General features: G+C 48.0%; 44 protein-coding genes, 2 pseudogenes and 1 riboswitch (1 of these 47 running past the window's edge). Of the genes and pseudogenes, 40 read left to right on the top strand and 6 right to left on the bottom strand.

Going from position 1 to position 40,677, the window contains the following annotated elements; genetic code table 11:
- From DWZ60_RS17600 to DWZ60_RS17920, 4 genes are all read left to right on the top strand, one after another.
- A partial coding sequence (locus tag DWZ60_RS17600) for a hypothetical protein (RefSeq protein ID WP_442857791.1) occupies positions 1-198 on the top strand: 198 nt, incomplete at its 5' end.
- A 71-nt stretch (positions 199-269) separates the two neighbouring features.
- The gene (locus tag DWZ60_RS05805) at positions 270-941 is read left to right on the top strand and encodes a DUF1638 domain-containing protein (RefSeq protein WP_055227877.1); all 672 of its coding nucleotides are present in this window, start codon (positions 270-272) and stop codon (positions 939-941) included.
- Positions 942-1,415: 474 nt separating this feature from the next.
- Entirely contained in the window at positions 1,416-2,996 is a 1,581-nt protein-coding gene (locus DWZ60_RS05800) for an ATP-binding cassette domain-containing protein (protein WP_118750144.1), read from the top strand.
- Between the two features lie 105 nt (positions 2,997-3,101).
- A complete protein-coding gene (locus DWZ60_RS17920) occupies positions 3,102-3,725 on the top strand; it encodes a prolyl oligopeptidase family serine peptidase (protein WP_117812756.1) in 624 nt (207 codons plus the stop codon).
- Between the two features lie 38 nt (positions 3,726-3,763).
- Here DWZ60_RS17920 and DWZ60_RS21120 read toward each other — a convergent pair whose 3' ends face one another.
- A complete protein-coding gene (locus DWZ60_RS21120; protein ID WP_373141018.1) occupies positions 3,764-3,838 on the bottom strand; it encodes a DUF6783 domain-containing protein in 75 nt (24 codons plus the stop codon).
- A 51-nt stretch (positions 3,839-3,889) separates the two neighbouring features.
- Here DWZ60_RS21120 and DWZ60_RS05790 point away from each other — a divergent pair, with 51 nt between their 5' ends.
- The 3 genes from DWZ60_RS05790 to DWZ60_RS05780 all read left to right on the top strand — a co-directional run bounded on the left by DWZ60_RS05790 (position 3,890) and on the right by DWZ60_RS05780 (position 7,438).
- Complete coding sequence (locus DWZ60_RS05790; protein ID WP_055227879.1) at positions 3,890-5,497, top strand: spermidine synthase; 1,608 nt, start codon at positions 3,890-3,892, stop codon at positions 5,495-5,497.
- Positions 5,498-5,641: 144 nt separating this feature from the next.
- The gene (locus DWZ60_RS05785; RefSeq protein ID WP_055227880.1) at positions 5,642-6,865 is read left to right on the top strand and encodes a M28 family metallopeptidase; all 1,224 of its coding nucleotides are present in this window, start codon (positions 5,642-5,644) and stop codon (positions 6,863-6,865) included.
- Between the two features lie 78 nt (positions 6,866-6,943).
- On the top strand, positions 6,944-7,438 hold the full coding sequence (locus DWZ60_RS05780; protein WP_055267834.1) for a GNAT family N-acetyltransferase: 495 nt from the start codon (positions 6,944-6,946) through the stop codon (positions 7,436-7,438).
- Here the strand turns inward: DWZ60_RS05780 and DWZ60_RS05775 are convergent.
- Positions 7,407-8,294 (bottom strand): LysR family transcriptional regulator, encoded by an 888-nt coding sequence (locus tag DWZ60_RS05775; protein WP_117508979.1) that lies wholly within the window; start codon positions 8,292-8,294, stop codon positions 7,407-7,409. The genes DWZ60_RS05780 and DWZ60_RS05775 overlap by 32 nt on opposite strands.
- A 123-nt stretch (positions 8,295-8,417) precedes the next feature.
- Between DWZ60_RS05775 and DWZ60_RS05770 the strand changes: the two genes are divergently transcribed.
- The 3 genes from DWZ60_RS05770 (at position 8,418) to DWZ60_RS05760 (ending at position 12,485) form a co-directional block, all read left to right on the top strand.
- Positions 8,418-9,785 (top strand): MATE family efflux transporter, encoded by a 1,368-nt coding sequence (locus DWZ60_RS05770; protein WP_117508978.1) that lies wholly within the window; start codon positions 8,418-8,420, stop codon positions 9,783-9,785.
- Between the two features lie 114 nt (positions 9,786-9,899).
- Positions 9,900-11,117: a S8 family peptidase gene (locus DWZ60_RS05765; protein WP_330422131.1), complete on the top strand. Its 1,218-nt coding sequence runs from the start codon at positions 9,900-9,902 to the stop codon at positions 11,115-11,117.
- A 165-nt stretch (positions 11,118-11,282) separates the two neighbouring features.
- Positions 11,283-12,485 carry an NADP-dependent isocitrate dehydrogenase gene (locus DWZ60_RS05760; RefSeq protein WP_055217983.1) on the top strand — a complete coding sequence of 401 codons (1,203 nt, stop codon included), beginning with the start codon at positions 11,283-11,285 and terminating at the stop codon, positions 12,483-12,485.
- Between the two features lie 99 nt (positions 12,486-12,584).
- Here the strand turns inward: DWZ60_RS05760 and DWZ60_RS05755 are convergent, their stop codons facing one another.
- Positions 12,585-14,510 carry an ABC-F family ATP-binding cassette domain-containing protein gene (locus tag DWZ60_RS05755; RefSeq protein WP_117508975.1) on the bottom strand — a complete coding sequence of 642 codons (1,926 nt, stop codon included), beginning with the start codon at positions 14,508-14,510 and terminating at the stop codon, positions 12,585-12,587.
- 154 nt (positions 14,511-14,664) lie between these two features.
- Between DWZ60_RS05755 and DWZ60_RS05750 the strand changes: the two genes are divergently transcribed.
- The 14 genes and pseudogenes from DWZ60_RS05750 (at position 14,665) to DWZ60_RS05690 (ending at position 27,132) form a co-directional block, all read left to right on the top strand.
- The gene (locus DWZ60_RS05750; RefSeq protein ID WP_022462574.1) at positions 14,665-15,321 is read left to right on the top strand and encodes a redox-sensing transcriptional repressor Rex; all 657 of its coding nucleotides are present in this window, start codon (positions 14,665-14,667) and stop codon (positions 15,319-15,321) included.
- An 89-nt stretch (positions 15,322-15,410) separates the two neighbouring features.
- Entirely contained in the window at positions 15,411-16,919 is a 1,509-nt protein-coding gene (locus DWZ60_RS05745; RefSeq protein WP_119221374.1) for an NAD(P)H-hydrate dehydratase, read from the top strand.
- 51 nt (positions 16,920-16,970) lie between these two features.
- Positions 16,971-17,105 (top strand): hypothetical protein, encoded by a 135-nt coding sequence (locus DWZ60_RS18620; protein WP_256372507.1) that lies wholly within the window; start codon positions 16,971-16,973, stop codon positions 17,103-17,105.
- Between the two features lie 6 nt (positions 17,106-17,111).
- A complete protein-coding gene (locus tag DWZ60_RS05740; protein ID WP_022462572.1) occupies positions 17,112-17,459 on the top strand; it encodes a type II toxin-antitoxin system PemK/MazF family toxin in 348 nt (115 codons plus the stop codon).
- Between the two features lie 137 nt (positions 17,460-17,596).
- Positions 17,597-18,325, top strand: a complete 729-nt coding sequence (locus DWZ60_RS05735) for a YebC/PmpR family DNA-binding transcriptional regulator (RefSeq protein WP_022462571.1) — start codon at positions 17,597-17,599, stop codon at positions 18,323-18,325.
- An 83-nt stretch (positions 18,326-18,408) separates the two neighbouring features.
- A complete protein-coding gene (locus DWZ60_RS05730) occupies positions 18,409-19,068 on the top strand; it encodes a ClpP family protease (protein WP_022462570.1) in 660 nt (219 codons plus the stop codon).
- Positions 19,069-19,189: 121 nt separating this feature from the next.
- Positions 19,190-19,414 (top strand): undecaprenyl-diphosphate phosphatase, encoded by a 225-nt coding sequence (locus DWZ60_RS05725; protein WP_119221373.1) that lies wholly within the window; start codon positions 19,190-19,192, stop codon positions 19,412-19,414.
- Entirely contained in the window at positions 19,399-20,055 is a 657-nt protein-coding gene (locus DWZ60_RS05720; protein ID WP_119221372.1) for an undecaprenyl-diphosphate phosphatase, read from the top strand. Before DWZ60_RS05725 ends, DWZ60_RS05720 begins: the two co-directional genes overlap by 16 nt.
- Before the next feature lie 24 nt (positions 20,056-20,079).
- Positions 20,080-22,619, top strand: a pseudogene (locus DWZ60_RS20655) (DNA translocase FtsK 4TM domain-containing protein).
- Positions 22,620-22,742: 123 nt separating this feature from the next.
- On the top strand, positions 22,743-23,630 hold the full coding sequence (locus DWZ60_RS05710; protein WP_055217977.1) for a sulfide/dihydroorotate dehydrogenase-like FAD/NAD-binding protein: 888 nt from the start codon (positions 22,743-22,745) through the stop codon (positions 23,628-23,630).
- On the top strand, positions 23,630-25,024 hold the full coding sequence (gene gltA, locus DWZ60_RS05705; RefSeq protein ID WP_022462566.1) for an NADPH-dependent glutamate synthase: 1,395 nt from the start codon (positions 23,630-23,632) through the stop codon (positions 25,022-25,024). Before DWZ60_RS05710 ends, gltA begins: the two co-directional genes overlap by 1 nt.
- 105 nt (positions 25,025-25,129) lie before the next feature.
- Positions 25,130-25,609, top strand: coding sequence for a 23S rRNA (pseudouridine(1915)-N(3))-methyltransferase RlmH (gene rlmH, locus DWZ60_RS05700; protein WP_117508974.1), 480 nt, complete (start codon positions 25,130-25,132; stop codon positions 25,607-25,609).
- Positions 25,610-25,635: 26 nt separating this feature from the next.
- Positions 25,636-26,133, top strand: coding sequence for a pyridoxamine 5'-phosphate oxidase family protein (locus DWZ60_RS05695; protein ID WP_117812764.1), 498 nt, complete (start codon positions 25,636-25,638; stop codon positions 26,131-26,133).
- Between the two features lie 57 nt (positions 26,134-26,190).
- Complete coding sequence (locus DWZ60_RS05690) at positions 26,191-27,132, top strand: GTP-binding protein (RefSeq protein ID WP_118697237.1); 942 nt, start codon at positions 26,191-26,193, stop codon at positions 27,130-27,132.
- A 64-nt stretch (positions 27,133-27,196) separates the two neighbouring features.
- Here DWZ60_RS05690 and DWZ60_RS05685 read toward each other — a convergent pair whose 3' ends face one another.
- Positions 27,197-27,658 carry a hypothetical protein gene (locus DWZ60_RS05685; protein ID WP_055217971.1) on the bottom strand — a complete coding sequence of 154 codons (462 nt, stop codon included), beginning with the start codon at positions 27,656-27,658 and terminating at the stop codon, positions 27,197-27,199.
- 160 nt (positions 27,659-27,818) lie between these two features.
- On the opposite strand from DWZ60_RS05685, the gene DWZ60_RS05680 reads away from it, so the two are divergent.
- On the top strand, positions 27,819-28,514 hold the full coding sequence (locus tag DWZ60_RS05680) for a DNA alkylation repair protein (RefSeq protein ID WP_119221371.1): 696 nt from the start codon (positions 27,819-27,821) through the stop codon (positions 28,512-28,514).
- Positions 28,515-28,579: 65 nt separating this feature from the next.
- Here DWZ60_RS05680 and DWZ60_RS05675 read toward each other — a convergent pair whose 3' ends face one another.
- Positions 28,580-28,858: a type II toxin-antitoxin system HicB family antitoxin gene (locus DWZ60_RS05675; RefSeq protein WP_055228190.1), complete on the bottom strand. Its 279-nt coding sequence runs from the start codon at positions 28,856-28,858 to the stop codon at positions 28,580-28,582.
- Between the two features lie 168 nt (positions 28,859-29,026).
- Here DWZ60_RS05675 and DWZ60_RS05670 point away from each other — a divergent pair, with 168 nt between their 5' ends.
- The 15 genes and pseudogenes from DWZ60_RS05670 (at position 29,027) to DWZ60_RS05610 (ending at position 40,039) form a co-directional block, all read left to right on the top strand.
- A complete protein-coding gene (locus DWZ60_RS05670; RefSeq protein ID WP_055217965.1) occupies positions 29,027-29,722 on the top strand; it encodes a YjjG family noncanonical pyrimidine nucleotidase in 696 nt (231 codons plus the stop codon).
- Positions 29,709-30,709 (top strand): annotated as a pseudogene (locus tag DWZ60_RS21115) (alpha/beta fold hydrolase). Before DWZ60_RS05670 ends, DWZ60_RS21115 begins: the two are co-directional and overlap by 14 nt.
- 21 nt (positions 30,710-30,730) lie before the next feature.
- Positions 30,731-31,270 (top strand): DUF2284 domain-containing protein, encoded by a 540-nt coding sequence (locus DWZ60_RS05660; protein ID WP_055217961.1) that lies wholly within the window; start codon positions 30,731-30,733, stop codon positions 31,268-31,270.
- Positions 31,271-31,363: 93 nt separating this feature from the next.
- The gene (locus tag DWZ60_RS17450; protein WP_199669401.1) at positions 31,364-32,002 is read left to right on the top strand and encodes a hypothetical protein; all 639 of its coding nucleotides are present in this window, start codon (positions 31,364-31,366) and stop codon (positions 32,000-32,002) included.
- 207 nt (positions 32,003-32,209) lie between these two features.
- On the top strand, positions 32,210-32,503 hold the full coding sequence (locus DWZ60_RS05650) for a YabP/YqfC family sporulation protein (protein WP_022462556.1): 294 nt from the start codon (positions 32,210-32,212) through the stop codon (positions 32,501-32,503).
- 45 nt (positions 32,504-32,548) lie between these two features.
- Positions 32,549-32,689 (top strand): sporulation protein YqfD, encoded by a 141-nt coding sequence (locus DWZ60_RS21110; RefSeq protein ID WP_158576331.1) that lies wholly within the window; start codon positions 32,549-32,551, stop codon positions 32,687-32,689.
- The gene (locus tag DWZ60_RS05640; protein ID WP_119221369.1) at positions 32,686-33,846 is read left to right on the top strand and encodes a sporulation protein YqfD; all 1,161 of its coding nucleotides are present in this window, start codon (positions 32,686-32,688) and stop codon (positions 33,844-33,846) included. The genes DWZ60_RS21110 and DWZ60_RS05640 overlap by 4 nt, the downstream gene beginning before the upstream one ends.
- Complete coding sequence (locus DWZ60_RS05635; RefSeq protein ID WP_117805405.1) at positions 33,833-34,864, top strand: PhoH family protein; 1,032 nt, start codon at positions 33,833-33,835, stop codon at positions 34,862-34,864. The genes DWZ60_RS05640 and DWZ60_RS05635 overlap by 14 nt, the downstream gene beginning before the upstream one ends.
- Complete coding sequence (gene ybeY, locus DWZ60_RS05630) at positions 34,861-35,364, top strand: rRNA maturation RNase YbeY (protein ID WP_055228185.1); 504 nt, start codon at positions 34,861-34,863, stop codon at positions 35,362-35,364. The genes DWZ60_RS05635 and ybeY overlap by 4 nt, the downstream gene beginning before the upstream one ends.
- A 50-nt stretch (positions 35,365-35,414) precedes the next feature.
- A complete protein-coding gene (locus tag DWZ60_RS05625) occupies positions 35,415-36,575 on the top strand; it encodes a DUF3048 domain-containing protein (protein ID WP_119221368.1) in 1,161 nt (386 codons plus the stop codon).
- A 278-nt stretch (positions 36,576-36,853) separates the two neighbouring features.
- Positions 36,854-37,072: a DUF896 domain-containing protein gene (locus DWZ60_RS17445; RefSeq protein WP_055267865.1), complete on the top strand. Its 219-nt coding sequence runs from the start codon at positions 36,854-36,856 to the stop codon at positions 37,070-37,072.
- Positions 37,050-37,598 (top strand): 5-formyltetrahydrofolate cyclo-ligase, encoded by a 549-nt coding sequence (locus tag DWZ60_RS05620; RefSeq protein WP_055228183.1) that lies wholly within the window; start codon positions 37,050-37,052, stop codon positions 37,596-37,598. The genes DWZ60_RS17445 and DWZ60_RS05620 overlap by 23 nt, the downstream gene beginning before the upstream one ends.
- A gap of 40 nt (positions 37,599-37,638) precedes the next feature.
- Positions 37,639-38,883 (top strand): glutamate-5-semialdehyde dehydrogenase, encoded by a 1,245-nt coding sequence (locus tag DWZ60_RS05615; protein WP_117760579.1) that lies wholly within the window; start codon positions 37,639-37,641, stop codon positions 38,881-38,883.
- A 134-nt stretch (positions 38,884-39,017) separates the two neighbouring features.
- Positions 39,018-39,170, top strand: coding sequence for a DUF6198 family protein (locus tag DWZ60_RS17240; protein ID WP_158576329.1), 153 nt, complete (start codon positions 39,018-39,020; stop codon positions 39,168-39,170).
- A 100-nt stretch (positions 39,171-39,270) separates the two neighbouring features.
- Positions 39,271-39,370, top strand: a riboswitch (THF riboswitch).
- Positions 39,371-39,436: 66 nt separating this feature from the next.
- On the top strand, positions 39,437-40,039 hold the full coding sequence (locus tag DWZ60_RS05610) for a folate family ECF transporter S component (RefSeq protein WP_022461732.1): 603 nt from the start codon (positions 39,437-39,439) through the stop codon (positions 40,037-40,039).
- A 192-nt stretch (positions 40,040-40,231) separates the two neighbouring features.
- On the opposite strand, the gene DWZ60_RS05600 is transcribed toward DWZ60_RS05610, so the two are convergent.
- Positions 40,232-40,677, bottom strand: the 3' portion of a protein-coding gene (locus tag DWZ60_RS05600; RefSeq protein ID WP_243038218.1) for a glycoside hydrolase family 43 protein. 280 nt of this gene lie beyond the right edge of the window; 446 of the gene's 726 nt are visible here — the last part of the coding sequence; its start codon lies off the right edge, out of view; its stop codon occupies positions 40,232-40,234.

Here is a 40,677-nt window from a genome sequence, read left to right as displayed (position 1 = left end):
CTGCGTAATGGAGTGGAAACTGTTCCATCGAATATACGCAAGAATTACCACTTGGAAAAGATACCTCGTGGGAAACAGCGGGGCAAGTTCTTTTTCGGTTCCAAGATAGCAGCATTGAATTTCAGAAAACTCTTTATAGAAATAGAGGACAAAGTTATTTATGGTTTTGCCCCCAACATCAAAACTATTGTAGTATAACATAGAAAGAAAAACTTACGGTAAACGACGCAGATAAATCAATTTTTATATATTGTACGAGGAGCACGAATATGGAAAAAGAAACCGTCATTTTGACTTGCAGTTCGCTGGAACGTTATGTGAAACGGGCACAGGAGAAGATGCATACCAATTATCCGATTATAGTCATTGACCGGATCTATCACGTAGAGCCGGCGACTATGAAAACGGTGATCTGGCAGGAACTGGAAAAAAGAAAAAGGAAGCCGGATACGATTCTGGCTGCCATGGGATTTTGCGGAGGAGTTTGGGACCAGGTGCGGGCACAGGTAAGGACTGTGATTCCAAGAGTAGATGATTGTGTGTCCCTGCTTTTAGCCACAGATGACCGGTACATCCCCAACCGCAAGGAGAGCGGGCATCTGTATCTTTATGAGGATGAGCCCGAAAAATTTTCTGTGTTATCACTATTGAAAGATTATCGGAAAGCATCCAAGGAATTTCAGGGACTAGATGAAGAAACGTTGTTCCACATGTGGTTTGACCAGTATTATTTTCTGGATATCATTGATACCGGGTATAATGATTGTTATGAACTTGCGTATGCGGAGCAGGCGCAGAAAAATGCAGATATGATTCATGCAGCGTTGGACTATGTGCAGGGAAGTAACCGAATCCTGGAAAAACTGGTGTCGGGAGAATGGGATGAGCAGTTTCTGGTAGCTGAACCCGGGCATTTGATCCGGCATGGGGATTTTTTCTGAGTGGAAAAGGATGTTCCAGCCCAGAGATCTGGCATTTTTGGAAGGTCTTGTACTATTTTTATGTAAAATGGAAAGATGCTGAGAAATTAGTTTGGCATTGACAGATCAGCAAATCTGTGATATTGTCCAACTATGCATAGAGCATATTTGAAAAATGCTTTTCGAAGACGCTTTAAAGCATGAATAGAAAAAAGAAAGAACATGAACGTGTAAAGGTGAGGGAATGTATCTGAAATAATTTAAGCTGGAAAACACAATTGTATTTTGGTAAGACCTGTTTGAAACGGGTTATTTTGTGTACGCTTAAATTAGATACTTAGACGATTCGTTATGTTCCGACACCAGTGCCATGCACGCTGTGTCTGTTTAGGATGCGGGTCTGTTTTGCGTACGCAAAGCGGGCTCGCTTTTTAAATACTCTAGCAGAATTTTTTATGCCGTGAGAAAAAGAAAAACAGGCAGAAGGGAGTTTTTATGGCACAGATCAATGTCAGTAATCTAACCTTTGGGTATGAAGGAAGTTATGATACAATCTTTGAAAATGTATCGTTTTCAATCGACACCAGCTGGAAGCTTAGTTTTGTGGGAAGAAACGGAAAGGGAAAGACAACGTTTCTTCAGTTACTCCTGGGAAAATACGAATACCAGGGAGCGATCACCCGATCGGTTGTCTTCGATTATTTTCCGTATCCGGTGAAACAAAAAGATCTGGAACGGACAGCAGCGGAGCTGATGGAAGACTGGAAAGCGGGAGTAGAGAGCTGGAGAGTTCTTTGTGAATTGGAAAAAGTGGATATGGACGCAGAACTTTTGTACAGACCATTTGGTACGTTAAGCTTTGGGGAGCGGACCAGGGTCATGCTTGCAGTCCTTTTTTCCGGTGAAAATGATTTTCTGCTGATCGATGAACCCACCAACCATTTGGATCAGGACGCCAGAGAGATTATCAAAAAATATCTGGCGTCAAAAAAAGGATTTATTCTGGTATCCCACGACAGGGATCTGCTGGACGCCTGTATCGATCATGTGCTGGTTTTAAACCGGGCCTCGATCGAAGTGCAGAGCGGCAATTTTTCCAGCTGGTGGGAAAATAAGGAAAAAGCAGACAACTTCGCCAGAATGGAACATGAAAAACATGTAAAAGAAATTGGAAAACTAAAGGCAGCCGCCGACCGTTCTTCGCGCTGGGCAGAAAAAAATGAAAATACCAAGATTGGGTATGATCCAGCCAAAGAACATGACAGATCGATATCGACACGATCGTATATCGGAGCAAAGACGAAGAAAATGCAGTCGCGCGTCAAAGCGTACGAGGAGAGAATGGACCGGGAGATCGAGAAAAAGGAAGGGCTGTTAAAAGATATCGAAACGGTAAAAGATTTAAAGATTATGCCGCTTTCCCATTACAAAGAACGGCTGATCGAATGCAGGGATTTTTCCTTAAAATATCGGGATGGAAAAGAACATGTGATCACCGGATTGAATTTTGAACTGAAACAAGGAGACCGTGTTTTTCTGAAAGGAAAAAATGGCTGTGGAAAATCCAGCCTGATCAAGTATATTCTGACGCAGAACCTGCAAAATTCTTCCAATGGCGGAATCGAAAAGCGGAAAATTACGATGTCCGGATGCGAAAATCTTTCCGGCGAAAATATAATGGCAACGGGTACCTGTTCGATTGCCTCAAATCTCGTTATTTCCTATATCAACCAGGATACCTCGCATCTGTCCGGAACGCTGAAAGAATTTGCCAAAAAGCAGGAAATTGATGAGCCAATGCTCCTTTCCATGTTGCGCAGCCTGGATCTGGACAGAGAACAGTTTGTAAAAAACATGGAGGAATTTTCCGAGGGACAGAAGAAAAAAGTATTGATTGCTGCCAGCCTTTTAACACCTGCGTATCTCTATCTGTGGGATGAACCGCTGAATTATATTGATGTATTTTCACGGATGCAGATTGAGAAACTGATTGCGCAGTTCCAGCCAACGATGCTGATCGTGGAGCATGATGCAAGGTTTGCCAAAAAGCTGGCAACGAAAGTGGTAGAGCTTTGACCAGAAGAATAAACGGAAAGGTTATGACTGAAAAAAAACGAGACTTCTTATGGAGGTCTCGTTTTGCTATGATTAAAAATAGTAAAAAAAGGAGGAATTCACATTATGACAAAAAGAAAAATAATGCTGATTACGGTTTGCTTTGCTATTTTTGCTATATCGCTTCTGCTATCCAGACAGTTTTTTAAAAGCGCTGGAAAAAGGAATATGGATGTTCCGGCAGCGGGATCTGAACAGATAGAGGATTCAAAGGATACAGAAGAAAAAAGAAACACAGAAGAAATGACAGAGCTGGAAGAAACAGAAAGAACAGCAGCATCAGAAGGGGCAGCAGAACCGGAAAAAGTATATAGTAACGGCTATTCCGGCGGAGGAGAAACGCTGGCGCTGATCCTGGGAAAAAAGCCGGAACTGTTTACTGCAGCGCTCATGTGCAGCTCCAAATGGGATGGAGCATATGAACCGGTGACAGAGGCAAAAACACCGGTCTATTTTGTGATTGGCGAAAGTGATGAATATTATGGATCAGAACCGTTTAAAGAAGCGTATCAGATTTTATATGAGCTGTATGCAGAGCAGGGTTTAGCAAAATCCGAAATAGACAATTTGCTGGTACTGGATATAAAAGAGAAAAATTACTTTGCAGGAACGAAAGTGACTTATCAGCACGGAGGCGGTTATCTGTTCTGTCGGGATGAAAAAATTATGGGATGGCTGTTTGGACATTAAGAGTCATGGAAAAATATATTGCAAAATTCCAAAGAAGTCTATAGTATGATAGTAGAGCGCGTTTGAAAAATCATTTCCGCATTCTGTGCGTTCCATTTTGCGGTATGTTTCACTCTTTTGCCGGCATGATGGCAGCAAAAAGATAAAATAAAAAAGGAGTCGACATGGAAAGAAAAAATCGTGGCATCTTAAAAAACAAGTTATTTTTGTATCTGACAGAATTTTTTTCCGGAATGTCTGTGATGGCGGTAGAACTTGGTGCGAGCAGGCTGCTTGCCCCGTATTTTAGTTCTTCACAGATTGTATGGACGATCATCATCGGAACCATCATGATTGCTATGGCACTGGGAAATATCTATGGAGGCAGAACGGCGGACAAGTCGCCCAATCCGGACAAGCTCTATGGACGTATCATCGTAGCTGCTTTATGGATTGCGTTAATTCCCGTGGTCGGAAAATATATCATTGTTGGCATTTCTGCGGTTCTGATTTTTTCCGTAAATAACAATTTTCTGATCCTGGCTGCGTTTGTGGCCTGTATGGTAATTTTTGTGTTCCCGTTATTTTTACTGGGTACGGTAACTCCGTCGCTGGTCAAATATTCGGTGAGCAATCTGGATGATAACGGAAAAACGGTGGGAACACTGGGAGCATTCAATACGATCGGCAGCATTATTGGTACCTTTGTGCCGACGTTTGTTACGATCCCTGCGGTTGGAACATCGATCACTTTTCTGATCTTTGCGGGAATTTTACTTGCGTTATCCATCGTGTATTTTGTGATGGAAAAAGCAGGGAAAAAGAAAGTGATTGCATCGGTACTTATTTTCGCGTTCTGCTGTGGAACAGGTTATTCCGATTCCTTCGCATTCTGGGAAAACAACCTGACATATGAGGGAGAGTCTGTATACAACTATCTTCAGGTGTACGAAAATGATGAGAGAGTAGCATTGTCTACCAATGTTCTGTTTGGCGTACAGTCTGTCTATATGAAGCAGGATGAACTGACCGGAATGTACTATGATTATGCGATGGCGGCGCCGCTTATGCTCAAAGACAAGCCGACAGATCAGATGGATGTGCTGATCCTTGGCATGGGTACGGGAACCTACGCCACACAGTGCAGGAAATATTTTGGGGACATGAATATCGAAGGCGTAGAAATTGATGAGAAGATCACGGATCTCTCTCGGAAATATTTCTCACTCTCAGAGGATGTTCCGGTGACTACTTACGATGGAAGAGCGTTTTTAAACGCCTCGCAGAAAGCATATGATGTGATTATGGTTGATGCATATCAGGACATCACAATTCCATTCCAGATGTCCTCGAAAGAGTTCTTTGCGCTGGTGAAATCGCATCTGAAGGACGATGGCGTCATGGTGGTAAATATGAATATGCGAGGAACGAAAGAGGGAAACATCAATCAGTACCTTTCAGATACGATTGGAAGTGTCTTTACTACCGAGGTTATCGTCGATGTGGCGGGATCATCCAACCGGGAACTCTTTGCGTCGGACGATCCGGACATCGGAAAGAATCTGACGAAGCATACAGGCGAACTTACAAATGCAAATCTGAAAAATATGATGCAGGAAGTTGCTTCAAATCTTACAGAATATCAAAAAGGAAATTATATCCTCACAGATGACCAGGCGCCGGTGGAACTGCTTGGCATGCAGGTGATCGATGAATTGATTAAAGATGAGGTCCAATACTATAAAGATATCTATAAAGAACGGGGAATCAAAGGGTTGATGGAGTCTCTCTGATATTTGGGCGCAACATGGAAAAGCGTAAATCATGAAAATCTGGCTTGCGCTTACAAATGGGATTTCGATTTTGGTTATGAGCAAGTAGCGAAAGCGGATTGCGAATATCCGCTTGACTAAAGGAAGAAAGGGAAGGTAAATATAATGAAATTACAATCTATTTTTGACCAGACAGATTTTGTGCATGCAAGCGGCACAAAAGAAGAATTGCAGGTTGCAAATTATTTAAAGGAGCAGTGCGAGACATTAGGAGTCCCGGCAGAACTGGAAAGTTTCCGCGTTGCAATGGGCGAAATCGAAGAGGCACATTTGTATGCAGACGGGATGGGAATTCCATGCAAAGCGCTCACATGCTGCGGAAGCGGAAGCGTGGAAGGCGAACTCTACTATATGCCGGGAACCGATCCGGTTTCCGTTGCCGGTGCAAAAGATAAAATTGTGCTGATGGATACGCAGGGAATCGGATTTTTTGCGTACCAGGATTTGATGAAAGCAGGCGCGAAAGCGATTCTGTTCCAATATGGAAACAGCTATTACCCACATACAGACATTGATCAGAGAGATCTTCGGGAAGCCGTTGTCGGAGAGGAAAAGAAAGTGCTCTGCGCTATGATTCACTCCGCACAGGCAGTAGAACTTGTGAAAAATAAAGTAAAACAGATCCGTCTGGAAATCCGGCAGAAGGAATACGATGGAGAATCCCATAATGTGATTGCAGAATTGCCGGGAAAAAGAGAAGAATGGATCGTTTTAAGCGCGCATTATGATACGACATCGCTTTCGCATGGTGCATATGACAACATGAGCGGATGCGCAGGGCTTCTTGGAATCATGGAGCAGATGAAAGGGAAAGAGCTGAATTATGGTCTTCGGTTTGTATTCTGCGGAAGCGAAGAAAGAGGACTTTTAGGATCAAAAGCGTATGTCAGAGATCATGAAAAAGAACTGAGACAAACAGTACTGAACATCAATCTGGACATGATCGGAACGTATATGGGAAAATTTATCGCCTGTGTATCGGCAGAAGAAAAGCTTACCCATTACATCAGCTATATGGCTGCAGAAGTTGGATTTCCAATTGCGGCAGAAAACGGCGTCTATTCCAGTGATTCCACACCATTTGCCGATCATGGGGTTCCGGCTGTTTCGTTTGCGCGTATTGCCAACGGAAATGTCGCCCCGATTCACTGCCGCTACGATGTCAAAGATGTGATGTCGATGGAGCAGCTGCAAAAAGATATTGATTTCCTGACAGTATTTACCGGAAGATTCGCAAACGCAGCGGTCTGCCCGGTGGCAAGAGAAATACCGGAAACGATTCGGAAACAATTGGATGAATATTTGTTTCGCAAGAGAAAAGAAGCCTGATATACTTCGATCACGGATATGAGCAGCGAGACGAATTGCAAATAGGAAAAAGAACGACAGTGGCAGGAGAGAGAAACCATGAAAAAAATAGAACTGGTAGAAATCAGGCAGGTAAACGATGCCCTTGCAGAAATGGTTGCGCTGTTTCGAGTAGAACTGCGTTCCTATAAAGGAATTGCATCAAAACCGAACGTGGAAGACGGACGGGAAGAAATGAAGGAATACCTTTTAGCAGGATTTCCAGTGTTTGCCGCCACGGTGCATGGCGAATACGCAGGTTATGTTGTCTGTCGTATTGAGAGCGAGGTGGTGTGGGTGGAATCCATCTTTGTCAGAGAAGAGTACCGCCGGCAGGGAGTTGCTGCCGCACTGCATGGCAAGGCAGAAGAAATTGCAGCTTCTTATGGAAACGATACGGTTTACAACTATGTCCATCCCAATAACCACAGGATGATTGAATTTTTGGGAAAGCGTGGTTACACCGTTCTGAATCTAATTGAGATTCGTAAACCGTATCTGAATGAAAAACTGACGCAGACGATTACGGTTGGGGAACATGAATTTGATTATTGAGGGAGTCATTTTCATCCCACAATTCCAGAAAAGCCCGAAGTTCAGACGGAAGGCGCCCCTTGCGCCAGGCAAGCAGGATTTCGGTTGTAAGGTCTGCATCTGTGATGGTGCAGGCCTTTAATTTATGGGTAAGATTCAGCATGGAGGCCGGCAGAAGAGCGATGCCAAGGCCTTTTTCTGCCATTGTCATTGCCGTGCGGGCGTCCTCGCAGGTGAGATAGATATCGCAGAACAGACCCGCCTGCTCGAAAGCGGAGAGCATGTATTTCCGGTAGCGGTTCGACAGAATCAGCGGCTGCTCGGCAAGTTCCGTAAGCGAAAGGGTTTCACGCCCGGCAAAAAGCGGGTGAGAAGGGAGTGCCATGGCGGTGATGCTCTCTTTTAAAAGGGTCTTCGTCTCGCAACCATTTAAAACGATTGGCGTGCGGAGCGTGGTGAGATCCACCATGTGATTTTCGAGCTGGTCTTTTAAAGCAAAGGTAGAACCCTCGTGGACATCAAAATGGATGTGCGGGTATTTCCGGGAAAATCGCAGGAGATAGTCGGCGAGCAGCGAAACGGTGGATGGCGTCATGCCGATGTGGAGTGTCGCAGACTGACTGGATTTTACGACTTCGCGCCTGGTGAGATCCGCAAGCATCAGAAGCGTTCCTGCCTGTTCATACAGTGTTTTTCCTGCCTCGGTCAGGGTGATTTTCTTTGTACCGCGGATGAGAAGAGGCACCTGAAGCTCTTCCTCCAGCATTTTGATCTGATAACTTAACGGCGGCTGTGTCATATGCAGCACCCGTGCCGCCCCGCTGATGGTTCCCGCGTCCACGATGGCGCGGAAGTATTCGAGTTGTCGAAGTTCCATAAAAATCCTCCTGAAAAAACTATATAAAAATTATTCAATTTCAATATAAAAACAATAATTTACATATAGAATACGCCATGCTATACTGAAAAGCAAGTGAAAAAGAAGGGAATGAGGGAACAAATGAAACGAATTGATTTCGAACATGGAACCGTAACCGGAAACATCTTCGGGGCAGCGCTCCCGATGCTGGTTGCTCAGATTTTGAGTCTGCTGTACAATATTGTAGACCGCGTCTACATCGCGCGGATCCCGGAGGTAGGAACGGCGGCACTCGGTGCAGTCGGTCTGTGCTTTCCGCTGATCGTTATCATCACAGCATTCAGCAACTTGTTTGGAAGCGGCGGCGCTCCGCTGTTTTCGATTGAGAGTGGAAAGAATGATCAAAAAAAGGCGGAACGTATTATGAATACGTCGTATTCCATGGTATGTGTCTGTGCTGTCATACTGATGGTGATCGGCTTTTTGTTTGCTCGTCCACTGCTGTCGCTGTTCGGTGCATCGGCAGATGCGATGGTATACGCGTATCCTTATATGATGATTTATCTGATCGGAACTTTGCCGTCGATGGTGGCAACCGGCATGAACCCGTTCATCAACGCGCAGGGCTATTCGACCGTTGGCATGCTTTCCGTCACGATCGGAGCGGTCGCAAACCTGCTGCTTGACCCGCTGTTTATCTTTGTATTTGGTTTTGGTGTGCAGGGGGCTGCGATTGCAACTGTGATTTCCCAGACACTTTCCGCCGTGTTCGTTCTGTATTTCCTGACCCGGAAATCGGAACTGAAAGTGCGCTTTGTGCGGAAAGATGAAATTTCTGAGTGTGCAGGCTATGCGAAAAATATTGTCAGTCTCGGTACCGCCGGATTTATCATGCAGCTGACCAACAGCCTTGTCACGATCTGCTGCAACAATGTACTTTCTGTGACCGGCGGTGATATTTACATCTCTGTTATGACGATCGTATCGAGCGTGCGTCAGCTCGTCGAGACACCGATCTATGCAATGAATGAGGGAACTTCTCCAATTTTGAGCTATAATTACGGTGCACGCCGTCCGGCCCGCGTGCGCAAGGCGATGTGTGTCATGAGTGCGATGATCCTCGGCTATACCGCAGTGATGTGGAGCGTGATTGTTCTGGCGCCGCATGCGCTGATCGGTATTTTCAGTTCGGATGCGGTACTGACCGCAGATGCGGTTCCGGCTCTGAAGCAGTACTTTGCAGCATTCATTTTCATGGATCTGCAGTACATTGGACAGACCGTATTCAAATCTCTGAATAAAAAGAAACAGGCGATCTTTTTCTCCCTGCTCCGAAAAGTCTTCATTGTTGTACCGCTCACCTATCTGATGCCGTACGTACTCCACATGGGAACGGACGGTGTCTTCCTTGCCGAACCGGTATCAAACGTAATCGGCGGAAGTCTCTGCTTTATCACCATGCTGATTCTGGTTCTGCCGGAATTGAAGCGAATGGAGCAGCAGAAGTAATGTTTTTGAAAAGTTTCTGAAAAAAGGACAGGAAGATCTTTACCGAAACGGTTTTGGCAGATATCTTCCTGTTTTTTATTGCCATACATACAATATGATGCCTCGGACAATCTGATGCGCATTGGAGTCCCGGCGCTCCGCATTCTGGCAGTGGCCTATCTGCTTTCGATTCCAGGCCTGATCTATCAGGCGGCGTTGCAGGGACTTTCCCTTGGAAAAGAAAGTATGTACATATCCATGACACGCCAGGCGATTCTGCCGCTGGTGTTTGCATTTCTTCTCAAAGGATTTGGAAACCTGAATCTGATATGGGCGCCTTTGTCCTGGCTGAGCTCTGCGGCATCCCGCTTGCAGCAGCTCTCTGGAAACGGAAAGGGGAAAAGCAGATTCAGTTTTAAGTATAGAAAAGAAAAACAAAAAGGCTGTTCTTTGCGAAAGGCAGCCTTTTTTGCATACCATAAGATAAGAATACACAGGGGCTTATGGATGAAAGAGCAGGAAAATCTGACAGGAAAAGGAATTACAGCCGCCGTGCTGGATACAGGGATTTTTCCCCATATGGATTTTGACGGCCGGATTGTAGCCTTCCGGGATCTTGTGTACGGGCGGGAGACGCCTTACGATGACAATGGACACGGAACGCATGTCTGTGGTATCCTTGGCGGAAGTGGAAGAGCGTCCGGCGGAAAATACCAGGGTGCGGCACCGGGATGCCGGTTTGTCGTAGTGAAGATTCTGGACCGAAGGGGAAATGGAAGAAAGCAGGATATCCTCGCGGCGATTGACTGGGTGTGCAAAGAGCGAATAAGACTTAATATCCGCATTTTAAATATTTCAGTGGGAACAACAGAGCAGGAAAAAACGGTGGATGATCTGCTAGTACAGGCGGTGGAGCGCGCCTGGGATGACGGGATCACTGTTGTGACAGCGGCCGGAAATCTGGGGCCCGCTCCGGGCAGTATTACGGCGCCGGGGAACAGCAGAAAAGTGATCACCGTGGGAGCGGGCGATCTGCTGGAGCCAAGAAGAGGAATCTCCGGATGCGGCCCGACACGGGACTGCGTCTGCAAACCGGATCTTGTCGCGCCTGGAAAACGTCTCATTTCCTGCGCGCCTGGAAGAAGCAGGAAGGAATATGTGGTGAAGAGCGGCACCTCGATGGCGGCACCGCGGGTGTCCGGAGCCGTGGCTTTGGCACTTGAACGGGTTCCGGATCTTACAAATGTCCAGGCGAAAATGCTGCTTTGCGAATCGGCGAGAGACCTTGGCCTTCCGCGCAACCGTCAGGGGCATGGGATGCTTCAAACAGACCGTTTTCTGTCTCTTCTGTGAGACACTGTGCGGCAGCATAAAAAAAGAAAAATGAAGGAAAACACCTCTCATCCTGCAAAAATTGTGTGAATTTATGGGAAAATGCCAAAAAATCAGGCGAATTTTGACTTGACAAGCTATAGGATACTTTATACAATAAACGGGAATAGAAAAAGGAGGCCTACTATGGAAAAAATTCAGATGACCACTCCTCTGGTAGAGATGGATGGAGATGAGATGACCAGAATTCTCTGGAAAATGATCAAAGATGAGCTGCTTCTCCCGTTTATTGACCTGAAAACGGAATATTACGATCTGGGACTGGAACACAGAAACGAGACGAACGATCAGGTAACCGTAGATTCCGCAAACGCTACCAAGAAATACGGTGTAGCAGTCAAATGTGCCACCATTACGCCGAATGCAGCGCGTATGACCGAGTACAATCTGAAAGAAATGTGGAAGAGCCCGAACGGAACGATCCGTGCCATGCTCGACGGAACCGTTTTCCGTACCCCGATTGTCGTAAAAGGCATCGAGCCGTGCGTGCGCAACTGGAAAAAACCGATCACGATTGCCCGTCATGCATACGGAGATGTCTATAAAAATGCAGAAATGCGCATTCCGGGACCGGGAAAAGCAGAGCTGGTTTATACGGCTGAGGACGGCACCGAGACAAGAGAGCTGATCCACAACTTCACCGGCGCCGGTGTCATTCAGGGCATGCACAATCTGGATAACTCCATAGAAAGCTTTGCGAGAAGCTGTTTCGAGTACGCACTGTCCACGAAACAGGATCTGTGGTTTGCAAGCAAGGATACGATTTCCAAGAAGTATGATCACCGCTTCAAGGATATCTTCCAGGAGATCTTCGATGCAGAGTACAAAGAGAAATTTGCAGAAGCAGGCATTACCTACTTCTACACTCTGATCGACGACGCCGTTGCCCGCATCATGAAAGCAGAGGGCGGCTTTATCTGGGCCTGCAAGAACTACGACGGCGATGTCATGAGCGACATGGTATCCTCCGCCTTCGGTTCCCTTGCGATGATGACTTCTGTTCTCGTATCCCCGCACGGATATTACGAGTACGAGGCTGCGCACGGAACCGTACAGCGCCACTATTACCGTCACTTAAAAGGTGAGGAGACATCCACCAACTCCGTGGCCACCATTTTTGCATGGACCGGCGCACTCAGAAAACGCGGGGAAATGGATGGAAACGCAGAACTTTCCGCATTTGCAGACCGTCTGGAAAAAGCAACGATCGCAACGATCGAGAGTGGAAAAATGACAAAAGACCTTGCGCTGATCACCACCATGGAAAATCCGACCGTATTAAACAGCCGTGATTTCATCCTGGCCATCCGCGAGGAGCTGGAGAAATAATTAAACGAAGCAAAAAAGAAAGCCGATCCGGCATTCCCGCAAAAAGGGATGCGCCGGACCGGCTTTTTCTGTTTTGAATTTTTCCGGGGAAAACCAGGTCTATTCGGCAAGCTCTTCCCATTTTTCATACAGCTCTTCGAGTTCCGCGGCAATCTCTGCTTTCTCTTTGCTTAATTTCACACACTCTGCCACATTCGTTGCGACTTCCGGTTTCGACATTTCCTCATCAATTTCCGAATCGCGTGTCTCAAGCTCTTCAATTCGTTTCTCCGTCTTTTTCAGCTCGTTTTCTTTCTTGCGGAGACGTGCCTGTTCTTCTTTCTGCGCTTTCCAGTCCAGCTTTGTGGAGGAGGCTTCGGAAGGAGCCGCTGTTTCTTCCGGAGCGGCGGCATCGGCAGCAGGAGCATAGATGCGGGTCAGCTCTTCTTTTTTCTCCAGATAGTAATCGTAATTTCCGATATAGTTGACGAGTGTCTGTCCCGTCAGCTCCAGAATCCGGGTTGCGGTCTGGTTAATAAAATAACGATCGTGGGAGACATATAGCACCGTTCCGGTGTAGTCCTTCAGTGCATTTTCCAGAATCTCTTTAGAGACGATATCGAGGTGGTTGGTCGGCTCGTCGAGGATCAGGAAGTTGGCGTTCGAGAGCATCAGCTTGGCAAGGGAAATTCGTCCGCGCTCACCGCCGCTCAAGGTATGAATCGGTTGGAAGACATCGTCGTTTGTAAACAGGAAGGCGGCCAGCACATTTCGGATTTCGGTGTTTGTCAGATATGGATACGCGTCGGAAATCTCCTGGAAAATGGTCTTTTCCATGTGGAGCACCTGATGCTCCTGATCGTAGTAACCGATCTGTACACGGCTTCCAAGTGTAAAAGAGCCGGCATCCGGGCGGATGACTTCGTTTAAGATCTTTAAGATCGTCGTTTTTCCCGTTCCGTTGTTTCCGATGATTGCCACGCGCTCGCCGCGCTTGATTTCGAAATTCAGATCCTGGAAAAGCGTCTGTCCCGGGAAGGCTTTGGAGAGGTGCTCGACGGTCAGCACATCGTTTCCGCTTGTGATGCGCGGTTCCAGACGGATCCGCATATCGGAGCGTACTTCGGTCGGCTTTTCCAGCACATCCATTTTGTCCAGCATTTTTTCACGGCTCTCGGCGCGTTTGATGGATTTCTCGCGGTTGAAAGATTTCAGCTTTGCAATGACTTCTTCCTGATGGTGGATTTCCTGCTGCTGGTTGACCCAGGCATGGTAAGCGGCTTCACGGAGCATTGCTTTTTTCTGACTGTAGGCGGTATAGTTTCCCTCAAAAGTTGTTACTTTTTTATTGTCCACTTCAACGACTTTTGTGACAACGCGGTCGAGAAAGTAACGGTCATGGGAGACGATCAGGACGGCTCCGCTGTAATTTAAAAGATACGTTTCGAGCCAGGAGATCGAGTCCATATCGAGGTGGTTGGTCGGCTCGTCGAGCAGAATGATGTCCGGTTTGGTAAGCAGCAGTTTACCAAGTGCCACGCGGGTCTTCTGACCGCCGGAGAGGGAGTCCACCTGTTTTTCAAAATCGCTCTCGGAAAAGCCAAGACCTTTTAAAACACCGACGACTTCACTGCGGTACGCGTATCCGTTTTCCAGTTCAAAGGTATGGGAGAGGCGGGTGTAGGTGGAAAGAAGTTCATCCAGCTCTGCACCGGATTTTGTATTCATATCACTTTCCATCTGACGGAGGCGTTCCTCCATATCGATCAGATTCTGTTTCGCGGTCAGCACTTCCTGGTAAATGGAAAGGTGTCCGGTCAGATCCTGATGCTGGGCGAGATAGCCCATCGTCTTTCCTTTGGAGAGGATGACCTCTCCCTCATCGGCCCTCATTTCGCCGATGATGATTTTTAACAGCGTCGATTTTCCGGCACCGTTGATGCCGACCAGTGCGGCTTTTTCGCGTTCTTCTATATGAAAAGATGCATTTTTGATAATTTCCGTTGTCCCGAATGCTTTCGAGATATTCTGACATGCAAGAATCATGTGGTTCCTCCAGATAACATATTTCTGTATTTTGACATAATACACCATCCTTATTATAGAGAGTAATACACAAAATTTCAAGAAATCTTTGACAATTTTCTATCAACCATATATAATATGAATATATGCAGGTGTAAATAAGGAGGAATTTATCTTGGAAGAAAAAGGAATTTCGCGGGCAGTTATCAAAAGACTTCCTAGATATTATCGTTACCTGGGCGAATTGCTGGAGGACGGAGTAGAACGGATCTCTTCCGGTGAGCTGAGCGAGCGGATGAAAGTGACAGCTTCCCAGATTCGCCAGGATTTAAATAATTTCGGCGGCTTCGGCCAGCAGGGGTATGGTTATAACGTGCGGTATCTGTACAGCGAGATTGGAAAAATTTTAGGTCTGGACAGAGTCCACAATATGATTTTTGTCGGAGCCGGAAATCTGGGACAGGCGCTTGCTAATTATGCGGCCTTTGAAAGAAGCGGATTCAAAACGGTCGGTATTTTTGACGTCAACCCGGTATTAAAAGGAATCTCCGTGCGCGGAATTGAAATCCGCATGGCGGACGAGCTTCCGGAATTTATCAAGGAACACCATGTAGAGATTGCGGCTTTGACACTGCCAAAAGCAAAAGCGGTAGAGATGGCAGAGATTCTCGTGGACAACGGTGTAAAAGCAATCTGGAATTTTGCACATACCGATCTAAACTTAAAACTTCCGAAAGATGTGATCGTCGAGAACGTCCATCTTTCCGAAAGTCTGATGCGTCTCTCCTACAATCTGACCAGATATGAGGCGGAGCATCCAAAGAACAATTAAGAAACCAAAACAAAAGCAGGAGAGTCTTCGGGAAACCGGAGACTTTTTCTGTTCACTTTCCGGATAAGGCAGGAAAAGGAGGAAAAGCGATGAAACGGGTTCTTACAGCAGCACAGATGAAGCAGGCAGACCGCAATACGATCGAAACCATGGGGGTACCGTCCCTGGTACTGATGGAGCGCGCAGCGCTGTCCTGCGTGGAGGAGCTTCAAAATGGAACATGGGATACAGGAAAAGTCCTTGCTGTGTGCGGTCCCGGAAATAATGGAGGGGACGGTGCGGCAATTGCACGGATTTTAAAGACGAAAGGGGTGGATGCGGAACTGTTCTGTCTTGGAAATCCGGAAAAATACAGCGAAGGCATGAGAGCACAGAAGAAAATTGCGGAAAATTATGGGGTCCGTGAGGTTAAGAATCCGGATTTCCGGGAATATACTGTTATCATAGATGCCATCTTTGGAATTGGCGTATCCCGTCCGCTGGCAGGGGAGTACCGGAGGGCAGTGGAAGCAATCTGCGCAAGCGGTGTTCCTGTTCTTGCCGTGGACATCCCTTCGGGGATCCACACGGATACCGGAGAGGTCCTTGATGCGGCGGTGAAAGCCAGAGCCACGGTGACATTTGCCTGTGCAAAGCCAGGGCTTCTCTTTGATCCCGGAAAACGATATGCCGGAGAGGTCCTGGTCCGTGATATCGGAATCGGCTTTGATGCAGGAGAAGAGGAGACGCCCTGGTACGGTTCAGTGGAAAAAGAAGATCTGGACCGGTTTCTTACCCGCACGCCGATGGGAAATAAGGGAACCTTCGGAAAGGTGCTGGTACTTGCCGGTTCCGGTGCCATGTGCGGAGCCGCTGTTTTGTGTGCCAGGGCAGTCCTTGCATCCGGTGCCGGCATGGTAAAGGTTGTGACAGAGGAAAGAAACCGTACGCCGCTTTTCTGTGCCCTGCCGGAAGCAATGGCGGATTTCTGGAAGGAGGATGAGCCGCTTCCGGAAGAAGCCCTGCTGCAGGATCTCGCCTGGGCGGACGCTGTTGTTGCGGGACCGGGACTTTCCAAAAGCCGGACGGCAAAAGAACTGCTCGTTTTTACGGTGCAGCACACAGAAGTTCCTCTTGTTCTGGATGCAGATGCGCTGAACCTGATTGCAGAAGATGCAGAGATTCTTTCGGGCTGCCGGGCAGAAAAAATTTTAACGCCTCATGTAGGAGAGCTTGCACGGCTGCTGCACATGACCATTGCAGAATGCCAGTGTGACCCGGCAGGAAGCGCCGGAAGGGCAGCCGAAAAATACCAGGCCTGCTGTGTACGAAAGGATTCCGTAACCGTGACAGCAGAGGAAGGGCGTGAGCAGTATTACATAAACACAAGCGGAAGCAGTGCGCTTGCGACGGCGGGAAGCGGCGATGTGCTCGCGGGAATCACAGGCGCCTTTGCAGCAAAACGTCAGTGTGAAAAAAACGAGAAAAAAATCAGCCTTGCCAAAACAGCGGCACTGGCGGCATATGCGCATGGAAAGGCGGGAGAGGCTGCGGAAGAAAACAGCAGTGCTTCCTATGTAACAGCATCCGAGATTATCAGAGGATTGCAGTCAATCTGAGCAAAGCAGATCAGAATCACGGGTTCCCAAAAGGACTCCGGGCGGACTTTTTTGAAGCGCCGGATGAAATTTGTGAATACCTCCGGAAAAACAGGCAATATTAAATACATGGAAACGATTTTAAAAGGCGTAAAACGCCGGATCGTTATCGTATGGGAAAGCAAAACGGAAAGAATCGGAGAGTGAGCACAAGTGGTAATCAAGCGTGGCGATGTATATTATGCCGACCTGCGGCCCGTTGTGGGAAGTGAGCAGGGCGGTGTCCGTCCGGTGCTGATCATTCAGAATGACATCGGCAACCGGCACAGTCCGACGGTGATCTGTGCGGCGATTACATCGAGGATGAATAAGGCGAAGCTGCCGACGCACATTGAGATCGAAGCGTCCGCCTATGGGATTGTACGGGATTCTGTTATTTTACTGGAACAGCTTCGGACGATCGATAAGAGAAGGCTGAAAGATAAAATCTGTCATCTGACGCCGGAACAGCTGGCCCTTGTGAACGAAGCACTGAAAATCAGCCTGGATCTGCCTACATAAGGGGTATTTTTGGCGCGGTTCACGGTTGACGAATGAGAAAGATCGTGCTATATTCTATATTATATGGGCTTCTGCCGTTTTTCGGGGAAACCTTTTTACAGAAAAGTAATACTTTAAATAAAGGAGACAAAAGAGGTATGTCAGGACATTCAAAATTTGCCAATATTAAGCATAAGAAAGAAAAAAACGACGCAAAAAAAGGTAAAATCTTTACCATCATCGGCCGTGAGATCGTAATCGCTGTCAAAGAGGGCGGACCGGATCCGGCAAACAACAGCAAGCTGCGTGACGTTATCGCAAAAGCAAAAGCAAACAACATGCCGAACGATACCATCGACCGCGGTATTAAAAAAGCTGCCGGAGATGCAAACGCAGACAACTACGAGCGTATCACCTACGAAGGTTATGGCCCGAATGGTATCGCGATCATCGTAGAGACTCTGACCGACAACAAGAACCGTACCGCAGCAAACGTAAGAAGCGCTTTCACCAAAGGAAACGGAAGCGTTGGAACACCGGGATGCGTATCCTACATGTTCGACAAAAAAGGCCAGATCATCATCGACAAAGAAGAGTGCGAAATGGATGCTGACGATCTGATGATGCTTGCTCTGGATGCAGGCGCAGAAGACTTCGCAGACGAAGAGGACAGCTACGAAATCATTACCGATCCGGATGACTTCTCCGCAGTACGTGAGGCTCTGGAGAAAGACGGTATCGCCATGGCAGAGGCAGACGTTACCATGATCCCACAGACCTACGTAGAGCTGACCGATCCGCAGGCATTAAAAGATCTGAACCGTACCCTGGATCTGCTGGATGACGACGACGACGTACAGTACGTATACACCAATCTGGACGAGTAATTTCGCTGGAAATTACATAGAATCATAAGAATCTGCGCATACTGATGAAGCTATTTTGGAATAGCAGAAAAGAGGAAATCCGTATGGCAGAATCACAGAAAAACCAGACAGAAAAAGAAAATATTGTAGAACTGAAGACCAACATTTATCTGCTGTCCATCATCGGCGAGGTGGAGGGGCATGAATCACTCGGCGAGCGCACGAAAGCGACGCGCTATGAGCACATTCTCCCTGCTCTTGCCCGTGCCGAGGAGGACAAAAGTATTGATGGTCTTCTGATTCTCCTGAATACCGTAGGCGGAGATGTGGAGGCCGGTCTTGCAATTGCAGAGATGATTGCGTCCATGCGAAAGCCTGCGGTATCGCTCGTTTTAGGGGGCGGTCATTCGATCGGTGTCCCGCTCGCAGTTGCAGCAGACTATTCGCTGATCGTGCCGAGTGCCACCATGGTCATTCACCCGGTGCGTACAAACGGCATGTTCATCGGTGTTGCACAGACGTACCGTAATATGGAAAAGACGCAGGATCGGATCACAGGTTTTGTATCGGCCCATTCTAAAATCACCAAGGAACGGCTCGAGGAGCTGATGCTCGATACGAAAATGCTGGTCAAGGATGTCGGAACAATGCTGGACGGCCCGCAGGCAGTGGAAGAAGGCCTGATCGACGAGGTCGGCGGCATTGCCCGCGCGCTCGAAAAGCTGAATGAGCTGATGAAAAAGGCAGCAGGGACAGAAAATTGACTTCACGGCGCGGCTTGTGTTTCAGGGGATTTTGTGTTAGAATGAGTTCGCTGTGAAAATTCGAACGGAAGTTTTGTCCGGACTTTCACAAAAGAGAAAAATAAGGGAACAGGATAAAAAAATGACAGTAATAGAAGCTTTATTTCTGGGTCTGATCCAGGGAATCACGGAATTCCTGCCGATCAGCAGCTCCGCACATCTGATTATCTTCCGTCACTTTATGAAGATCGAAGATACGCAGACGGTGTTTTTCAATGTGCTTTTGCACTTTGGCTCCATGATTGCAATTCTGCTCACATTTTCGAAGGATGGAAACGTCTCTTCCTCGCGTTGTGCGGAATCATAATCGATCTGTTTCATAATTTAAAGGAACACTTTTCCAGTCAGCATCAGGAGGGAAAGCAGTACCGGAAGGTGCTCGGCAGCAACTACCGTATGCTTGCTTTCCTGCTGATTCTGACCACCATCCCGACTGCTGTAATCGGCGGCATGATTCAGAGCCTTGTCACACTGACCTCCTCGAATCTGCTGGCACCTGGCGTTGGTCTGTATCTGACGGCGATTCTGCTTGTGGTGGCAGATATGCTTCCGGAGGGAGAAAAAACGCAGAAAAATTTAAAGCCGAAAGATGCACTGATTGCCGGATTCTTCCAAGGCTTTTCCACGATTCCGGGTCTTTCCCGTCTTGGTTCGACTATTTCTGCGTGTGTGATCGGCGGCATGACCCGTTCGTACGCTGTGAAATACTCTCTGATTGTGAGTGTTCCGGCGATTATCGGGGCAACGATCGTTGAACTTGCGACCATGGGAAAAAATAAAATTGTTTTTCATCCGGTATATCTGGTCGGCGTTTTCATGGCGGCACTTGCCGGTTACTTTACGATCCGCATTCTGATGCGTGTGGTGAAAAAACGGAAACTGAAATATTTTGCTTTGTACTGTCTTCTTGTCGGGACATTCTCCATTGCAGGATATTTTCTGCTGTAATACGAGAAAGGGGAGAAGTTCTGCATGGCAAATACAACAAAGGGAAGCGGGAAGACAAAGAAAAAAACTTCTGCTTCCGGAACAGCAAAAAAGAAACAGACCCAAACAACGGCCAGAAAAACAACGGTGAAAAAGAGCAGTACCGCAAAACGTACCTCCGGCACAAGGAAAAACACAGTCCGTGAGCCGATGGACGAGGGAGTGCGCGCAGAAATTATTCTGCTTTCCGTGCTTGCTGTTTCGATTCTGCTGATGCTCAGTAATTTCGGTATGGGCGGCGTGATCGGACAGGCTGTCTGCGACTTCTTTTTCGGCCTTTTCGGCGTGACAGAGTGGGCAGCACCGGTTCTGATCTTCTTTGGAACAGCATTTTACATAGCAAACAGACAGAACTTTTTAATTGTGCGGAAAACCGGGGGAGCGATCAGCTGTTTCGTCTTTTTCTGCGCTTTTATGCAGCTTCTGGCGTCCGGCTATACGAGAGATACGACATTTCTGGATTACTATTTTGACAGCGCCTACGATCATCTCGGCGGAGGAATCTTAGGAGGGTCTGTCGTGAAAATTCTCGGCATGGGATTCGGCCAGATCGGCGCGTGGGTGATTATTGTGATCGCCATCGTGATTTCCGTGATCGTGATGACGCAGAAGCCGATTCTCGCGCCGATCCATGAAAAGACGAATGACCACCGCCGGATGGCGGAGGAGCGCCGCCAGGAGCGTCTGGCGCGCCAAGCTGCGATGGAGGAAGAGGAAGGAAAAGAGCTGATTCTTGAGCCAGTGGAGGAACCGAAAAAAGCCGGGAAGAAAAAGAAATCCCGCCTTCTTTCTCATGTGGAATCGAAGGCTGATTTAAACGAAAACGACGATACCCATCAGATGGAGATGCCGGAGCTTTCGATTCACCGTGGTTCTGTGCCGGCTGAAGAGCCGGAAAAGACAGGACCGGAGATGACACGGCAAGCTGCAGAAGAGGCGAAAAAAGAGAAAACGTCTGCGGATCATACGAGAAATCCGCGGTCTTCCTGTGAAGAGATCGAGGCGGATATAGACGGCATTCGTCAGGAAATCGGGAAAAAAGCAGAGGAAAAGCGGCCGGAGTACAAAACACCGCCGATGAATCTTCTGAAAAAAGGGATGCGCGGTGCCATGGGCGATTCCGATGCGCATTTGCGGGAAGTAGCGCGGAAACTGGAGGAGACGCTGGACAGCTTCGGTGTCAAAGTTACAGTCAATAACGTAAGCTGCGGACCGACCGTCACACGGTATGAGCTGATGCCGGAACAGGGCGTGAAAGTAAGCCGGATTGTCGGATTGACCGACGATATCAAGCTGAGTCTTGCAGCAGCAGATGTCCGCATTGAGGCACCGATCCCGGGAAAATCCGCAGTCGGAATCGAGGTTCCAAATAAGACGAACACGGCCGTGATGCTGCGTGATCTTCTTGAAACACCGGAGTTTAAGAACTTTTCTTCGAATCTGGCCTTTGCTGTCGGAAAAGACATCGCCGGTCAGCCGGTCATCGCAGATATCGCGAAAATGCCTCATCTTCTGATCGCCGGTGCGACCGGTTCCGGTAAATCGGTCTGCATCAACACACTGATTATGAGTATTATTTATAAGGCAAAACCGGAAGACGTCAAACTGATCATGATCGACCCGAGGTCGTTGAGCTTTCTGTTTATAACGGCATTCCGCACCTTTTTATTCCTGTTGTCACAGACCCGAAAAAGGCTTCCGGAGCTCTGAACTGGGCGGTTGCGGAGATGACAGACCGTTATAACAAATTTGCGGAATTCAACGTGCGCGATATGAAAGGCTACAATGCAAAAGTTGCCGAGCTGCCGCCGGATGAAAACGGCAAAAAACCGGAAAAACTGCCGCAGATCGTCATTATCGTGGATGAGCTTGCCGACCTGATGATGGTTGCGCCGGGAGAAGTGGAGGATGCGATCTGCCGTCTGGCACAGCTTGCCCGTGCGGCCGGCATCCATCTGATTATTGCAACACAGAGACCTTCCGTCAATGTCATCACTGGTCTTATCAAGGCAAATATGCCGTCCCGTATTGCATTCTCGGTTTCTTCCAGCGTAGATTCCCGTACGATCCTCGACATGGGAGGTGCGGAAAAACTGCTTGGAAAAGGCGATATGCTCTACAAGCCGCAGGATTACCAGAAACCGGCCCGTCTGCAGGGATCCTTTGTTTCGGATAAAGAGGTCAGCGATGTCGTTGCCTACTTAAAAGATCACTACGGCGAGAACGCTTATGATCCGGATATCGAAAAACGGATTCACACCGTAAGCCTGGATGGCGGTTCTGCCGCAGGCGGCGGAGATAACCGCGATAATTACTTCGTGGAAGCCGGAAAATTTATCATCGAAAAAGATAAGGCATCGATCGGCATGCTCCAGAGAGTGCTGAAAATCGGTTTCAACCGCGCGGCCAGAATCATGGACCAGCTCGCGGATGCCGGTGTTGTAGGACCGGAGGAAGGAACCAAGCCGAGAAAAGTTCTGATGTCCATGGAACAGTTCGAAAATTATCTGGAGGAACACGGATGATGGGAAAAGATGTTGTCCGTTGTTTACAAATAACCGGAAACGTGATAAAGTATTAACATAAAATGCGCGAAAATCCAAGTCGTGCTTTTGTTAAAATATTTCTAACAAGATTAGGAGGATATTATGTACAAGATTCAAGAAGCGGAAATGCTCGCGAATAATATCTACCGTATGGTAGTAGAAGCACCGCGAGTAGCACAGCACTGCCTCCCTGGACAGTTTGTTATTGTCAAGGCAGATGAAGAAGGAGAAAGAATTCCTCTGACCATTTGTGATTACGATAGAGAAGCAGGAACTATCACCATCGTATTCATGCCGATCGGAGAATCTACCAAAAAAATGAAAGATCTCAAAGCGGGAGATGCTTTCATGGATTTCGTAGGACCTCTGGGGCAGCCGTCCGAGTTCTGCAGCGAAGATATCGAAGAACTGAAGAAAAAACGGATCGTATTCGTAGCCGGCGGTGTTGGAACTGCACCGGTTTACCCGCAGTTAAAATGGTTGCATGAGCATGGAATCACTGCTGACGCCATTGTCGGAGCAAAGACAAAAGATCTCGTTATTCTCGAGAAAGAAATGTCTGCTGTCAGCAATCTGTACATAACCACAGACGATGGTTCTTACGTAAGAAAAGGTATGGGTACCGATGTACTCCGCGACCTTGTACAGAACCAGGGCAAACAGTATGATGTCTGTGTTGCCATCGGACCGATGATCATGATGAAATTCGTATGTCTTCTGACAAAAGAACTGAACATCCCGACCGTTGTCAGCATGAACCCGATCATGGTAGACGGAACCGGTATGTGCGGTGCCTGCCGTCTAATGGTAGGCAATGAAGTAAAATTTGCCTGCGTAGACGGACCGGAGTTTGACGGTCATCTGGTAGACTTCGACCTGGCTATGAAACGTCAGCAGATGTATAAGACAGAAGAGGGAAGAGCTCTCTTAAGATACCAGGAAGGCGCAACCCATCACGGTGGATGCGGCCAGTGCGGAGGTGACAAATAATGGCAAAGGGATTAAACAGAGTACCGGTACGTGAGCAGGAGCCGAAGGTACGTGCCACAAATTTTGACGAGGTATGTCTTGGATACAACAAAGACGAAGCAGTAGAAGAAGCACAGCGCTGCCTGGGCTGTAAAAATGCAAAATGTATCACAGGATGCCCGGTTAATATCAACATTCCGGCATTCATTGCACAGGTAAAAGAAGGAAACTTCGAGGAAGCATACAAAATTATCGGTGAGTCCAGTGCACTCCCGGCAGTCTGCGGCCGTGTATGTCCGCAGGAGAGCCAGTGCGAGGGCAAATGTGTCCGCGGAATCAAAGGCGACGCTGTTTCCATCGGTAAACTGGAGCGTTTCGTTGCTGACTGGGCAAAAGAAAACGGTATCAAACCGGTTCCGGCAGCAGAGAAAAACGGCCACAAGATCGCGGTTATCGGTTCCGGCCCTGCAGGTCTTACCTGCGCAGGAGACCTTGCAAAACTTGGCTACGATGTAACCATCTTCGAGGCACTTCACAAAGCCGGCGGTGTATTAAGCTACGGTATTCCGGAGTTCCGTCTTCCGAAAGACAAAGTAGTTGCCGCTGAGATCGAGAACGTAAAATCTCTCGGTGTTAAAATTGAGACCAACGTTATCATCGGAAAATCCGTTACCATCGACGAGTTGTTAAAAGACGAAGGATTTGAAGCAGTCTTCATCGGTTCCGGTGCAGGCCTTCCGATGTTCATGGGAATCCCGGGTGAGAACGCAAACGGCGTATTCTCCGCAAACGAGTTCCTGACCAGAAACAACCTGATGAAAGCATTCCGCGATGATTACGATACCCCGATCGCACACGGCAAGAAAGTTGCTGTAGTCGGCGGCGGCAACGTAGCTATGGACGCTGCAAGAACCGCACTTCGTCTCGGCGCAGAGGTACACGTTATTTACCGTCGTTCTGAGGCAGAGCTTCCGGCCCGTGCAGAGGAAGTTCATCATGCAAAAGAGGAAGGTATCATCTTCGACCTTCTGACCAACCCGGTAGAAATTCTGACCGACGACAAAGACTGGGTAACCGGTATCCGCTGCATCCGTATGGAACTTGGCGAGCCGGACGCTTCCGGAAGAAGAAGACCGGTTGAGATTCCAGGATCTGAGTTCGAAATTGAAGTAGACGAAGTTATCATGTCTCTTGGTACTTCCCCGAACCCGCTGATTTCTTCCACCACCTACGGTCTGGATGTCAACAGAAGAAAATGTATCGTAGCTGAGGAAGAAACCGGAAAGACCAGCAAAGAGGGCGTTTACGCCGGCGGTGACGCTGTAACAGGTGCAGCAACCGTTATCCTTGCTATGGGTGCCGGAAAAGCCGGAGCTAAAGGAATTGATGAGTATATCAAAAGCAAAAATGCATAAGGCATTGCTTTTCTAAACTAAAAGCCATATAGACGCGGACAAGAAGTGATCTATATGGCTTTTGGTGTTTTTGACAGATATCCGAAAGGGTTTTAAGATTACAGAATGAAAATTACAGTATTGACAGTAGGAAAAATCAAAGAAAAATATCTGCGGGATGCGATTGCCGAGTATTCGAAGCGCCTCAGCCGCTATGCAAAGCTGGAAATTATCGAGGTGGCGGATGAAAAGACACCGGACAACGCGAGTGAAACCGTAGAGACAAATATCAAAAACAAAGAAGCAGAGCGCCTTCTCAAATATATCCGGGATGACGCTTATCTGATTACATTGGAAATTAAGGGAAAACAGCTCACATCCGAGGAGCTGGCCCAGAAAATAGATACGCTCGGCGTGCAGGGAACGAGCCATATTATTTTTGTGATCGGTGGTTCCTTAGGGCTTGGCGAGGAAGTTCTGAAGCGTTCGAACTATGCGCTCAGTTTTTCGAAAATGACATTTCCGCATCAGTTGATGCGGGTTATTCTGCTGGAACAGATTTACCGGAGCTACCGCATTAACTGCGGGGAGCCATATCATAAATAGCTGCGAATAAGAGAGGTGTGATTGCGATGCGTGAAATGCGTTTAAAAAAGCGGGAGATTACAGATCCTGAAATTTTAAGAGAAATTCTGGAAAGCTGCGAGGTTGTGCGGATCGGGGCGATGGATGAGGAAGGCATGTTTATCGTGCCGATGAATTATGGATATGATGTCCGGGAAGAAGATGGAACTCTTCACGTCTGTCTGTACCTGCATGGGGCAAAAGAAGGGCGGAAGGCGGCTGCATTTGCAGCGGATCCGCGCGTGGCGGTGGAGATGGATTACAACCATGAAGTGATTACAGGTGACTATACGTGTGCGTATTCCTATGCGTACCGCAGTATCATGGGAAACGGAACCATCACGGAGGTGACAGATCCGGAGGTAAAGAAGAAAGGCCTGGAAAAAATCATGGCGCATATCGCACCGGAGGCGAAGATCGCTTTTCTGCCGGAGATGGTGGAGCGCGTTGCCGTATGGCGCATAGACATCGATATATTTACCGGCAAAGAGCGCAGACGAAAATAGAGTGTTCGAAGCTCCGCAGGCTGCAGACGGAAAAAGACAGCAGAAAGGACAGCAGAAATGATTAAAATTGATCTGATTACAGGCTTCCTTGGCTCAGGGAAGACGACTTTTTTGAAACAGTACGCAAAGTATCTGATGGCACAGGGAAAGAACATCGGCATCCTGGAGAATGATTTTGGGGCAGTCAATGTGGATATGCTGCTTCTGCAGGAACTGCGCGGCGATCAGTGCGAGCTGGAGATGATTTCCGGCGGATGCGACAAAGAGACACACCGCAGACGATTCCGCACGAAACTGATCTCGATGGGCATGAGCGGCTACGACCGCATTCTCGTGGAACCGTCGGGGATTTACGATGTGGATGAGTTCTTTGACACGCTGTATGACGAGCCGCTGAACCGCTGGTATGAGGCGGGAAGCGTCATCACGATTCTGGATGCCGGGCTCGATGAGAAGCTGTCGGAGGAAGAAGAGTATCTGCTGGCTTCCGAGGCGGCGAACGCTGGTAAAATCGTGCTGAGCAAAGTACAGAATGTTTCGGAGGAAAAGAAAGAAGAAACGATTGCCCATCTGAACCGCACGCTCGAGCAGGCAGGCTGCAGAAGACAGTTTTCTGATGCAGAAATTTTACAGAAAAACTGGGATGATCTGACAGAGGATGATTTCAAAATGCTCTCCGAATGTAGTTACCGTTCGGAGGATTACCGGAAGCTGGATTTCGGCGAGCAGCAGACATTTGATTCGCTCTGCTTTCTGGAGCCGAAGATTACGGAAGAAGCGCTGAAAAAGGCAGCAGAAGCAATCTTTGCGGATCCATCATGCGGCAATGTATTCCGGATCAAAGGAATTGTAAAGACGGGCGAAACTGTGTGGAGCGAAATCAATGCGACGCGGGAACAGATGACATTCCAGGCAGTGCCGGAGAGCCAGGAAGTGCTGATTGTAATCGGCGCGGGGCTTTCGAAAGAGCGGATTAGTGGAATTCTCGGAATTAAGTAAAAAATGGAGCATGACGGAAAGGGGTATTTTCCATCATGCTCCTGCTGGTTTGGCTAAATAGCAGTTACTGTGAAATGCGCTGCCGTTCTGACAGTGTGGGGAACGGAATGATTTTGGAATCCCGTGCATCATCCGGTGTACAAAGAGCAGTCAACGGCTGCGGCTGATTTTCCATGGTCTGGAAGGAGAGAATGCCATCTTTCCATAAAACGACATCATCCGGTGAATGGACGGCAAAATAGCGGTGCAGCACATCGAAAAGAGAGGATGGAACTGCCGCAAGATCGTGCTCGGGATCGCTGGAATATAGAAAGATCCGGCTTCCCGGAAAACGACGGGAATGGATACCGGCAGAGGGAGCGGTAAAATCCGGGTTTTCGGTAAAATATAAGGATCTTTCTGCGGGTCCGGAAAACGGAATAGACAGCGTTGTGGAAACAACTGGCGCTTCTTCTGCAAGGGCTGGCTGCTTCTGAAATTTGCACAGGAATGGAATATTTTGAAAAAATGTATATTTCTTTCTCATAAGACTCACCTTTCAGCCGGAAAAGATCTGGCATTTGGCAGGGTGGATGTTATCGTTTACTTTAATTTTATCTTATCAGAAGTGCAGAAATAACAGGGTTAAACATTTGTAAAAAGCGTGTAAAACATCTTAAAGAGAAAGAAAAGAAAGGGGAAATCATATGGAACAGGAAGTAATGCAGGCCATTCGGGCAGAACTGGAAAGCAATATAGATGCAAAATACCGGGAATTTCACAGCTCTCTTGTGCCGGGACAGAACTGTCGGATTCTTGGTGTCCGCATTCCGGTTTCGCGACGGATTGCAAAAGCGACAGCAAGAGACCATTATGAAGTTTATACCGAACAGTTTAATCCAGAAGTCTACGAGGAGCTTCTGATCCGCGGAATGATGATCGGCTACGGAAAGCTGACCAGTGAAGAACAGACGGCAGAACTGGACCGCTTCGTGCCGATGATCAACAGCTGGGGAATCTGTGACAGCTCCTGTGCAACGTGCCATTTTATGAAGAAAGACCAGGAGTATTGGTATGGATATCTGCAGAAATGGCTGAAAAGCAGCCGGGAATATGAAATCCGGTTTGGTGTTGTGTGTCTGCTGGACTTTTTTATCAACGAAGCGTATATCGATGCTGTGCTGGAGGAGATGAAAAAGATTCATCACGATGGCTATTACGTAAAAATGGCCGTCGCCTGGGCAGTATCGATCTGTTATATTCATTTTCCGGAAAAAACACAGAAACTGCTGAAAGAAAACAGTCTCGATGACTGGACACATAACAAAACAATTCAGAAAATCAGAGAGTCGCTGCGGATCAGCAAAGAAGAAAAAGAGATGCTGAAAACCTGGAAGAGATAAAAAGAAAACCGTATCGCCGCGTTTTGAATATCGCAGCAATACGGTTTTCTTTCTCTTTTTTGAACTTATTCGTCCCATCCCTCAAAAAGCCGGATGTTGACGGCAATATTTCTTGCAATTTCACCTTCGCTTTTCCCGAGATCTGCCACATCCGATACCGGCGGAAAATCAGGTTCTTCTTCCGTCAGTTCCAGAGAGATCCAGTCATAGGCGGAGTGAATGGCATCTTCCAGCGCCTCGTCGAGGGTATCCCCTTTTGCATAGCAGCAGGCGAGATCTGGAAAATAACCTTCGTAGGTTCCCTGTTCGGTTTTATGAAAAACGGCTGGATAAGTAAATTTCATAGTGTTTCTTCCTTCTTCCTTTTCTTTTTCACGGAAATTCTTTTTTATCGTAGCACTTTTTCTCAAAAGATACAATGCCTAAAATACAATTGATCGTATTTGTAATCTATGCTAGAATGAAAAACAGATAATTGGAAAATACAAATGAAACCAAGGGAGGATTTCTCTTTGATAAAAGTAATTTTGTGGGACATCGACGGAACACTTCTGAATTTTAAGATGTCGGAACGATATGCAATTGAGTACTGTTTCAACAAGTTTCATATGGGAACCTGCACGGACGAAATGTTGCAGCGCTACAGCGTGATCAACCGCGGTTACTGGGAGCGGCTGGAGACGGGAGAGCTTACGAGAGAACAGGTGATGCTTGGACGGTTCCATGAATTTTTTGAATCGGAAGGATTGCCGACGGATCAGGTAAAAGTATTCAATGATGAATATCAGATCCGCCTCGGCGATAAGGCTTTCTTCTGCGATCACGGAGATGAACTGGTAAAACAGCTGAAAGCTACCGTAAAACAGTATGCAGTAACAAATGGAACCACTGTTGCACAGGAGCGTAAACTCCGCTTTTCCGGGCTTGATCAGCTTCTGGACGGCGTTTTTATCTCGGAACAGGTCGGTGTGGACAAGCCGCAGAAGGCTTTTTTTGATGCGGTATGGAACGAAATCGGAAGTTATGCACCGGATGAGGTTGTGATCGTCGGCGACTCCCTCACAAGTGATATCCGCGGCGGAAAAAATGCAGGAATCCTGACCTGCTGGTACAACCCGGATCATCTTCCGAACAAAATTGAAGTTACACCGGACTGTACCATCGACAATCTTCAGGATATCCTTTCGTATCTGGATGAAAGCAGGTGATTTGCTAATGAGAACACGCGTATTACAGGAAAAAAATTATGCGGAGCGGATGCAGAATGGTGTGGAGCCGTACCTCGCCGCTCATGCAGAAGAATTTTACTGGGAAAGGGAGAGCGGTCATCCGATTCATGTTCTTCGTTACCGCGCATTCCGCCCGAGAGGTGTTGTTGTAATTTCACACGGTTTTACGGAAAATGCAGAGAAATATAAAGAGATCGTGTATTATTTTATCAAAGAGCATTTTCATGTTTATCTGCCGGAACACTGCGGCCACGGAAAGAGCTACCGTCTGGTGGATGATCCGTCGCTTGTTTATGTCGATTCCTACCATCGTTATGTAGAAGATCTGCTCTTTGTTGCACGAAAAGCAAAAGCAGAGGCATGCGGTCTTCCGCTCGTTCTCTATTCTCACTCGATGGGCGGCGGAATCGCAGCAGCAGCGGCCGCCAAAGCGCCGCATCTGTCCGGAAAGTGGTCTTGAGTTCGCCGATGATCCGTCCGCTGACCGGAAAAGTGCCGTTCGCCGATGCAAAACGGATCGCAGCTTTTGCCTGTGCCACAGAACGAGGCACACAGTATGTGGTAGGACAGAAACCATACCAGGGAATCGAAAGCTTTAAACAAAGTTCGTCCCTCTCCCGTCCGCGCTTTCTCTATTACCAGCAGAAGCGGGAAAAAGAGCCGCTGTATCACCTAAATGCCGCTTCTTACGGATGGCTCCATGCCGCCGCACATCTGTACCGCGATCTGATGCGGAGCGGATGGAAACGGATCGAGGCTCCTGTCCTTTTATTTCAGGCGGAGAACGATCATCTTGTGTCCAACCGTGCCCAGGAGCGGATGATCCGGAAAATGGCAGAACGCCGTCCCGGCATGGCAAAAATGGTAAAAGTACCGGGCGCAAAGCATGAATTGTTTGGAACCAGAGGGCGCATGCTCCAGACGTACTGGAATATGGTATTTGCTTTTCTGGAAAAAGATCTGTAACAAAAGAGAAGGGATGACAAAATGACACAGACAGAAATCGAAGAATATATTACCCAGTTTCCTATCTATCAGTATGCATTTGTAAAACCGGAGGACATCGAATTCAATGACCGGGTCCGCCAGATCTGCAAAAAGGAGTGCTCCCGCTACGGAGCCTCCTGGTCCTGCCCACCGGCGGTCGGCACTGTTGAAGTCTGTAAGGAGCGTTGCATGAACTACGATCACGTTCTGTTCTTCTCCAGCATCGCAGAAGTGGACAACATCATGGATATGGATGAGACATTAAAAACAAAATCGGAGCACGAAAAAATCACACGCGAAATCGAGCAGCATTTAAAAGACAAAACCCTGCTCACCTTCGCCCTTTCCTCCGATTCCTGCCAGCTCTGCGATAAATGTACCTACCCGAGAGGCGGCTGCCGCCATCTTGAACTGATGCATCCATGCATCGAGAGCCACGGCATCGTTGTTGCAAACCTGATTGAAAAAAACATGATGGATTATTACCTCGGCGAGCATATGGTCATATGGTTCAGCATGATTTTCTATAAAGAATCGTAATCTGTGATGTAATTTTCCATTCTTTCAAACGTATTTACAGTAGAGGATTTCGCTGTAAGAAATTCAGAAAATACACAAGAGGGGGAATGAAATATGCTGAGAAAGGCAGGAAATTTTCTCAGGTATCTGTTCGGTATTCTGATGATACTGGCGGGAGCCGGTTACTGGAAAGAGGAGAAGGCATATGCATTGTCACTGCTGCTGCTTGGAATCTTTTTGCTTCCGGTTACCTGGAATACGATAAAGAAACGGTTTCATGTGGCGAAAGCACTTCCTGTGCTGCTTCCTGTGTTGCTGCTGGTTTCCGCCTGTGCGCTGACACCTGTGACGTACAGCAGTAAGGAAACACAGAAGGCATCTGCAGAGTCTGTTTCCGTCAGCGTTACGGCAGCGCCGACGAAAAAAGCGACACCGACCCCGACTGAAACATCAACACCAACGCCGACAGCAACACCGACCGAAACACCAACGCCGACAGCAACACCGACTCCGACTGCTACCCCAACTCCAACGGCTGACCCGACCGAGACGCCGACACCTGAGCCAACCATAGAAGCTGCGGCGGAAGAAACCGTTGAAACGCAGGCAGCGGAAGAAACGCAGCCGGCAGTGACTGCTGAAGAACCACAGGTAACGGAAGCTCCGCAGGAATCGGATCCGTATGGAGGACAGCTCGTGTGGATTCAGAGACCGGATCGAAGTACCATAACAAAAATAACTGCGGCAGAATGAATCCGGATCGGGCATATCAGATGACGAGAGAAAATGCAGAAACCCAGGGGTATGAACCCTGCAAAAAATGTTTTTAAAAAAGAGAAATGAAACCCCGCAGCCTGATCGGGCAGGAAACCCCAGCGGCTGCGGGGTATTTTTGTGCTTTTTTCTGCATAAAATAGCGATAGAACAAAAAGCAGACCCGCAAAGCAGAGGAGGTTTTGGATGCGAAAAAAGAAAAAGCAAAAAAAATCACTCCATCCGCCGGGCGGGGAGCTGCTTTCGGCGATGCAGGTTCCGTCAGATCTTGCTTTTGGCGAGCCGGTTGTGACGTTTTACGGCGGGAGAGAAGTGCAGATTGAAAATTACCGCAGGATTCTGGAATATAATGCGTGCCGCCTCTGTGTGCTTACACAATACGGCAGGCTGCTCCTTGTGGGAGAGGGAATCCGGATTGTTTCGTATTCCGGGGAGGAGATGCGGGTGGAAGGGAGAATCGATCAGGTGACGTTTCAATAAGTGTAATGATTCCAATCATTCCAATGCTGAAAAGGGGGTGTGCGTTTGCAGAGGGGAAAGGTTTTCTGGAAAGGCAATGTGCGGATTCGTGTGACGGGCCGTGAACCGGAGCGTTTTTTCAATCTGTGCGGGCACCATAACATCACACTGTGGGACGTGACAGAACATCAGGCTGCTTTGAGATGAGCCTTCTGCCGGAAGATTTCTTCCGTCTCCTGCCGATCCGCCGCAAGAGCGGTGTGCGCATCCGAATACAGAAAAAACAGGGACTGCCTTTCTTTTACCGGCGAAGTTTAAAAAGAAAGGCGTTTTTTATTGGCATTTTTCTCTGTCTGGCGGGACTTTATATACTGTCGCAGTTTATCTGGAATATTCATGTGGAAGGAAACTACGCGAACAGTACGCAGACGATCTTAAACAGCCTGGATGCGGCCGGGATTCATCATGGAATCTGGAAAAAACGAGTGGACTGCAGCAAAACCGCATCGTATCTGCGGGAGCAGTTTCCCAATCTGACCTGGGTGTCCGCAAAAATAGAAGGGACGCAGCTTGTCCTTGCGGTAAAAGAAAACGTAGACGGCTATGTGATCGAAGAAAAAGCAGATGATCCGCAGAATCTTGTGGCGAAAAAAGAAGGGACGGTCGTGCGCATTATCACACGGAACGGCATTCCGCAGGTGCTCCCAGGCGATACGTGCCAGGCAGGTGATATTCTCGTAAAGGGCGAGATTCCGCTTGTGAATGACAGCGGGGAGACGTACGGCTATTCTTATGTCCACGCAGATGCGGATATCGATCTCGAGACGACGTGGTACTATTATGATACCTTTCCGCTTTCCCATACGGTACGGACATATCAGAAAGCAGAGAAAAAAACGCCGGTATTCCAGATTTCTGCTTACCGATTTTTCCTTGGAAATCTGCTGCCGGAGAATTTTGTGGCGAGTTTGCGGAGCATGACCGGAACGGCGGATCAGAAAACAGAGAAAAGGGAAAATGGAGCAGACGAGGAAGTGTCCCTTCAGCAGCTTTATCTGACAGAAAACTTTGCCCTTCCGTTTTATTTCGGCTACCGTCAGAAATTTCCTTTTGAAGTTCAGAAAGAAACCTACTCAGAACACGAGGCAAAAGAAAAAGCCTCGCAGAATTATCAGAAATTCCACAGAAATTTATCAGAAAAAGGACTTCAAATATCGGAGAATCATGTTACAATAGAACTTAACGATACGTCATGTATCACAAAAGGGACACTTCGCGTGATAGAACGGGCCGTAGAAGCACAGCCCTGCGAAATGCAGAAGATGTCGGATGGAAAGGAAACAATGGTAGATGAACAGCAATAACAACATGATAGAACTGCAGATGGAACTGCCCATCGAACATGAAAAGAAAGTATTCGGCCAGTTTGATGAACACATCAAAATCCTGGAGAGATCCCTGGCGGTTACGCTGATCTCCCGGGACGGCGTTTTAAAAATTGTAGGCCCGGCATCGAATGCAGCGCGCGCAAAGGAATGTCTGACACAGCTTCTGGAGCTCTCACGCCGCGGAAATGATATCACCACACAGAACGTCAATTATGCAATCTCACTTGTTATGGAGGACAGCGGAAGCAGCCTTGCTGAAATCGACAGTGACTGCATCTGCCACACGGTCGCAGGCCGTCCGGTCAAACCGAAAACACTCGGTCAGAAAGCGTACGTGGATGCGATTCGGGAAAAGATGGTCGTCTTCGGCGTCGGCCCTGCCGGAACCGGAAAAACATACCTTGCAATGGCGATGGCGATCACCGCGTTCCGAAACGATGAAGTAGGACGTATTATCCTGACGCGTCCGGCGATTGAGGCGGGTGAAAAACTCGGTTTCCTGCCTGGCGACCTGCAGAGTAAAATTGACCCGTATCTGCGGCCGCTCTACGACGCGCTGTATCAGATCATGGGAGCAGAGAGCTTCCAGAAAAACATGGAAAAAGGCCTGATTGAGGTTGCGCCGCTCGCGTACATGCGAGGCCGTACGCTCGACAATGCGTTTATTATCCTTGATGAGGCACAGAATACGACACCGGCGCAGATGAAGATGTTCCTGACCCGTATCGGTTTCGGTTCCAAAGTCATTGTAACCGGAGATGCCTCTCAGAAGGACCTTCCTTCCGGTACACGCTCCGGCCTTGATGTGGCAATGCAGGTACTGAAAAAAGTAGACGGAATTTCCTTCTGCGAGCTGACGAGCAAGGACGTTGTCCGTCATCCGCTGGTGCAGAAGATTGTACAGGCTTACGATGAATATGAAAAGAAAGCAAAGCCGGAAAATCACAGCGGCAGAGCAAAAAGTACGACGAGAAAACGGAGGGAAAATAAATGACACTGACGTTTGAAAATGAACAGGATTTTGACCTTGGATTTGATCCGGAAGAGGTTGCAGCAGCGGTAATCAATGGTGTGCTGGATCAGGAAGCGTGCCCGTATGAGGCAGAAGTAGAACTGATTCTGACCGATCCGGAAAATATCCGCACCATGAACCGGGAACACAGAAACATTGACCGGGAGACAGACGTGCTTTCTTTCCCGATGGTAGATTATCCTTCTCCGGCTTCGTTCGATTTTCTGGAGACGGAAGAGGGAGATGACTGTTTTAACCCGGACAGCGGTGAGCTGATGCTGGGTGATATCGTAATTTCTGTTGCGCGCGCAAGAGCGCAGGCGGAGGAATACGGTCATTCTTTAAGACGCGAATTTGCTTTTCTTGTTGCACACAGTATGCTGCATCTTCTGGGTTATGATCATATGACACCGGAGGAAGCAGCCGTGATGGAGGCAAAGCAGGAAGAGGTGCTGCAGCGTCTCGGTATCACAAGAGACTGATTGAGAGCAGAAAAGGAGGGGTCTTTATCAAAAAGAGAGGGTTTTACACATTGGGGATTGCTCTGCTGGGAAGCATGATGCTGTTCGGATGCCGGAAAATTGGGGAAACGGCACCGGAAACTGCATCGGCAGGAACTTCTTATGTCTCAGAAGAGACAGCAGGGGAAAGCAAGACAGAAACGAAAGCTACGGAACCAGCGGCTCCGGCCCCGACCGAAGATCCGGCACCGGAGCCGCTGGTTCCGGAAGCGATTGAGCCGACACCCGCGGAGGATGCGCTGCCGGAAGGTATGGTGAAAAGTTATCTGACAGGAGAACCTGTCGCCGAAGTACAGGGAAGAAGGCGCCCGGTGGCGGTTATGCTGAGTAATATCATCAGCGCCTGCCCGCAGAGCGGTATCAGCCGTGCGGGAGTGATCTATGAAGCGCCGGTCGAAGGCGGCATTACGCGCCTGATGGGGCTGTTTGAAAACTATGATGATCTCGAAAAGATCGGATCGGTGCGGAGTTGCCGCGAATATTATGTGTATCTGGCAGCGGGATTTGACGCTCTGTATTACCACTATGGACAGGCGGCGTATGCGATTCCGCTGCTCGAATCGGATCACATAGACAATGTGAACGGCATGGAGTATTCGGAACAGGTGTATTACCGGACGTCGGATCGTCCGTCGCCGCACAATGCGTATTTGGATGCGGCCGGGATTGCAGCGGGAATCGATCTCTGCGGCTACCGGACATCTTACAAAGACGGTTATGACGGATTTTTCCAGTTTGCATCCGAGACAGAACCGGAAACGCTGGAACAGGGACGAAATGCCGCCTATGTGGCACCGGGCGGATATTTCCACAACAATCCGTGGTTTTCGTACGATGAGGCGAGCGGCACGTATTTGCGTTATCAGTTCGGGGAACCGCAGATCGATGAGATGACACAGGAACAGCTTGCGGTGAAGAACATTATCGTGCAGTACTGTTCCTGGAAAAAGTATGATGACAATGCGGAATATCTCGATATCGATGTGGTAAACGGCGGAACGGGAACGTATATCACAAGCGGAAAGGCCATCGACGTGACATGGAGCAAGGATGATCCGTGGGGTGTCACAAAGTACCGGGACAGCAATGGAGAGGAGATTAAACTGAATCTTGGAAAAACATGGGTTCTGATTGTTTTAGATAATTATGCAGATGAGACTGAAATCCGGTGATAAAGCTGGATTTCAGGATTTTTCTCAGATCGGCTGGACAGATCCTGTGTTTTGCGGTAAGATAAAAAGAAAATCCGGTCATTTAACCGAATCAAGCAAGTCCCTCGCTTCTAAAGCGGTGGGATGAATTGTTAAAAGAAACATAACGGTAGTGGCAGGCGGAGAGAAATCGGTATCCTCCACTGACATGAGGCGAGTCACAGTCGAACTATTTTCGACATGTCAGACTCTGTGAAAATACCGACTGTGAGTTGAAACAAAGGAGAAAAATACAGAAAATGGAAATTAATATACAGAGAATCAACGAACTTGCCCGCAAGGCGAAAGCAGAGGGGCTGACACCGGCGGAGAAAGAAGAGCAGCAGAAGCTGCGGAGAGAATATATTGCAGCCGTGAAAATGAACCTCCGTACCCAGCTCGACAATATTGATGTGCAGGAGAAAGACGGAACAATCGTAAATCTGGGGGAGCGCTATGGAAGCAAAAGGAAACATTAGAAAAGAAGTTTTTGCCCGAAGAAGAGCAGCCACACAGGAAGAAATTCAGGAAAAGAGCCGTATGATTTATGAAAAAATCACGGCTCTGCCGGAGTTTCTGGATGCGGACTGCTTTTTTGCGTATATGGACTTCAAAAAAGAAGTCATGACACGGGATCTGATCGAGAAGGCCCTGCAAATGGGAAAGACGGTCGCTGTGCCGCGCGTGGAAGGCGATGATATGGTTTATTATGAGATCAAAGATTTCTCCACGCTGAAATCCGGCTATTTTGGCATTATGGAGCCGGACGGCGGAAAGGTCTGCACGCGGGAAGAGGGCTTTCTGCTGGTACCCGGTGTGGCCTTTGATCCGGCGCGCCACAGAGTAGGATATGGAAAAGGATTTTATGACCGCTTTCTTGCCGCACATCCAGGGTTTACAACGGTTGCAGCGGCGTTTGAGTTTCAGCTGTTTGATGCGGTGCCGTTTGAAGAGACGGATGTTCTGCCGCAGATGCTGGTGACAGAGCAGAAGATTTACCGTTAAGCCAATTACGATAAGACAACACGAGGAGGAGACGAGTATGATGAAGCTGGAAGAAATCGGAACGAGAGCCCGCCAGGCGGAGCCTGTGCTTCGAATCATGGAGACGGAGAAGAAAAACCGTGTGCTGAAAAAAGCAGCGGAAAACCTTGTGGCAGACGCCGAAACGATTATCGCGGCCAATGCGCTGGATATGGAGCATGGAAAAGAAAAAGGCATGTCTCAGGGACTTCTGGACCGGCTCTTTCTGGACAAAAGCCGGATTGAAGCAATGGCAGAAGGCATGTGTCAGGTATCCGAACTGGACGACCCAATCGGGGAAGTGCTGGGAATGAAAAAACGCCCGAACGGTCTTCTGATCGGACAGAAACGTGTTCCGCTCGGTGTTGTCGGCATCATCTACGAGGCACGCCCAAATGTGACGGCGGATGCATTTGCACTCTGCTTCAAAACGGGAAATGTCGTGATTTTAAAAGGCGGAAGCGATGCAATCCACTCGAATACGGCGATTGTTGCCTCTCTTCGGAAAACACTGAAAGAGGAGCAGGTGCCGGAAGACGCCCTGCTTCTGATCGAAGATACCTCCCGCGAGACGACGGCGCAGTTTATGAAGATGAACCGCTATGTCGATGTTCTGATTCCGCGCGGCGGTGCCGGACTGATCCGCGCTGTCGTGGAAAACAGCACGATTCCTGTCATTGAGACAGGAACCGGAAACTGTCATATCTACGTGGATGAGACAGCCGATCTTTCCATGGCAGTGGATATTATTCTGAACGCAAAAACACAGCGCGTCGGCGTATGTAATGCGTGTGAATCGATTGTGGTACACGAAAATGTACGTGAAAAACTGCTCCCGGTTCTGGAGGAACGATTAAAAGAAAAACATGTGGAAATGCGCGCAGACGAAAAGGCAAGAGAATACATGCCGGAAGCAGAAGAAGCGACAGAAGAGGACTGGGGAAAAGAGTATCTCGACTATATCGTATCCATTAAAACGGTTTCCTCTATCGACGAAGCGATCGCGCACATCAACCGCTACAACACAAAACACTCCGAAGCAATCATCACCAACAACTACACCCACGCCCAGAAATTCCTGGACGAAATCGATGCAGCTGTAGTCTACGTCAACGCCTCCACCCGCTTCACCGACGGCTTCGAATTCGGCTACGGCGCCGAAATCGGAATCAGCACCCAAAAACTTCACGCCAGAGGCCCAATGGGACTGCTGGCGCTGACGTCGATTAAAAATATCGTATACGGAACGGGACAGATCCGAAAATAAAAGAAGAAAGATCTTGTTGTCAAAGGGCAACCCAGTTGATCCAGTGACCGATTGCTGATGACCACCCGTCACCCGATCACTGACCAACTCCCAACTGTCCCTTTTCCGGATCAACAGCCCAGACAACAGCCGCATTGCTCACCTTCTTCGGACTTGGAAGAATCGAAGGTCTTGGAATCGGAACGGTAGCAGCTGCTTTTACGATGGGAAAAGGTATTGTGCTGATGGGAAAACTGCTGGATAAAAAGTTTGCGTTTGTCTCCGTTTTATCACCGGAAAGACCGTAAAATGCAGGGCTGATATTTGATCGTAAAAAATTAGAAAAAAATGTAAAATCCTCTTGAAACCAAGGGGATTTTACTGTATAATGAGCAGGACAAAAACAACTGCAGAGTAAGTTCATATGCGTAAAGTGCTCCCGGGATAGAGAGTAGCCAGGGAGACGAAAAGAGAAAATCTTGCGGTATATGAATTGCATCTCGCTGCAACAGAAGATAGAGACAAGAGATTATCTCCTATTGTAGTCAGATATCTGTAAAGGAGGTAATTTTTTATGCAGAAAAATGCAAATGAAACAGCAAAAGAAACAAAAAACATGTTTCTGCAGTCAGCAAAAGAGCTGAAAGCAGTCACAACCCTCGCAGCCTGTGCCATGTTCGCAGCGCTGGCGATGATTCTGAACCAGGTAGCATCGATTGATATCGGACCTTATGTCCGCATCGGATTTTCCGGAATCCCGAACCGCCTTGTCGATTACCTGTTCGGACCAGTGACAGGATGTCTTTTCTCCGGCATTCTTGATGTCGTAAAATACTTCCTGAAACCGAGCGGCCCGTTCTTCTTCGGATTCACCTTTAATGCGATGCTGGCATCTTTTATGTATGGATGCTTCTACTATCGCAAAAAACTGACCATCAAACGTGTGCTTGCAGCCAAGTTCATCGTTATGCTGACTGTCAACGTACTGCTGAACACCCTGTGGATCAGCATGCTGTATGGAAAAGGAATCATGGTGCTTCTTCCGGCACGTGCCTTAAAGAACCTGATTATGTGGCCGATCGATTCCATCATTTTCTACAGCCTGACGAAGTTGATCGAGCAGACCGGCGTCTTCCGCATGTTTCATGCAAGAACCGCTGCACAGGCACAGAGATAAAGAAAAATTCAGACACCATCAAAACGATACATTTACCAATCTGCAGAAAAGGTACTGTCCGCCAGAACAAAAAGGAAGCGGATGGGTTTTGTCGGAAAAGAAAAGCGAAAAAGAACTGCGGCAGGAACTTCCCCAAAAGGAAGCCTGCCGCAGTTCTTTTTGTATGAAAATCCCATCAGGCGGACAGCGATTTTACTGATATCCGTGATCTGACCAGTCATGGTTTTTGATCCGCTCGTAATCCTCCTCTGTAATCGGAAGAATCGTTCCATGCTTGTAGCCGTATGGGAACGAGAAGAAAGCATCAGAACGAACAAATTTTCCGGAAGCAAGGCTGTCTGCAACAAACGGCACATATCCCTGGCCGGCACCCGGAACGCCGTAGTAGTCAAGGAACAGACACCATCTGCTGTCATCAAGCTGTACTGCGGTCGGAGCCTCATAGAGACCGCTCTCTACATCTTTCATGCTCTCATCGAAGCTTTCCATCCGCACATACGGGCCGGCCGCATGGTCGGAGCGGAGCAGAATAATTTTCGCCGGATTGCTTTCACTCTTTACGAAAAGATAATAAACCCCATTCTCTTCATAGATCGCCGAATCAATCACGCCGCTGTCCTCTTTTTCGTACAGAACCT

The sequence above is a fragment of the Blautia sp. AF34-10 genome (genome assembly GCF_003477865.1).
In the GTDB taxonomy this organism is placed as follows: domain Bacteria; phylum Bacillota; class Clostridia; order Lachnospirales; family Lachnospiraceae; genus Fusicatenibacter; species Fusicatenibacter saccharivorans.
Note: the sequence above shows the minus strand (reverse complement) of the source record. Positions and strands in the feature narration are given on the sequence as shown.

Bases quoted from the DNA above. Each gene is read 5' to 3' on its own strand.
- DWZ60_RS05805 (WP_055227877.1), top strand. From the start codon at position 270: ATGGAAAAAGAAACCGTCATTTTGACTTGCAGTTCGCTGGAACGTTAT.
- DWZ60_RS05800 (WP_118750144.1), top strand. From the start codon at position 1,416: ATGGCACAGATCAATGTCAGTAATCTAACCTTTGGGTATGAAGGAAGT.
- DWZ60_RS17920 (WP_117812756.1), top strand. From the start codon at position 3,102: ATGACAAAAAGAAAAATAATGCTGATTACGGTTTGCTTTGCTATTTTT.
- DWZ60_RS05790 (WP_055227879.1), top strand. From the start codon at position 3,890: ATGGAAAGAAAAAATCGTGGCATCTTAAAAAACAAGTTATTTTTGTAT.
- DWZ60_RS05785 (WP_055227880.1), top strand. From the start codon at position 5,642: ATGAAATTACAATCTATTTTTGACCAGACAGATTTTGTGCATGCAAGC.
- DWZ60_RS05780 (WP_055267834.1), top strand. From the start codon at position 6,944: ATGAAAAAAATAGAACTGGTAGAAATCAGGCAGGTAAACGATGCCCTT.
- DWZ60_RS05775 (WP_117508979.1), bottom strand. From the start codon at position 8,294: ATGGAACTTCGACAACTCGAATACTTCCGCGCCATCGTGGACGCGGGA.
- DWZ60_RS05770 (WP_117508978.1), top strand. From the start codon at position 8,418: ATGAAACGAATTGATTTCGAACATGGAACCGTAACCGGAAACATCTTC.
- DWZ60_RS05765 (WP_330422131.1), top strand. From the start codon at position 9,900: ATGCGCATTGGAGTCCCGGCGCTCCGCATTCTGGCAGTGGCCTATCTG.
- DWZ60_RS05760 (WP_055217983.1), top strand. From the start codon at position 11,283: ATGGAAAAAATTCAGATGACCACTCCTCTGGTAGAGATGGATGGAGAT.
- DWZ60_RS05755 (WP_117508975.1), bottom strand. From the start codon at position 14,510: ATGATTCTTGCATGTCAGAATATCTCGAAAGCATTCGGGACAACGGAA.
- DWZ60_RS05745 (WP_119221374.1), top strand. From the start codon at position 15,411: ATGAAACGGGTTCTTACAGCAGCACAGATGAAGCAGGCAGACCGCAAT.
- DWZ60_RS05735 (WP_022462571.1), top strand. From the start codon at position 17,597: ATGTCAGGACATTCAAAATTTGCCAATATTAAGCATAAGAAAGAAAAA.
- DWZ60_RS05730 (WP_022462570.1), top strand. From the start codon at position 18,409: ATGGCAGAATCACAGAAAAACCAGACAGAAAAAGAAAATATTGTAGAA.
- DWZ60_RS05725 (WP_119221373.1), top strand. From the start codon at position 19,190: ATGACAGTAATAGAAGCTTTATTTCTGGGTCTGATCCAGGGAATCACG.
- DWZ60_RS05710 (WP_055217977.1), top strand. From the start codon at position 22,743: ATGTACAAGATTCAAGAAGCGGAAATGCTCGCGAATAATATCTACCGT.
- gltA (WP_022462566.1), top strand. From the start codon at position 23,630: ATGGCAAAGGGATTAAACAGAGTACCGGTACGTGAGCAGGAGCCGAAG.
- rlmH (WP_117508974.1), top strand. From the start codon at position 25,130: ATGAAAATTACAGTATTGACAGTAGGAAAAATCAAAGAAAAATATCTG.
- DWZ60_RS05695 (WP_117812764.1), top strand. From the start codon at position 25,636: ATGCGTGAAATGCGTTTAAAAAAGCGGGAGATTACAGATCCTGAAATT.
- DWZ60_RS05690 (WP_118697237.1), top strand. From the start codon at position 26,191: ATGATTAAAATTGATCTGATTACAGGCTTCCTTGGCTCAGGGAAGACG.
- DWZ60_RS05685 (WP_055217971.1), bottom strand. From the start codon at position 27,658: ATGAGAAAGAAATATACATTTTTTCAAAATATTCCATTCCTGTGCAAA.
- DWZ60_RS05680 (WP_119221371.1), top strand. From the start codon at position 27,819: ATGGAACAGGAAGTAATGCAGGCCATTCGGGCAGAACTGGAAAGCAAT.
- DWZ60_RS05675 (WP_055228190.1), bottom strand. From the start codon at position 28,858: ATGAAATTTACTTATCCAGCCGTTTTTCATAAAACCGAACAGGGAACC.
- DWZ60_RS05660 (WP_055217961.1), top strand. From the start codon at position 30,731: ATGACACAGACAGAAATCGAAGAATATATTACCCAGTTTCCTATCTAT.
- DWZ60_RS17450 (WP_199669401.1), top strand. From the start codon at position 31,364: ATGCTGAGAAAGGCAGGAAATTTTCTCAGGTATCTGTTCGGTATTCTG.
- DWZ60_RS05650 (WP_022462556.1), top strand. From the start codon at position 32,210: ATGCGAAAAAAGAAAAAGCAAAAAAAATCACTCCATCCGCCGGGCGGG.
- DWZ60_RS05640 (WP_119221369.1), top strand. From the start codon at position 32,686: ATGAGCCTTCTGCCGGAAGATTTCTTCCGTCTCCTGCCGATCCGCCGC.
- DWZ60_RS05635 (WP_117805405.1), top strand. From the start codon at position 33,833: ATGAACAGCAATAACAACATGATAGAACTGCAGATGGAACTGCCCATC.
- ybeY (WP_055228185.1), top strand. From the start codon at position 34,861: ATGACACTGACGTTTGAAAATGAACAGGATTTTGACCTTGGATTTGAT.
- DWZ60_RS17445 (WP_055267865.1), top strand. From the start codon at position 36,854: ATGGAAATTAATATACAGAGAATCAACGAACTTGCCCGCAAGGCGAAA.
- DWZ60_RS05620 (WP_055228183.1), top strand. From the start codon at position 37,050: ATGGAAGCAAAAGGAAACATTAGAAAAGAAGTTTTTGCCCGAAGAAGA.
- DWZ60_RS05615 (WP_117760579.1), top strand. From the start codon at position 37,639: ATGAAGCTGGAAGAAATCGGAACGAGAGCCCGCCAGGCGGAGCCTGTG.
- DWZ60_RS05610 (WP_022461732.1), top strand. From the start codon at position 39,437: ATGCAGAAAAATGCAAATGAAACAGCAAAAGAAACAAAAAACATGTTT.